General features: G+C 61.1%; 44 protein-coding genes and 2 rRNA genes (2 of these 46 running past the window's edge). 23 read left to right on the top strand and 23 right to left on the bottom strand.

The features are described from left to right. Positions 1–171, top strand: the final stretch of a protein-coding gene (locus I6L32_RS11125; RefSeq protein WP_216943894.1) for an FMN-dependent NADH-azoreductase. 429 nt of this gene lie to the left of the window's left edge; only the last 171 of its 600 coding nucleotides appear in the window; the start codon falls outside the window, past its left edge; its stop codon occupies positions 169–171. A 110-nt stretch (positions 172–281) separates the two neighbouring features. On the opposite strand, the gene I6L32_RS11120 is transcribed toward I6L32_RS11125, so the two are convergent. Further along, positions 282–503, bottom strand: coding sequence for a hypothetical protein (locus I6L32_RS11120; RefSeq protein WP_039040192.1), 222 nt, complete (start codon positions 501–503; stop codon positions 282–284). A gap of 180 nt (positions 504–683) precedes the next feature. Here I6L32_RS11120 and I6L32_RS11115 point away from each other — a divergent pair, with 180 nt between their 5' ends. The 9 genes from I6L32_RS11115 to I6L32_RS11075 all read left to right on the top strand — a co-directional run bounded on the left by I6L32_RS11115 (position 684) and on the right by I6L32_RS11075 (position 7,145). Further along, positions 684–1,052: a DUF2061 domain-containing protein gene (locus I6L32_RS11115; protein WP_010675518.1), complete on the top strand. Its 369-nt coding sequence runs from the start codon at positions 684–686 to the stop codon at positions 1,050–1,052. A 110-nt stretch (positions 1,053–1,162) separates the two neighbouring features. Continuing rightward, positions 1,163–1,756: an MliC family protein gene (locus I6L32_RS11110; RefSeq protein WP_043156269.1), complete on the top strand. Its 594-nt coding sequence runs from the start codon at positions 1,163–1,165 to the stop codon at positions 1,754–1,756. A gap of 379 nt (positions 1,757–2,135) precedes the next feature. Then, on the top strand, positions 2,136–2,564 hold the full coding sequence (locus I6L32_RS11105) for a VOC family protein (protein WP_043156268.1): 429 nt from the start codon (positions 2,136–2,138) through the stop codon (positions 2,562–2,564). Between the two features lie 116 nt (positions 2,565–2,680). After that, positions 2,681–3,736, top strand: a complete 1,056-nt coding sequence (locus I6L32_RS11100; RefSeq protein WP_216943893.1) for a hypothetical protein — start codon at positions 2,681–2,683, stop codon at positions 3,734–3,736. 178 nt (positions 3,737–3,914) lie between these two features. Beyond that, positions 3,915–4,376 (top strand): hypothetical protein, encoded by a 462-nt coding sequence (locus I6L32_RS11095; RefSeq protein WP_216943892.1) that lies wholly within the window; start codon positions 3,915–3,917, stop codon positions 4,374–4,376. Positions 4,377–4,505: 129 nt separating this feature from the next. After that, positions 4,506–4,772 (top strand): hypothetical protein, encoded by a 267-nt coding sequence (locus tag I6L32_RS11090; protein WP_216943891.1) that lies wholly within the window; start codon positions 4,506–4,508, stop codon positions 4,770–4,772. 138 nt (positions 4,773–4,910) lie between these two features. After that, on the top strand, positions 4,911–5,369 hold the full coding sequence (locus I6L32_RS11085; RefSeq protein ID WP_216943890.1) for a hypothetical protein: 459 nt from the start codon (positions 4,911–4,913) through the stop codon (positions 5,367–5,369). Positions 5,370–6,107: 738 nt separating this feature from the next. Continuing rightward, positions 6,108–6,539 carry a MerR family transcriptional regulator gene (locus I6L32_RS11080; RefSeq protein ID WP_052815914.1) on the top strand — a complete coding sequence of 144 codons (432 nt, stop codon included), beginning with the start codon at positions 6,108–6,110 and terminating at the stop codon, positions 6,537–6,539. Positions 6,540–6,593: 54 nt separating this feature from the next. After that, a complete protein-coding gene (locus tag I6L32_RS11075; protein WP_052815900.1) occupies positions 6,594–7,145 on the top strand; it encodes an NAD(P)H-dependent oxidoreductase in 552 nt (183 codons plus the stop codon). A gap of 125 nt (positions 7,146–7,270) precedes the next feature. Here I6L32_RS11075 and putP read toward each other — a convergent pair whose 3' ends face one another. From putP to I6L32_RS11035, 8 genes are all read right to left on the bottom strand, one after another. Further along, the gene (gene putP / locus I6L32_RS11070) at positions 7,271–8,779 is read right to left on the bottom strand and encodes a sodium/proline symporter PutP (RefSeq protein WP_045525661.1); all 1,509 of its coding nucleotides are present in this window, start codon (positions 8,777–8,779) and stop codon (positions 7,271–7,273) included. Between the two features lie 274 nt (positions 8,780–9,053). Then, the gene (locus tag I6L32_RS11065; protein WP_052815902.1) at positions 9,054–9,980 is read right to left on the bottom strand and encodes a L,D-transpeptidase family protein; all 927 of its coding nucleotides are present in this window, start codon (positions 9,978–9,980) and stop codon (positions 9,054–9,056) included. A 185-nt stretch (positions 9,981–10,165) separates the two neighbouring features. After that, positions 10,166–11,407, bottom strand: a complete 1,242-nt coding sequence (locus I6L32_RS11060; protein ID WP_216943889.1) for a mechanosensitive ion channel family protein — start codon at positions 11,405–11,407, stop codon at positions 10,166–10,168. A 131-nt stretch (positions 11,408–11,538) separates the two neighbouring features. Further along, positions 11,539–12,738: an acetate kinase gene (locus I6L32_RS11055; RefSeq protein ID WP_041215759.1), complete on the bottom strand. Its 1,200-nt coding sequence runs from the start codon at positions 12,736–12,738 to the stop codon at positions 11,539–11,541. 218 nt (positions 12,739–12,956) lie between these two features. Further along, positions 12,957–13,427: a YhcH/YjgK/YiaL family protein gene (locus tag I6L32_RS11050; RefSeq protein WP_043156325.1), complete on the bottom strand. Its 471-nt coding sequence runs from the start codon at positions 13,425–13,427 to the stop codon at positions 12,957–12,959. 309 nt (positions 13,428–13,736) lie between these two features. Then, complete coding sequence (locus I6L32_RS11045) at positions 13,737–14,843, bottom strand: 1-acyl-sn-glycerol-3-phosphate acyltransferase (protein WP_010675527.1); 1,107 nt, start codon at positions 14,841–14,843, stop codon at positions 13,737–13,739. Positions 14,844–15,017: 174 nt separating this feature from the next. Beyond that, positions 15,018–15,572 carry a GNAT family N-acetyltransferase gene (locus I6L32_RS11040; RefSeq protein WP_201900627.1) on the bottom strand — a complete coding sequence of 185 codons (555 nt, stop codon included), beginning with the start codon at positions 15,570–15,572 and terminating at the stop codon, positions 15,018–15,020. A 37-nt stretch (positions 15,573–15,609) separates the two neighbouring features. Further along, on the bottom strand, positions 15,610–16,164 hold the full coding sequence (locus I6L32_RS11035) for a GNAT family N-acetyltransferase (RefSeq protein WP_042016040.1): 555 nt from the start codon (positions 16,162–16,164) through the stop codon (positions 15,610–15,612). A 351-nt stretch (positions 16,165–16,515) separates the two neighbouring features. On the opposite strand from I6L32_RS11035, the gene I6L32_RS11030 reads away from it, so the two are divergent. Beyond that, positions 16,516–18,288 carry a M4 family metallopeptidase gene (locus I6L32_RS11030; RefSeq protein WP_216943888.1) on the top strand — a complete coding sequence of 591 codons (1,773 nt, stop codon included), beginning with the start codon at positions 16,516–16,518 and terminating at the stop codon, positions 18,286–18,288. A gap of 57 nt (positions 18,289–18,345) precedes the next feature. Here I6L32_RS11030 and I6L32_RS11025 read toward each other — a convergent pair whose 3' ends face one another. Continuing rightward, complete coding sequence (locus I6L32_RS11025; RefSeq protein ID WP_029314793.1) at positions 18,346–19,245, bottom strand: LysR family transcriptional regulator; 900 nt, start codon at positions 19,243–19,245, stop codon at positions 18,346–18,348. A 201-nt stretch (positions 19,246–19,446) separates the two neighbouring features. On the opposite strand from I6L32_RS11025, the gene mdtH reads away from it, so the two are divergent. After that, positions 19,447–20,640 (top strand): multidrug efflux MFS transporter MdtH, encoded by a 1,194-nt coding sequence (gene mdtH, locus I6L32_RS11020; protein WP_029314794.1) that lies wholly within the window; start codon positions 19,447–19,449, stop codon positions 20,638–20,640. Positions 20,641–20,704: 64 nt separating this feature from the next. Here the strand turns inward: mdtH and I6L32_RS11015 are convergent, their stop codons facing one another. From I6L32_RS11015 to I6L32_RS11000, 4 genes are all read right to left on the bottom strand, one after another. Then, on the bottom strand, positions 20,705–21,907 hold the full coding sequence (locus tag I6L32_RS11015; RefSeq protein ID WP_084865641.1) for an ISL3-like element ISAeme19 family transposase: 1,203 nt from the start codon (positions 21,905–21,907) through the stop codon (positions 20,705–20,707). A gap of 213 nt (positions 21,908–22,120) precedes the next feature. Next, on the bottom strand, positions 22,121–36,148 hold the full coding sequence (locus I6L32_RS11010) for an Ig-like domain-containing protein (RefSeq protein WP_216945089.1): 14,028 nt from the start codon (positions 36,146–36,148) through the stop codon (positions 22,121–22,123). Between the two features lie 222 nt (positions 36,149–36,370). Further along, a complete protein-coding gene (locus I6L32_RS11005) occupies positions 36,371–38,032 on the bottom strand; it encodes a putative transporter (RefSeq protein WP_010675535.1) in 1,662 nt (553 codons plus the stop codon). A gap of 121 nt (positions 38,033–38,153) precedes the next feature. After that, complete coding sequence (locus tag I6L32_RS11000) at positions 38,154–38,786, bottom strand: hemolysin III family protein (protein ID WP_216945086.1); 633 nt, start codon at positions 38,784–38,786, stop codon at positions 38,154–38,156. A 191-nt stretch (positions 38,787–38,977) separates the two neighbouring features. Here I6L32_RS11000 and I6L32_RS10995 point away from each other — a divergent pair, with 191 nt between their 5' ends. The 3 genes from I6L32_RS10995 to I6L32_RS10985 all read left to right on the top strand — a co-directional run bounded on the left by I6L32_RS10995 (position 38,978) and on the right by I6L32_RS10985 (position 41,461). Further along, entirely contained in the window at positions 38,978–40,483 is a 1,506-nt protein-coding gene (locus tag I6L32_RS10995) for an aminotransferase class V-fold PLP-dependent enzyme (protein WP_216945084.1), read from the top strand. Between the two features lie 105 nt (positions 40,484–40,588). Next, positions 40,589–41,140 (top strand): septation protein A, encoded by a 552-nt coding sequence (locus I6L32_RS10990; protein WP_102949208.1) that lies wholly within the window; start codon positions 40,589–40,591, stop codon positions 41,138–41,140. A 24-nt stretch (positions 41,141–41,164) separates the two neighbouring features. Then, the gene (locus tag I6L32_RS10985) at positions 41,165–41,461 is read left to right on the top strand and encodes a YciI family protein (protein WP_010675539.1); all 297 of its coding nucleotides are present in this window, start codon (positions 41,165–41,167) and stop codon (positions 41,459–41,461) included. A 63-nt stretch (positions 41,462–41,524) separates the two neighbouring features. On the opposite strand, the gene cysQ is transcribed toward I6L32_RS10985, so the two are convergent. Next, entirely contained in the window at positions 41,525–42,295 is a 771-nt protein-coding gene (cysQ, locus tag I6L32_RS10980) for a 3'(2'),5'-bisphosphate nucleotidase CysQ (RefSeq protein WP_039041322.1), read from the bottom strand. A gap of 164 nt (positions 42,296–42,459) precedes the next feature. Here cysQ and I6L32_RS10975 point away from each other — a divergent pair, with 164 nt between their 5' ends. From I6L32_RS10975 to I6L32_RS10965, 3 genes are all read left to right on the top strand, one after another. After that, on the top strand, positions 42,460–42,777 hold the full coding sequence (locus I6L32_RS10975; RefSeq protein WP_043156043.1) for a ComEA family DNA-binding protein: 318 nt from the start codon (positions 42,460–42,462) through the stop codon (positions 42,775–42,777). Between the two features lie 94 nt (positions 42,778–42,871). Further along, on the top strand, positions 42,872–43,783 hold the full coding sequence (galU, locus tag I6L32_RS10970) for a UTP--glucose-1-phosphate uridylyltransferase GalU (RefSeq protein WP_010675542.1): 912 nt from the start codon (positions 42,872–42,874) through the stop codon (positions 43,781–43,783). Between the two features lie 213 nt (positions 43,784–43,996). Continuing rightward, positions 43,997–45,394, top strand: a complete 1,398-nt coding sequence (locus I6L32_RS10965) for a peptide MFS transporter (protein WP_041212400.1) — start codon at positions 43,997–43,999, stop codon at positions 45,392–45,394. A 70-nt stretch (positions 45,395–45,464) separates the two neighbouring features. Here I6L32_RS10965 and I6L32_RS10960 read toward each other — a convergent pair whose 3' ends face one another. Then, positions 45,465–46,436: a response regulator gene (locus tag I6L32_RS10960; RefSeq protein ID WP_029314797.1), complete on the bottom strand. Its 972-nt coding sequence runs from the start codon at positions 46,434–46,436 to the stop codon at positions 45,465–45,467. Positions 46,437–46,711: 275 nt separating this feature from the next. On the opposite strand from I6L32_RS10960, the gene I6L32_RS10955 reads away from it, so the two are divergent. From I6L32_RS10955 to I6L32_RS10945, 3 genes are all read left to right on the top strand, one after another. Then, the gene (locus tag I6L32_RS10955; protein ID WP_039041329.1) at positions 46,712–47,386 is read left to right on the top strand and encodes a DnaT-like ssDNA-binding domain-containing protein; all 675 of its coding nucleotides are present in this window, start codon (positions 46,712–46,714) and stop codon (positions 47,384–47,386) included. Positions 47,387–47,458: 72 nt separating this feature from the next. After that, entirely contained in the window at positions 47,459–48,313 is an 855-nt protein-coding gene (locus I6L32_RS10950) for a DnaA/Hda family protein (protein ID WP_216945082.1), read from the top strand. 127 nt (positions 48,314–48,440) lie between these two features. Next, entirely contained in the window at positions 48,441–49,076 is a 636-nt protein-coding gene (locus I6L32_RS10945; RefSeq protein WP_216945080.1) for an SDR family oxidoreductase, read from the top strand. A gap of 57 nt (positions 49,077–49,133) precedes the next feature. Here I6L32_RS10945 and I6L32_RS10940 read toward each other — a convergent pair whose 3' ends face one another. From I6L32_RS10940 to I6L32_RS10925, 4 genes are all read right to left on the bottom strand, one after another. Beyond that, on the bottom strand, positions 49,134–50,327 hold the full coding sequence (locus I6L32_RS10940; protein WP_216945078.1) for an ABC transporter permease: 1,194 nt from the start codon (positions 50,325–50,327) through the stop codon (positions 49,134–49,136). Next, complete coding sequence (locus I6L32_RS10935) at positions 50,324–51,460, bottom strand: ABC transporter permease (protein ID WP_216945076.1); 1,137 nt, start codon at positions 51,458–51,460, stop codon at positions 50,324–50,326. The genes I6L32_RS10940 and I6L32_RS10935 overlap by 4 nt, the downstream gene beginning before the upstream one ends. After that, the gene (locus tag I6L32_RS10930) at positions 51,460–52,464 is read right to left on the bottom strand and encodes an HlyD family secretion protein (RefSeq protein WP_080767988.1); all 1,005 of its coding nucleotides are present in this window, start codon (positions 52,462–52,464) and stop codon (positions 51,460–51,462) included. Before I6L32_RS10930 ends, I6L32_RS10935 begins: the two co-directional genes overlap by 1 nt. A gap of 73 nt (positions 52,465–52,537) precedes the next feature. Continuing rightward, the gene (locus I6L32_RS10925; RefSeq protein ID WP_161957753.1) at positions 52,538–53,944 is read right to left on the bottom strand and encodes a TolC family protein; all 1,407 of its coding nucleotides are present in this window, start codon (positions 53,942–53,944) and stop codon (positions 52,538–52,540) included. Between the two features lie 290 nt (positions 53,945–54,234). Here I6L32_RS10925 and dusB point away from each other — a divergent pair, with 290 nt between their 5' ends. Continuing rightward, on the top strand, positions 54,235–55,200 hold the full coding sequence (gene dusB, locus I6L32_RS10920; RefSeq protein WP_010675552.1) for a tRNA dihydrouridine synthase DusB: 966 nt from the start codon (positions 54,235–54,237) through the stop codon (positions 55,198–55,200). Between the two features lie 25 nt (positions 55,201–55,225). Next, positions 55,226–55,522, top strand: coding sequence for a DNA-binding transcriptional regulator Fis (gene fis / locus I6L32_RS10915; protein ID WP_005309538.1), 297 nt, complete (start codon positions 55,226–55,228; stop codon positions 55,520–55,522). Between the two features lie 82 nt (positions 55,523–55,604). Here fis and I6L32_RS10910 read toward each other — a convergent pair whose 3' ends face one another. From I6L32_RS10910 to I6L32_RS10900, 3 genes are all read right to left on the bottom strand, one after another. Then, complete coding sequence (locus I6L32_RS10910) at positions 55,605–56,237, bottom strand: LysE family translocator (RefSeq protein WP_043156049.1); 633 nt, start codon at positions 56,235–56,237, stop codon at positions 55,605–55,607. A 296-nt stretch (positions 56,238–56,533) separates the two neighbouring features. After that, positions 56,534–56,648, bottom strand: a 5S ribosomal RNA gene (rrf, locus tag I6L32_RS10905). A gap of 79 nt (positions 56,649–56,727) precedes the next feature. Continuing rightward, a 23S ribosomal RNA gene (locus I6L32_RS10900) occupies positions 56,728–57,671 on the bottom strand (it continues 1,945 nt past the right edge of the window).

Below are 57,671 nucleotides of genomic sequence, written 5' to 3'. Positions count from 1 at the left end.
CATCAGGGACAGGCGACGGATGCGGTCACCCCCTACCTCCAATCCGTGCTCGGCCTGATGGGCATCGCGGAGGTGGAATTCGTCTACGCAGAGGGGATGGATCTGCGCCCCCACGGGGCGGAGCAGGGAATGCGCGAGGCCCATGCTCGGATCGCTGGCCTCGGCAGGTAGGGCCATCACCCGATCTTGCCCCTTCCAACCGGCCACCTGCTGCGCGGGACATTCCAAGTAAAAAAGCCCCGCAAGGGGCTTTTCTATGACTGCGGCAGTAGCGGAAGAAACTAGGCTTGCCTGGCATCGGCGCCTGCGGGCATGTCCCGCCAGAGCGCCAGAATGAGCAGCGCCAGCAGGGCAAAGGGCGGCACCAGGCAGAGCAGCACGCACAGGAAGGTGACAAGCCCCGGGTGGCGGCTCTTGCGCCGGGCCAGTCGCCAGGCCACCACGCCGACGACGATCATCAGCAGCAGCATGAAGAGAACAAACAGGTTGGAGTTGATGGTCATGAAAGCTCCTTTTTCATGGCAAAAGGCACACTCTAGCGCCGCTGCGGTCCCGGGCAACTCCCAATCTGGTGGTGCCTCCCCCGGTCGATAGGCATTTTCTATTTCGCCGATAGATGAGAATGGTTTTCATTTGATGTAATTCTGGGTGATACTGCCTTCATCGCCAGAGGAGACACCACCATGAAAAAGACCATCAGCTTCGCCATCCTGCACTTTTGTGTCGCCTTCACCGTGGCTTACCTGCTGACCGGCGAACTGCTCACCGCCAGCCTGATCGCCCTCATCGAGCCCGCCGTGAACACGGTCGCCTTCTATTTCCACGACCTTGGCTGGCACAAGCTCAAGCCTGAACACAGCCTGCAGGCCAAGACCAGCAGCTTCGCCCTGGTCCACTTCTCGGTGGCCTTCGGTGTCGCCTACCTGCTGAGTGGCGAGCTGCTCACCGGCGGCGTGATGGCACTGATCGAACCTGCCATCAACACCGTCGTCTTCTTCTTCCACGAGCGGCTGTGGCGCAGCCGCCAGACCTTGGCGCTGGCCGGCGTCTGATTGCCATGCAGGGCCGCCCGACACCCAAAAACACGGGGTGCTCCTGCCTACTTCGGGTGTAAAGTGTGCTCTGATCACGGGGCATCATGCCCCCTGTTGGAGCCCTGTCGATGAACAAGATCTTGCTTGGAACCCTGCTGTTTTCCCCTCTGCTGGCCGCGGCGGCCACCCCGTCCTTCGAATGCGCCAAGGCGAAAGGCGCCGCCGAAACCCTCATTTGCAAGGATGCCGGACTGGCTGCGCTGGATAACGAGCTGTCAGCCCTCTATCCCAAGGCGATTGCCGGGTTCTCCCCCGAGCAGCAGAAGAGCGAGCGCGCCATCCAGCGCGGCTGGATCAAGGGGCGCAACGACTGCTGGAAGGCGGGCGACTTGCGCCAGTGCGTGGAAGAGAGCTACCAGTTGCGGATCACCGAGTTGCAGATAAAAGGCGGCCAACTGAAGGTGCCGACACCGGTCGATTACCAGTGCGGCAAGAGCGTCACCCTCTCCACCTACTTCTACAACGAGGCCAAGCGGCCCGCCGCCATGATCAACCTGAGCGAGGGTAACAACCAGCAACAGGTGCTCGCCTATGAGACCCCCAGCGCCAGCGGCGCCCGGTACGAGGGGCAAAACCTCACCTTCTGGACCAAGGGGAGCGACGCCATGCTGGAGCGCTACGGTCAGCCCACCCTTAACTGCAGCGAGATCCCGGGCAACTGATCCCCCGGCCGGCCAGAGGCCGGGCAACCACTCCCGTACAGGCAGCAAGAGGCTCACCAGTTGGTGGCCACTCACCCCCTTTTACCTATCCTCTCCCCCTCTCGCCAATCCAGCCCGGACGCCAGGCTTTCGGGCTGGCCTCCATTTGTTGATCTTGCCCGGCAATTCGCCATTTCCTCCTTTCCCTTCGCTCGCGGGCCGTTAATATAGCCAATTGGCAACACACGCCTCGTCGGAGTCTCCCATGAGCCATGCCAACCACGCCCAATTGGTCAATCGCAGCAAGCTGGAAGCTGACATTCAGGGCGGTAGCGTCGCCAAAGGGCACAACCGGCAAGAGGTAAATGACTGATTCAACCATGTCGAGTGGAGTGAATGTATGGAAACGCACACACTGCATCGGGGTCGGCTGATCGACCATCTCCAACTGGTGGTGAAAGACCTGACCGCCAGCGAGCGCTTTTACAGGGCCATACTGGCCACCCTCGATGTGCCAATCGGCGGCGCGGGTGAGGGTTACTTCTGGGCTGACGAGCTGTTTGTCACATCCATCGACAGCCCGGCAGCGCTCGGCGCACTGACCGGTCGCCATCACCTCGCCTTCCAGGCGCAGGACCGCGCCACAGTCGATCGCTTCTATCAGGCAGCGCTGGCCCATGGCGGCCAGGATAACGGCGCCCCCGGCGAGCGAGCCTATCACCCCGGCTATTACGCCGCCTTTGTCCTCGATCCGGACGGCAATAATATCGAAGCGGTTTATCACGGCGAGGCAAAGCGCAGCGCGGGGTCGGTGGTGATCACTTTCTAGCTACACTATTCCATACCTTCAGCAATTTAGATCCCCATCTTGGAGCATCTTCGCAACTATGAAGGAATAAAAGTGGTAAGTATAAAAAAATCTATCTATAGGAAAAATAATTTAAAATGGCACTCGTAGTTTATCAACTCCCATTTTATGCGGGGAACATAATCGACAAGATGATTGAGAATGATTGGTTCGTTCATTCATTTACACTAGGAAATGTGAGAGATATATATAATCCATCAGCATACCTATATAACTTAGAATTTAATAATGTAGAATATACAATCCATCTAGACCTTAACATATATCAGTATGTGCTAAATGCTGTAAAAAAAGATAAAAAACAACCATTGCACAGAAATGCTATAGCTTTGATGGTTTTTGCTAAATTCACGAATATAATTCTTGACCCAACAATTGCAATATATGAAAAATTGAACTATAGAAATCAGTGCCCTGATGAGTTAATTGATGACTTGATACTGTTTCGTCAAATTGACAATGCAGATATGGACGTTTTAGCCCAATTTGCACTTGGTAATACTGATACCATCGAACTACCTGAGCCAAGATCTTTAGAACGTTCTCATTTAAAATATCGACTTGTAGAGTATCAAAGACTTAAGAAGTGGGACACAATATATTTACTAGTCCTTAAAGTAACTGAATTGTTTTATTATAGGAAAGATACTACAGGTGAAGAAAAACTAAAATACTTCTGGCAATGGTGTCATCATGGTTTTTTGTTTTCACTCGTTGTCACTTGTTTTGCTATAAAACTATTTGGTAAAAAACCGATACCTAAGTTAATGAAATATACCCCAGAGCAATCAGCTAAGATAAATAAGCAAGGTTTAATAAACATGACTTGGGATTTGTTTCTGTTAGACAAGTTCTTTGAACACTGGCAAAAAAAACCAAGCAATAAAGAATTTCTGTATGCTAGTAATGACAAACCCCTACAGGAAGTACTTAAAATTGCCATTGAAATTCAAAAAAAAGGCCACAACATATACCTGCGCGACTTATCCTCAGAGCTAAATAGTTATTTCACCAGCACATTCAAAAAAATTATGACACAAGAAGGTCGTCGCATTACATCTGTGACTGATTTTAAATCTTTTCGTGATGATATGATTTCTAACTATGAGACAATTCTTCTAATCAATGAATAAGAGCATAATATCCAGTAGGTTAGAATAACGAAGCAAAATCTAAAAATCGCGAATAGACATATCATACTGATAGCCTGATAATAAATCGTCTGCCCTCGCGGTCATTACTCCGTTTTAGGATACTGGACGCAGTAAAGCCTCGATAGCTATGAACACATTACACATTTAGGAGAGATCGGTGGCTAAAAGAGCATCTATTCCCAAAAAGGTCAAAGAGATATTGAGAGAAGAGGTCGGCTTTGGTTGCCCAGTTAAAGATTGCGGTAACCCATACTTGGAATACCATCATTTTGATCCTCCGATTCATATCAAACCACACAATGATCCTAAAGGCATGATTGCGCTATGTGCTCAACACCATAAAAAAGCAGATGGAAATGCATATACAGTCGAACAACTTCATGATTTTAAAATGAACCGCGTTCACTCTAAACAAGTAAGAGGCAACCTAGATTGGCTGCGCAGAGACCTACTATCGATCGTTGGTGGTAACCTTTACTATGAGACACCAATACCTGTCCAAATTGATGGGCATAATTTGGTATCATTTTCACGAGATGCTAGTGGTTTTCAAAGACTGAGCATTAGTATGCTTAGTTTAAGGGCTGAAGAGCGACTAATAATAGATGAAAACTCTTAGGAAAATATTGGCAATCCAGTTGATCTTCGATCTCCTCCTCAAGGGAAGGAGTTAGAAATACACTATAGTAATGGAGACCATTTATATTTACGATTCTCTGAAGTTGAAGACAAAGAGCAACTTCAATCTATGTTTGGTATTTCATACAACTCTGATTTTAATTTCCCAATAACGGCCGTTGAAATTAACTTTGCTATTGGTGAGACCAACATTGATTTTTCCGCCTCTGGCACAACGGTTATGGGCTCTAGGATCACAAATAGTGTAATAGCTTATTGTGGTGTAGTTTTTTGTATAGAGACTGGTATTAAATGGCAGCAAAACCCTAAATGGAAACTTGAACAAAAGTATGAAGTATGCCAAGGAAATATCATTAAAGTGGCCTTTGGGAAATGAATGTATAAATAGAAAATTTCAACACGTGATGTCACCAACTCTAATAAACCGTGGTAATGACTGTTGTATATGTATTGGTGATAGCACCTTGTCAGCTTGGTATCTGGACAGTATGCCTCAATCTAGCAGGAAGAAATCATGAAGTATTCTTTGAATTGGCAACGCCCATTGCTCCTCATGAGCAAGCGGTTCTTTATATTTATCACATTGATTTTTGTAGGATTCGTTGCGCTCAGTGCATTCAAAACTCAACTCAACATGGAACTGGGTATCTGGCTCTTTTACCAATATCTGAAAATACTGCTAGCAGCCTTTATCGTATTGTTCATGATGGCTCAAGCTTCCAGATTGTTTTCTGTCGAATTGAGAAGTGAAGATGTGGTCGGTAGAAACCGATTTTTCCGAAAAGTATCCATACCATATACCGAGATGGTGGGGGTCAGCATGGGAAAAATGCTTATCATCGATTGCATGGTCATTCGAACCAACAGCCTCAAGCGTATTTACGCCCCTTTTGATCTGGACGGTTTCCAAGATCTTTCGGATAAAATCGACGCCAGATTAAAGCATCGCAAAGCATCAAGGGGTGATTCGTAACCTCTGGAATTTTGCTCGGTACCGATGTTGGTGTTCAGTTCACAGGTGCGAATAGCTCAGCGTATTCAAACTATCGTCTATAACCCAGCCACGACATAAACAAGGGTCGGGAAATCCCCTTGGGGAGCCCATTTCGGCCACCAGGTGGTCCTGTCTGGCTCGCCAGAGTCACTATAAATGGAATTTATGGGTTCTCCGTGGATGATCACATTTTCTCTTATAGTGGCGCTCACCAATCCACCAGTGCCTGTTGCGGCCCCATCACGGGTCAGCTCGGCCATATCCCGCCCCTACGACACACCTCACTGTACCGCAGACAGGCAGGGTATTGTTTCCCCCTGAAAGCCGCCGAGCCGAGTTCAACGGGTCAGGAGCGCCGTCATGGACGACGGCGCAGCCGCAGGCGGCGCAGGGATGTGCCGTGTGCGGCGATCCGTCCGACCCGATGAAGGAGGAGAGGGAATCCGCGAAACGGACGGCTTGCCGGGGGAGAAGACCTTTGGTGGCTTTGGGTCTTTCCAATGTCACTCTCCCCGGCCCGAAGAGCGGGCGAAACCCCGTCGAGGGCAAAGCCATATCCCGCCCCTGCGCCGTGTCAGGGATGCGGCGATGCCGTCACAGCTCCACATCGTTATCCTCCCCACACTGCACCGATGGCGCCCTCCCCCTCGGGTATTCAATCCCCCCTGCCACTGACCTATAGTGGGCTCCTTTCACACCACCTTTGCGAGCAGCAGTATGTATATCGGTGAATTTGCCCGGCTGGCGGGCACCACCCCAAAGGCGGTCCGTCTCTACGAGCAGCTCGGGCTGCTGCCCGAGCCCAGGCGGCGCGGCAAGTATCGCGTCTACCGGGCCGAGGATCTGGAGTGGGTCGGCTTTATCCGCGAGGCCCAGCGGCTTGGCTGCAAGCTCGGGGAGCTGGTTCCCCTGCTCGCGGGCGTCACCAGCCTCGACCACTTCCCCTGGCAGAAGGTGGAGCAGCTTATCGCGGACAAGCTGGCGCAGATCGCGGCGGAGGTCGCCCGGCTGCAACGCCAGCATCAGGGCTTGAGCCAGTGCGCCACGCTGCTGGCGCAGCACCCCTGCCGCTATGGCGCCCCGGCGCGGCAATCCCCCGACGGGCGGGATCATCCCGCCGCCGCGGCTCGGGGTCAAAAGGTGGCTTGACTCTGTCCCATGGGACAAGGGGTGTAATGGGGGCTCACTTCAAGGAGCCATACCATGACCCCCAACCTGCTTGTTCTCAACGGCAACCCCAAACCCGACAGCCTCTGCCACGCCCTCGCCCGAGAGTATGCCCGCAGTGCCGAGCAAGGGGGCGCGCGCGTCACCCTGCATCACGTGGGGGAGCTCGCCTTCGCGCCGGATCTTCACCATGGCTATGACGAGGTGCAGCCCCTCGAGCCCGATCTGCAGTCGGTGCAGCAGAGCCTGACGCAGGCCCACCATCTGGTGATCGTCGCCCCCGTCTGGTGGGGCCACCTGCCAGCCCGGCTCAAGGGGCTGCTGGATCGCACCCTGCTGCCGGGTTTCGCCTTTCGCTACCAGCCGGGGAAGGCGTACCCGGAGCAGTTGCTCGCCGGCAAGACGGCACGCCTGCTGCTCACCATGGACAGCCCCCCCTGGTATTACCGCTGGTGGCAGGGAGCCCCCCTGGATCGCACCCTGGACAAGCCGGTGCTGGGGCTGTGCGGTATCCGGCTGACCCACCGCCAGCATCTGGGGCCCGTCCACACCTCGGATGAGGGGGCCCGCCAGCGCTGGCTCAGCTAGGCCGGGGCCGCCGCCCGCCAGGATGTGCAGCGGCTGGGCAGGCGCCCCGCCTAATCCCTGCCATGGGCATGTTTTGCCCATTAAAAAGCCCCGCAGTTGCGGGGCTTTTGTCGTCGAGGCGGGGGTTATTTTGCCGCGATGGCGTCTGCCATGGGGCTCTGGAACTCCTGCTCGGCTTCTGCGAAGCGATCCTGCATGGCCTTGGAGGGGGCCTTGTCCAACAGGCTGAACAGCACGATGGCCAGGGTGGCAAACAGGAAGCCCGGGATGATTTCGTACAGACCCAGCCAGCCGAACTGCTTCCAGATGATGACGGTCAGGGCACCGACCAGCATGCCCGCCAGGGCGCCGTTGCGGGTCATGCGGGACCAGAGCACGGAGAGCAGCACCACGGGGCCGAAGGCGGCACCGAAACCGGCCCAGGCGTAGCTCACCAGCCCCAGCACCCGGTTTTCCGGGTTGGTGGCGACGGCGATGGCCACCAGGGCGATCAGCAGCACCATGGCGCGGCCGACCCACACCAGCTCTTTCTGGGAGGCGTTCTTGCGCAGGAAGGGCTTGTAGAGATCCTCGGTGATGGCGCTGGAGCAGACCAGCAGCTGGCAACTGAGGGTACTCATGACCGCCGCCAGGATGGCGGAGAGCAGCACGCCGGCAATCCAGGGGTTGAACAGGATCTTGGAGAGCTCGATGAAGACGCGCTCCGGGTTGGCGGTCACGCCACCCGCCTGCTCGGTGAAGGTGGAGAAGTAGGCCAGGCCGAAGAAACCGATGGCCACGGCGCCACCCAGGCACAGCACCATCCAGGTCATGCTGATGCGACGGGCGCTGGCCATGGAGTGGTGGGAGTCCGCCGCCATGAAGCGCGCCAGGATGTGGGGCTGGCCGAAGTAGCCCAGGCCCCAGGCCATCAGAGAGATGATGGCGATGAAGTCCAGGTTCTTGAACATGTCGAGATTGCTGGCGTTCTGCGCCGCCACCTGCACCATGGCGGTGTCGATGCCGCCCACGGCGATGATGACGAACACAGGAGTCAGGATGAGGGCGAAGATCATCAGGGTCGCCTGCACGGTGTCGGTCCAGCTTACCGCGAGGAAGCCGCCGAAGAAGGTGTAGGTGATGGTGGCCGCGGCACCGATCCAGAGGGCGGTGTCATAGCTCATGCCGAAGGTGCTCTCGAACAGGCGGGCACCGGCCACCACGCCGGAGGCGCAGTAGATGGTGAAGAACAGCAGGATCACCAGGGCGGAGAGGATGCGCAGCACCCGGCTCTTGTCTTCGAAGCGGTAGGTGAAGTAGTCCGGCAGGGTCAGGGCGTTGCGGTTCTTCTCGGTGTGAACCCGCAGCCGACCGGCCACCCAGCGCCAGTTGAAGTAGGCGCCGATGATGAGGCCGATGGCGATCCAGCTCTCGGAGATGCCGCCGATGAAGACGGCGCCAGGCAGGCCCATCAGGAGCCAGCCACTCATGTCGGAGGCACCGGCGGAGAGGGCGGTCACCCAGCTCCCCATGCGGCGGCCGCCGAGAATGTAGTCGTCAAAGTTACGGGTGGCGCGATAGGCGATAAAGCCGATCAACACCATCCCGAGGATGTACACCAGAAAGGTGATGAGCATGGGGGTGCTAGCTGTCATTCAAAACTCCGTTATGTGACGTCTGTGCCCGTTCTTGCGACGGACTCTTCCTTAAAAAAACCGGCCTAGAGTAATCAGCAGATCGCCGGACCACAACCACTTTTAACAAATAAAAAACACATGGAAAACGTTTAACACCTAACCAAGCAACCACTCAATTGCAATAAGGCCGGATTTTATCCCGACCTGCCAAGGGTTTACCCTGATGATTCCCTCCCCCGCGCCATAAAAAAGCCCCGACAGTGGCCGGGGCTCGGAATACCGACGGGCGGGATCAGCGGTTGATGGCGATAGGCATGCCGCTGCGCTGCTCCAGGGCCTGCTTGACCAGCTGGGAGTCGCTGTCCGCGTGGGCGATGAAGCGGGTCACGGCGGTGGACATGGGCAGCGGGGCCGGCAGGCTGGAGTTGAACTCCTCCTGGTTGCGCGAGAGGGGCTGGTGCACTTCCAGGTAGCGGCGGCCATCCGGCTCGACAGAGGCCTTGATGGGCTGGTTCACGAACTGGACGCGGGTACCGACCGGGACCTGCTTGAACAGGTACTCGATGTCGTCGTTGCGCAGACGCACGCAGCCGTGGCTCACCCGCAGGCCGATGCCGAACTGGGCGTTGGTACCGTGGATGGCGTACATCTTGCCGATGTAGAGCGCGAACAGCCCCATGGGGTTGTCCGGACCGGCCGGCCAGACAGCAGGCAGGGTCTCGCCACGGGCGGCGTACTCGGCGTGCATCTTCGCGGTCGGGGTCCAGGTCGGGCCCGCCTTCTTGCGCTGCACGCTGGTCACCCAGTCTTCCGGGGTGTCGGTGCCGAGCTGGCCGATGCCAATCGGCAGCACTTCCACCACCTTCTTGCCTCTGGGGTAGTAGTAGAGGCGCATCTCGGCGACGTTCAGCACGATGCCTTCACGGGGGGCATCCGGCAGGATCAGCTGATGCGGCACGACCAGCTTCTCGCCCGCCTGCAGCAGCAGGGGGTCCGCCTTGGGGTTGGCTTCCAGCATGTTGGTCAAGCCGAGCTGGAATCTGGCCGCTGCCGCTTCCAGGGGTTGGCCCGCCTCTTCCGGGGACACCACGTAGTCCAGGTTCTCCCCCACCAGGCGGCTGTTGGCTGCGGGCAGGGCATATTCGATGGCGAGGGCGGGCATGGCGGCCAGGATCAGGGAGCAGCACAGTGCGGCCGCCGTGTTGTGGAGGAGCTTCATAACTTTCCTGTGATAAAGGGGGTGGTTCAGCACTCTGGCCAGCGCGGAGGCGACGGGCGCGCCCGGGGCGAAGAGAAGGCCGCCATTTTTCTCCTCTGCCATGCAAATTTCAACCGCCACGTGCTGACGGGTCGGTGATTAAATACGGTGCCGCGCCGCGCCGCGGCACCTTGTCATAAGCGGGATCAGCCGTTTTTCCAACTGTGCATGTCATAACCGGTTGGCGACTGATGCAAACGTAGATGGAATTGCTCAATTATCGCAAATATGTGGTCGAAAATATCAGCCTGTATCCCTTCATACTCGGCCCAGGCGGTGGTCGCCGTGAAGCAGTAGATCTCCAGCGGCAGGCCGTCCGTGGTCGGTGCCAACTGGCGCACCATCAGGGTCATGTCCTTGCGAATACCCGAATGAGCCCGCAGGTAGGCATCCAGATAGGCGCGCAGGGTGCCGAGGTTGGTGAGGTGGCGACCATTGATGGGGCAGCTGATGGCATCGCTGAGCTGCTGGTTGTAGCTGCTGAGCTCCTGCTCCTTGCGGCTGAGGTAGGGCGCCAGCAACCTGGCCTGCTTGAGCTGCAACTGCTCCTGCGAGGTGAGGAAGCGCACGCTGGTCATGTCGATGTTGACGCTGCGCTTGATGCGGCGCCCGCCGGATTCGGTCATCCCCTGCCAGTTCTTGAAGGAGTCGGAGATGAGGGCATAGGTAGGGATGGTAGTGATGGTCTTGTCCCAGTTCGACACCTTGACCGTGGTGAGGCCGATGTCGGTCACCTCGCCGTCCGCGCCGTACTTGTCCATCTGCAGCCAGTCACCGACGCTCAGCATGCGGTTGGCGGAGAGCTGGATACCCGCCACCAGGCCGAGGATGGGGTCCTTGAACACCAGCATCAGGACCGCGGTCATGGCCCCCAGGCCGCTGAACAGGAAGAGCGGCGACTTGCCGAGCAGCAGGGCGATCATCAGGATGCCCACCAGGATGCTGGCCACCAGTTTCACCCCCTGGAAGATGCCGCGCAGGGGCAGATCCCGCCCAAGCCGGGTATGGCGGCTCAGGGAGAGCAGGCAGTCGAGCAGGGCGAACAGGGCCAGCAGCAGGAACAGCAGGATCCAGAGCTGGGCCAGCAACTCGATAAGCGCCAGGCTCTCGGACGCTTTGGGCAGCCAGATCTCCGCCTGACCGAGCAGCACGGCGCCCTGGAACACGAAGGCGAGCCGGTAGAAGAGGCGTTGCTGCAACTGGGGCGGCAGCCACATCTGCTTGGTCTTGCCGAGCAGCCCCACCAGGCGCACCAGCAGGATGCGGTGCAGCACCAGGTGCAGCACCATGGCGGTCAGCACGATGAACCCCAGGGCGATCACCAGGGCCATCATGGGGGTCACATCGACCCCCAAGCCTGACAACCAGTTGAAAAACATCTCTTTCATCGTTACCTCCGCAATATCACACAACGGTCAGGGTACGCATCTGGTCCCCCATGTCAAATGACAGGCCGATCACTATTGCCGAAACGACAACGCCCGGCAGGGGCCGGGCGTTGTCATCACCAGAGGGTGCCTTAGCCGACCAGGCTCAGGGCATCACGGGCGATCACCAGCTCTTCGTTGGTGGGCATCACCAGGGCCAGACGGCTGCCTTCGACGGTGATGGGGCCTTCACCGCCCAGCACGGCGGCGTTGTTCGCCTCCTTGTCGATCTTGAAGCCGAGCAGGGCCAGTCGGGCCAGCACCATCTCGCGCACCATGGCGGCGTTCTCGCCGATGCCGCCGGTGAACACCAGGGCGTCCAGGCGACCATCCATGGCGGCAGCATAGGCACCGACGTACTTGGCAACGCGATAGGTGAAGACATCCAGTGCACGCTTGGCACCGGCGTCGGTGGCGTAGTTGCCGGTGACGTAGCGGCAGTCGCTGCTCTCCTCGGTCATGCCCAGCAGGCCGGATTCGCGGGTCAGCACCTGGTTGATCTTGTCCACGCTGTAACCCAGGTTGTCGTGCATGAAGAAGACGATGGCAGGGTCGATATCACCGGAGCGGGTGCCCATCGCCAGCCCTTCCAGCGGGGTCAGCCCCATGGAGGTGTCGACGGACTCGCCGTTCTTGATGGCGCAGACGGAGGCACCGTTGCCCAGGTGGCAGTTGATGATGTTGAGCTCATGGAGCGGTTTGCCCAGCGCCTTGGCGGTCTCTTCGGCGATGAAGCGGTGGGAGGTGCCGTGGGCGCCGTAACGACGGATGCCGTTCTCGCGATAGAGCTTGTAGGGCAGCGCGTAGAGGTAGGCTTCCTCAGGCAGGGTCTGGTGGAAGGCGGTGTCGAACACGGCCACGTTCTTGTCGGCCAGGGCCGGGAACACCTTGAGGGCGGCACGGATGCCGATGAGGTGCGCCGGGTTGTGCAGGGGGGCAAACGGAATGGCGGCCTCGATGCCGGCAATCACGCCCTCATCGATGCGAACGGAACGGGAGAACTGCTCGCCGCCGTGCACGATGCGATGGCCGATGGCGACCAGCTGATCGGCCAGGGCGGGATCCTGGGGCAGGATGTGACCCACGATGTGGTCGAGGGCTTCCTGGTGCGCGGCACCGGCGCCCAGCATGGCGTCGCCCTTGACCCCGTGGAGTTTCCATTTGATACGTGCGTCATCCAGATTGAAGCATTCGGCCAGGCCGGACAGCATGTCCTCGCCCGTTTCAGCGTCCATTACGGCAAATTTCAGGGAAGAGCTACCGCAGTTAAGGATCAATACCAACTTGCTCATGTTCTACATCTTCCTGTGCTTCGGCTTTACGCCGACAGTGTCGTGTCATCCAGCGATGGATGGGATTCCCCTGCCGGGGGCTTATGGTCGCAGGAGGGTGCGTCCAATTTTTCAAATCGTTGGGCGCAGACCGTTCGTCTGGCGCGCGCGTCGAATCAGCGATTCGCAACGGGCCTCTGTTGGCCCAATCACTCGGGACTCCAGGCCCCGGTTGCCACTCAGGCGCCGGTCAGGAGCGACTGGTGAACCTTGACGACCAGCTTCTTGACCGGACCTGGGGTCGTCAGGGTACAGAGGGGGCGATGCAGTTCTCCCGGCCAGAAGATGGCGAAGTCGCCGGGCTGCAACGCCAGATAACTGGTCTGCTCGTCATCGACGAACCAGAGATCGGGGTGAGGATGATCGGCACCGTCCCGGCTGTAGGCGTGAGGGCCCACGCCGATCCACTCCTCGCCGCGCAGCAGCAGCTGGATGTCCAGATACTGCTCATGAAACTCGCCCCGGCGATCCGCCACCGGCTCTGTCAGATCCTCGCTCACCAGGCAGAACAGCATGAGGCCGTCGACCTCCTGCTTGCCGAGGGGGGCGTGCAGCCAGCGTTCAACGCTTTGCACCACCTCGGCCACGATACGGTTCAGGGGGGCGGGCAAGGGGGTGCGTTGCAAGGTATCCAGACTGCCGGTGATCATGAGGTTCGCATCCTTAGATATATCTGTGGTCTATCTTTGTGCACCAATGAAAAAGGACCATTGAAGGTCCTTTTATCGTCTCGTCTGCCATCCGTGCAGACGGGGGCGCTGTCGCTTCCTAGCCGATGGCGCCGAGTCACTGTTGCATACTCGTCCGCCCCTGCCAAGAGATACTCGCCCATTCACCCGATGATCGTACCAGTTGAAACAATATTATTCACTACCCAATCTCCCCCGACTTTGACCAGACGCAAAAACGGGAGCATCTGCTCCCGTTTTTTTTCCATCACCCGCTCAAAGCGGTGCCATTCAAACCTTGCCGGCGTTTTCCACCGGCTTGGCGTACATGGCGCGCCAGATGGCCTTGTGCTCTTGTGGCACCTCGGACTGGCGAGTCAGGAAGGCACTCTGCTCTATGGTGCTGGCCTTGCCGGGCACATCCGCCGCGAGGTAGTTGCCCGGGAAGAGGCGATAGCTGCTCCAGATCGCCTTGTCAATGAGCGCCGCCAGCTCGTCCGGATCGCTGAAGCCCTCGGTGATGGGAGCACCGAAGGAGACATGTACCCGCCCCTTCTGGCCGACGATGCCCGCGACGATACTCTCGATGTCCTCGAACTCGCCCTTCTCGTAGCTGCCGTTGACCGACTTCTCGTAGAGCTCGCGCGCCTTGGCCTTGTCGGTGGGATCCAGCTCGTAGCTGATGCTCACCGGCACGATGTTGAGGCTGCGCATGTAGTCGACGAACTCGATCTTCTGCTTCTTGCCGTCCACGTAGAACATCTTGAGGATGGCCGGATCCGTCTTGTCATCCCCGTCCTTGGCGCGCCCCTCCTTCTGGGCGATCCAGATGGAGTGCCCCTCGTGCACCGACTGGCCGATGTAGGCCGACAGCTCCCCGAGGGCCTTCATCATCTCCCGCGGTCCCTTGGCGGAGCGCTTGACGATGAAGCTCTTGTTGAGCTTCATCAGCTCGGTGGCGCAGGGCTTGCGCAGCAGGTTGTCGCCGATGGCGATGCGCACGGTATCGAACCCGTGGGTGTGCAGCCCCCAGTTGACGAACGCCGGATCCATGGCGATGTCCCTGTGGTTGGAGACGAACAGGTAGCCCTGCTCCTTCTTGAGGTGTTCGAGCCCGGAGAAGCTCACTCCCTGGGTGGAGGTGGCGATCATCCTGGTCATGTAGCGGGTCACCCCCATCTGTACCTGATGGATGGTGCTGACCTTGGCCCACTTGTGGCGCAGGAACTGGCGGATCAGCGGGCGAATGGCCCAACCCAGCCAGCTCATCAGGGAACCGAAGCGGTATTTGGCGATGGCGCCGATAAACTCGTCATCCTGGATCAGCCGCTCGATGGCAGCCGGTACTTCTTCATCGCGATAGGGGCGAATGTCCGCGAATCTATCTACTTCTGTCACAATGTCTGCCTTGCATGTATGGAGTCGCGGCCTGCGTCTGCCGGCCGGGAAAATTCAGGGCGCAATTTTACACGCTTTTATCCCCAGGGGTATGAGAGGCGTACAGATAGTGCGATCTTGCAGTGAAAAAGCGATGGCGGTCACCCGCCAGCCTCCCTTTCGACAACGGCTCTGCTAGCCAGCGGGGTTGATGAGCGCGGTGAGGACGTGGTCCTCCCAGCGGCCGTTGATCATCAGATAGTCCCGAGCGTACCCCTCCTGCTCGAACCCCAGCCGTTCGAGGAGCGCGCCGCTTCGCAGGTTCGCGGGCATGTAGCTGGCCATGATGCGATGCAGGCCCCGCTCCCGGAACAGGTGATCGATGCCGGCGGCCACCACCTCCTGCATCAGTCCCTGTCCCTCGTGCTCCTTGTCGATGGCATAGCCCAGGTGGCACGCCTTGAACATGCCCATCACAATGTTCGTGAAATTGCAGGTGGCGAGCACCCGCTCCCCCCTGGGATCGAGCGCCACCAGTTGCACGGCACTGCCCTCGAAATAGTGGCCGTAACCGTCGCGCAAGCGGGTCTGCCAGTGGGCGAGGGTGTAGAAACTCTCCTCCCGCCTGGGCTCCCAGGGGGCCAGGTGGGCGCGATTGCGCAGATAGAAATCCACCATCAGGCAGGCCCGCTCCGGGGTCAGCACGGTCAGCCGGGTGCGGGGGGTGACAATGTGGGGCAGCGTCGTCATCTCGCCCTCAGGAGGTTGGAAGCGGACAGGAAGGTCATCAGAGATCCCTCAGCCTCAGCCACTCGTCCCGCAGCAGGCCGTAGTGCACGTGATCCACCACCCTGTCCGCCAGCCGCTCCGCCCGCCGGGTCATCCCCTCCTGGGTCATTCCCAGCCGCTCGCACACGGCTCGGCTCGCCTCGTTCTCGAGGGCGGCGCTGATCTCCACCTTCTCCATTCCCATCTCCTCGAAGGCGTGATGGATCAGGGCCTGGCAGGCCCGGGTGATGATGCCGTGCCCCTGCCAGCGCTCCGCCAGCCAGTAGCCGATGGTCACCTTGCCGAGATCCTGATCGATCTGGTTGTAACCGATGACGCCGACCACCTCCCCCTGATACTCGATGGCCGTGGTCAGCCCCTCCCCCCGGGCAAACTTCTCGATGGCGTGGCGAATGAAGGTGGCGCTGTCGGCGGGCTGCTGGATGTGGGGCACCCAGGGCAGCCACTGGGAGAGGTAGTCGCGGTTGCGCTGGCAGAGGCGAAACAGCTCGCTGGCCATGTCGGGTTGCAGGAACAGGAGCGCCAGCTCGTCATCCAGTTGCCATGAAAACATCGCCACTCCTCCCCGGTTCCGCTTCGGCCATCTGCCGGCATGGGAGCCAATGTAGTCAATCAATCCCTTGTTTGCCAAGGACTTTTCAACCGACTTCCCCGCTGGCAACCCCCATATGGCGATCCCCATGCGGGCACCTTGCCCCCCAGGTCATCAATCACCCCTCACAGCGGTTCAACATGCTGCCATTACCAGCATTTATGGATGATTGGCGCTGTAAAAGTGAATCGTGCTACCTGTTTTCGCTGCCCTGTGACAAATGACAGGCCGTTATTTTCCCCCTTCCCACTAGTGTAAGAGCGCCGGGCAACGGACCCGGCGTGTAATCTTCATCGACTAAGGAAAGACGAGATGAACAAAGTCTATTTGGCCGTCATGCTGGCCTGCTGGGGAAGCGCCGCCATGGCGGCAGAACAGGTGGAAGTGAACCAGGTCTCCGACCTGGCCGGTGCGGTGAGTGGCGCCGCCAAGATTGGCGCCCTTGGCGCCGGGGATGGCGAGTTTCGCAAGGTGCGGGCGGTGACGCTGCCCAATGGCCAGCAGCGGATACGCTATGAGCAGACCTGGCAGGGGATTCCGGTGTGGGGCCAGGTCCTGGTGGCCGATCAGGCGCTGGGGGGCCAGGTCAATCAGGTGTCCGGCACCATGCTGCGCAAGATCGATGCCGACCTGACGGGCCCGGCCGTTGCCCTCTCCGCCAGCGACGCCGCACGCCAGGCTCGCAGCGGTGCCAAGGGGAGCAACGAACAGGTCAAGCTGTTCGTGATGCAGGATGAGACCGGCCAGGCCAGACTGGTCTATCTGGTCTCCTGGCTCGCCGCCAGCAAGGAACCGAGCCGCCCCTTCGTGATGATCGACGCCCAGACCGGCAGCGAGCTCAAACGCTGGGAGGGGATCAACCACAAGGACGCCACCGGCCCGGGGGGCAACGTCAAGACCGGCAAGTATTTCTACGGCGCCGACTTTGGCCCCCTCCAGGTGGATGACAACTGCCGCATGACGGGGACCAACGTGGACACCCTCAACATGAATCACGGCACCACGGGGGGCGCCATCCACCAGTTCACCTGCCCGGAGAACACGGTCAAGGAGATCAACGGTGCCTACTCCCCTCTCAACGATGCCCACTACTTCGGCAACGTGGTGTTCGACATGTACCGCAACTGGTACAACACGGCGCCGCTGAGCTTCAAGCTCAAGATGCGGGTGCACTACAGCCGCAACTACGAGAACGCCTTCTGGGACGGCAGCCAGATGACCTTCGGCGACGGGGCCACCACCTTCTATCCACTGGTGAGCCTGGATGTGGCAGCCCACGAGGTGAGCCATGGCTTCACCGAGCAGAACTCAGGACTGGTCTACTCCGGTCAGTCTGGCGGCATCAACGAGGCCTTCTCCGACATGGCGGGGGAAGCGGCCGAATACTACATGAAGGGCAGCAACGACTGGCTGGTGGGGGCCCAGATCTTCAAGGGCAACGGCTCCTTGCGCTACTTCGAGGACCCGGCCCGGGACGGCAAGTCCATCAGCCACGCCAGCGATTACTATGACGGCATCGACGTGCACCACAGTTCCGGGGTCTACAACCGCGCCTTCTACCTGCTGGCCAACACCAGCGGCTGGCAAACCCGCAAGGCGTTCGAGGTGTTCGTGCTGGCCAACCGCCTCTACTGGGGCCCCAACACCACCTTCGATCAGGGGGCGTGCGGGGTGACCAGGGCCGCCACGGATCTCGGCTACAGCGTGAGCGACGTGGCAGCCGCCTTCACCGCCGTCGGGGTCAATGCCACCTGCGGCGGCACCACGCCCCAACCGGGCAGCGTGCTGCAAAACGGGGTACCGGTGAGCAATCTCACCGCCGCCAAGGGGGGCAAGCTGAACTTCACCGTCGAGGTGCCCGCCGGCAGAAGCCAGCTGGTGGTGACCAGCAGCGGCGGCAGCGGGGATGCGGATCTCTACGTGAAGTTCGGCAGCGCGCCGACCGCCAGCAGCTATGACTGCCGCCCCTACAAGAGCGGCAATGCCGAAACCTGTACCCTGAACGCCCCCAAGGCGGGGACCTGGCACGTGCAGCTGAGCGGGTTCAGCGCCTTCTCCGGCGTCACCCTCAAGGCCAGCTACTGAGTCTGAGCGGGCATCAAGGGGAATAAGCGAAGAGCGCCGGCCTGGTCCGGCGCTTTTTTATGTCCGCTTGCCCGACCAGCGCCGGGCAAGGGTACGGGCCGCCTCCAGCACCCGCTCCTTGGCGGGATTGGGGCGCTTGCCGCTGCGCCAGGCCATCATCACGTCCCAGTGATCCGGTGGCAGATCCACCACGTCCAGCTTCACCAGGCGACCGAACTCCAGATCCCGGGTGATGGCGAGCGCCGGCATCAGGGTGATGAAGCCGTGCTCCAGCGCCAGCTCCCGTGCCGCACTCGCTGGCTGGATGGCGTGCAGCGGGCTCGCCACCTGGCGCAGCAGACGCAGCTGCAGGATCAGCTCGTCGCAGCCCGTCCCCCACTGCTGGGGCGCCAGCCGCTCGTTGGCAATGTCCTGCAGGGTCAGCCCCTGCCGCCCGGCCAGCGGGTGGGTGGCGCAGGCCACGGCGATGATCGGGGAACGGTAAAGCAGTTCGAGCTGGATGCCCGCGATGGCAGGGCACTTGAGAATGAAGCCCACGTCGGTCTCGCCGGTCAGCAACTCCTGCATGATGATGCCAGAGTGATCCGTGTTGCAGCGGATCTCGAAGGTCTCGTCCACCAGGGCCAGCAGCAGGGGGCCGAACACCGCCGTGGTCAGAGAGGGGAGGCAGGAAAGCCGGATCCGCGGCAATGCAGGCGCCCCCTGCATCGCCAGCCGCCCCCCTTCCAGTGCGCTCAGAGCCGCGGTCGCGGCAGGCAGAAACTGCTCGCAGGCCGGGGTCGGGGTGGCCCCCCGACGATGGCGACGGAACAGGGACTGACCCAGCTCCTGCTCCAGCACGGCAATGCGCTGGCTCACCATGGGTTGTGACCAGCCGCGAATGGCGGCCACCTTGCTGAAGCTGCCACGGTTGGCCACATCCAGCAGCAGTTGCAAATCGTCGAGGGTCATAGCCATAACCAAATCCAATATGAAATATAGCCAGTTGTCGGCTACCACTATATCTGGAGCCCCACCAGAATAGCAGCATCAATCGTCATGAACCGGCTGAACGCCACCGAGCCAGGGAGTTGTCATCCCCTTGGCTCTGTTTGGTGACGGCGCCGTTCGGGCAAGAAAGACAACAATATCAGCGAAGCAAACAGAGGTATCAGGGTCATGGTGGATCGGGCGAGGCGGTTGGGGCGGTGGTTCTTGGCATTGGATTCCCTGCTGGTGATCCTGGGCTTCTTCGTGGTGATGCCCATGATCAGCCTGCGCTTCGTCGACCAACTGGGCTGGGCCGCCGGTGTGGTCGGACTGGCACTGGGGCTGCGTCAGCTTACCCAGCAGGGGCTGGGGGTCTTTGGCGGCTCCCTCGCCGACAAGTTCGGGGCGCGCCCCCTCATCGTCTGCGGCATGCTGCTGCGGGCGCTGGGGTTTGCCAGCCTGGCCTATGCCCAGAGCGGATTGGAACTGATCCTCTCCTGCATCATCTCGGGGCTGGGTGGCTGCCTGTTCGATCCCCCCCGCGCCGCCCTGGTGATCAAGTTCACCCGGCCACGGGAGCGGGGTCGCTACATCTCCCTGCTGATGATGCTGGAGAGCGCCGGCGCCGTGGTGGGAGCCCTGCTCGGCAGCTGGCTGCTCAACTTCGATTTTGAATATGTCTGCCTGCTGGGTGCCGGTCTCTTCGTCTGCGCCGCCCTGTGCAACCTGCTGATCCTGCCCCCCTACAAGCTTTCGGTGCGCCCGACGCCGATCCGGGACGGCCTCGGCCAGGTGCTGGCGGACAAGGCCTTCTGCCGACTGGTGCTAATCTTGAGCGGCTACTACGCGCTCTGGGTGCAGGTCATGCTGATCTTCCCCATCCTGGTCAAACAGATGGCAGGCAGCACCACGGCGGTGGGCTGGATGTACACCCTGGAGACGGCCATCTCCCTGGCCCTGCTCTACCCCCTTGCCCGGTTCGGCGAGCGCCACTTCAAGCTGGAGAACCGCCTGATGGCGGGGGTGCTGCTGATGACCACGGGGATCGGGCTGGTGGCCTTTGCCACCACCTTGCCCGCCGTCTTCCTGCTGCTCGCCTGCTTCTATCTCGGCATCGTCATCGCCGAGCCGGCCCGGGAAACCCTGATGACCAAGCTGGCACAACCGGGGGCGCGGGGCAGCTACATGGGCTTCAGCCGACTGGGACTGGCGCTCGGGGGCATGACGGGTTACGTGGGGGGCGGCGCACTGCACGACTACGCCATGGCCCAGGGGCAACCCTGGTTGCCCTGGCTGGTGCTCGGCACCGTCGGTGTCACCACCTTGCTGCTGCTGGCCAACTGCTTCCAGCGCGGCTCCCGCCTGGCAGGGGTCAACGCCTGATCCTCTGGCAATCATCCCGTCTACCCCGGGCGCCCTTCTCTTGAAGGGCGCCCTTTTTTTAGGTTCATCGCGGCTTTCCGGGGAAGGCCGCCTTGATTTTCAGAAAAAAGTATTCTGAGTCCCTAAATCCATATGCCATACGCTTTATCACTTTGATCTTGTTGTTCACCCCTTCCAGCACACTCGTGTGCATCGGGTAGTTTGCACTCGCCAGGATCCCCCGCATATATTTCGATAAATTTCGACCAAATCGTTGCAGCGGCGCTAGCCCGCTTTCCTTCACCTGCCGCATCCAGCTCCGCCATCGTCGCCATCCTTCCCACACGCTCGGCGCATACCAGATGCCCTTCAACGCCTCTTTCAGCACGTACACCATCGCCAGCGGTTGATTCGCCGCCAACAGCTCCTGCAACTTCACATCCTGTTTTTCACTCAGCTTCGCCCGATTACGTAGCAGCAACCAACGCGCACTTTTGACCACTTTTCGCGCCGGTTTATCGCTTTTCAGTGCATTCGCCTGCTCCACTCGCACCCGGTCCACCACCTCTCGGCCATAGCGAGCCACCACGTGGAACAGGTCGTAGACCACCTCCGCCTGCGGGCAGTGTTGCTTCACCTCCAGGTCGAACGCCGTGTTCATGTCCATCGCCACCGCCTCAATCTGCTGGCATCGCTCGCCGAGCTGCTCGAAGAAGGGACGGATAGCGGCCCGGCTGTTGCCGTGCCCCACCCACAGGACGCGGGTTCGCTCGGCATCCATGATCACGGTGGCATAGCGGTGTCCCTTGTGCAGGGCAAACTCATCCATCACCAGCCGCCGCACCTCCCCAAGTTCGATGGTGCCCACACTGGTCTGCAAACGGCGCTTGTCGATCTCCTTGATGGTGTGCCAACCGACCCCGGTGAGCTGGCTGACATGGCGGATGGGGAGGTACTGAACGAGCGCTTCAATCCAGCACTGCATGCGCCGGGTGAGGCGGGAGCCAGAGGGGAGCCAGTCGATATGTTCACTGACGCGACCACAGCGCAGACAGTCGACGCGGCGAACAGGCAGTTGTAACCAGACTTGTCGGTCAAATAGGTCTCGCTCACGCACCCGGCGGATACGTTGGTCGTGGATCAATGGCGTGGGTTGCAGGCATCGGCGACAACGGGGCAACAGGTCGGCGCGAGGCTCAAGGGTAAACAGGGTGTGATGGTTGGCAGAAAGCGCTTGGGCGATGACGGTATAACCTGGCCAGAAGGAGGCAATATCAATATGATGCACGGCGACAGCAGGGTGATGGTGGTGGTGTGTTTGGAGACAGCCAGTTTACCAGCACCCTGTCTGTCAACTTCCACTTCCCCAAGATCCCGCGAAGAACCTTTTTTTACCTTCTCCTTGCATTGCCCTCCCCCTCGTCTGCGCCCATCCACCCGAAAATCCCCCATAAAAAAAGCGGCAGATTGCTCTGCCGCTTTTGCCCAGCCCGCTTGGCTGTTACTTGTTGATATCCAACATGTTGTTTTGCAACATGAAATCGATCACCTGGTTGGCAGTCGTCCCTGAACCGCCCGTCAGGGAGTCGAAGGTGTGGTTCATCAGCACTATCTCCTGGGTCACCGGCGCCGCACTGCTCTCCTTGACCTGCAGGTGCACCCCTTCGCTGTCCTGGAACACCGAGAGCAGGCTCTTCAGGGAGCTCTCGCTCTTGCTGCCATCGCTGTCGAGCAAGTCGCTCAGATCCAGTTTGTCCCCTTCCGACTTGCTGAAATCGACGATGTAGTCCTTGGCCACCTTGCCAGCCTCGGTATCCCCTTTCAGCCAGGTGAAGGTATCGGCACCTGCATCCCCCATGAGGATGTCGTTGCCGGCCCCCCCGATCAGGATGTCGTTGCCCAGCCCGCCGCTCAAGATGTCGTTGCCGGTACCGCCATAGAGGGTGTCGTTGCCACTGCCACCATAGAGGCGATCGTTGCCGCTCTCCCCATAGAGGGTGTCGTTGCCGCTACCACCGAACAGGGTGTCGTTGCCGGCACCGCCGTACAGGAAGTCATCACCCCCCTGACCGAACAGGATGTCATTGCCATCACCGCCGAGGAGGGTGTCACCCTTGTCATTGGCCGACGACAGATCGAACTCGCTGGCGTGATCCGTGATGTAGGCGTGCACCTGGGCATCGGTCACCGACCCAGCCCCCAGCTTGCCGCTCACATACTGCTTGATGGCCGCATACCCTTCCCCGCTGATGCCGGTGAAGCGTACCGCGTCGCCAAACAGGATGTCGTCGCCCGCACCGCCATCCAGCCTGTCAACGCCGGGCAGGTTGCTGACCGGCGTCCCCAGGATGGCATTGGCGAGATCGGAGGCATTGACCCCTGTCTTGATAACACCATCAGAGTCGTAGGACTTGAGATCGTTATAGGAGATATTCGCTCCCAGTCCGATCGCCTCGACGGTCACTCCCATGCCGGTCAGCAGCCCGAAGCCGGCTACCGAGTTGGTGATGGTTGTGTCAGAGGAGTCCTGCCCATTGCCGCCAAGAGACCAGTATACGTAACCGCCTTTACCATCTGGTCGCATGGCTCCGATGGTGCTCTGGGTACCCCGCCAGTCGTAGGAGTAGACCCTGCCCTGAGCATCAATGATGGTCTTCCCATCATTGTTATAGATTTTGCCCGCCACATAGCTGCCCTTAAGCACCGTGTTAAGACGAACATCATCATCCCAGAACTTATCATTGACGATCGGATTGCCTCCCTCACTGTCCAGATAGAAGGTCGGCTTGCCATCGGTAATGAAATAGGTCAGGTTCTTGGCATTCGTATTACCTTGTGCGGTCGAACTGTTGAACCAGTTGGCCGTGGTCTGGAACACATCTTCATAGTTGGTCCCGCCGCCACTGTCTTTGCTGCCATCCATGCTGTCGAGGATCGCCTGCAACTTGGTCAACGCATCCGAATCCTTGAGGTTCACGCTCACCGATTTGTTGGCCAACGTATCAAAGTCCACCAGGAAGATATTGACCTTGCCCGCACCGGCTGCCCCCGCAGAGTTCTTGAGGCTGGTAAACACTTGGGACAGCTGGGTTCTGATGGTCGCCATGGCGTCACTGCCGATACTGCCGGAGCTGTCGACCATAAAGGCGAGGTTGTAGTTCTGGCCCGGCAGCATCACGCTGCCATCCAGATCCCCCACCACGATATTGTGCTCGCTGCCATAGGTCCGGTTCTGGTCCCCCGGCTCCCCTTCGGTGGCGTTGAAGTAGCTCAGGCGGATGCTGTCGTCATCGGTCGCGGTACTGGTCAGATCGGTCCCGACCTCCTTGGCGATGACATCGACCTTGAGATTGACCAGGCCCGCCTTGTCACCCGGTACCCGCAGAGTCAGGCCGCTCAAGTTCAGATCCAGTGCATTGCTGCTCCACAGCTTGTCCGACGCGGTGAAGGTCAGCTTGCCATCGTCCCCGACGGTACCCAGCAACTGGCTGCCCTTGTAGAGTTCGGACCCTTTGGGCATGCCGCTCAGCACCAGGCTGTCAAACACCTCGCTGCCATCCCTGTCGGTGAGGGAGGCCGTCAGCTCGACCGGGTAATCCACCTTGGTCGGCGGAACCAGGGTCAGCTCACCCGTGGTCTGGTTGATCTGGTAGATGCCGTCTGCGAACTGGACATATTCCATGTCGTGCAGGGCCTTGGTCACCCCGACGCCTCGCTCGGACACGACGAAGTCGAACCACTTGTCGTTGTTCGAATAACCCTCCCCCTTCTTGATGGAGTAGTCGGCACGATTGCCGGGCAGCACGGCGATATCCGTGCCAGTCCCGCCATAGAGGCCATCGTTGCCAAGACCGGAGACCAGGATGTCGCTGCCTTCACCACCATAGAGGGAATCACCCTGGATGGCATCGCTGCCCACCAGAATGTCATTCCCCTGGTTGCCGACCAGGCTGTCGCCGCCTCCCTTCTGGCTCACGATGTAGTCGTTGCCGCTGGTGCCATTGACCAGATCCTGACCAGAAGAGCTATCGGTCAGGGTCTTGGTGATCCCGAGAGCCCCCTTGTCGAAGCTGCCGGACTGGAACTGGCCCGTGGTGATCCCCGCGCTCGGGAAGCTCAGGTTGTAAAGGGGAATACCGTTGCCCACCAGACTCAGGTTGACGGTCGGCTTGTCGGCCACCGCCGCCACGTCGATCACCAGCTTGCTGCCGTTGCTGAGGTTGGCACCGTCGCTTATCTGATAGCCGATGCTGGCATAGTCGCCCTTCATGTTGCCGACCACGGCGCCGTTGCCGTTGGCGGCATGGGTGCTCGATTCGTTCAGACCGGGCACGAAGCGCAGATGGCCTGCGTTCACCTCGGCATAGGAGATGAGGGATCCGGTTTGCACCGCAACCCACTGCCCAGCCGCATTGAGGTATTCGAGGGTACCGTTCAGCGGCAGGGTGTTGATCTGCACCCCGAGATCGGTCGCGTCCTGATCGTCGCTGGCACCGAACTGGGCCCAGGTCAGGACCTGGGGCTGATCTTCGGCACCGGCACTGTGGCCGCCAGCCGCCGTCGGCGCCCGATCATTGTCCACTATGGTACCGGTCCCGCTTTGACCACCGATGGTCACCGAGAGGGTCTCGTTCGTCTCGACAAGGCGATCGTTCACCGTCGGGATGGTCACCGTGAAGTCTGTCACGCCCGCCGGTACCGTGATCTTGCCGGTGGTGCTGTTGTAGGTCACGCCGTTGCTGAACTGGGCATTGCCCCAGTCCTGGTTGGAGGCGGGGTTGTTGCCCGATCCGCGAATGGCGAAATCGTATTCGGTCGCTTCCTGGGTCGCATCGGACAAGGTGACCTTGTGCAACAGGTTGCCCCCTTCAGTCACGCTCTCGCTGGAGACACCCTGAACCAGCGGCGTGAAGAGAGGCTTGGTGGCGAAGGAGCCAATGCTGGCGTCACCGTCACCATCCACCACCCGGATCTGGAAGTCGATGTCACCATCACCCAGGGGTTTGGACATGCGCTGGTACTGGAAGAACTCCCACTTGCCGGTGGCTGGCGTGAACTCCAGCTTGAAGACGAGGTTGCCGCCCGCATCCTTCCCGAGCAGGGTATTGGCCCCGCTGGCGGTGATGGCGATGGCTGAGCCGGAAGCCGTCCGCAGACCATTCTCGAAGGTCGCCGGGTCCAGCACCAGTCCGATGGAGCCCTTGCCGTCCGCCCCCCACTGCGGGGTCACGGTGCCGGAACCATAGGCGATGGCCTGCGCCGTGTTGGCACCGAGGAACTCGATGCTCTGTACGGTGAAGTCGCTGTTGTCGGAGGTATTGGTGTTGCCGTTGTTGGTCGCCTTGATCACCATGGTATCGAAGCCACCCTGCTGCACCTGGAAGTTCTGGTTGAACTCCCCACCCGATGCGTTGGAGTTGAATACCAGAGTGCTGATCAGCACACCACCGCGATAGAACTCCACGACCCCGCTCTCCAGCTCGCCGCCAAACATCTTGCTGAACTTGATGTTGGCGCCGTAGGCAACCTTGCCCGCATCCAGCCTGACGATCAGCTGCTCGGAGGCGGACGATCCGTCAGCAAAGTGACGGAAGTCAATCTCGTTGGCGAGGTTGTGGTAAGGCGCAGCACCGCTGGCCACCCCCAGCCCCGAGCTGGAGCCGTTGACATCCGCCGTTACCAGTGAGGAATCGGTTGCCGACTTGAAGCCCAGGGCGCTGATGGTAAAGCCCGCCATGTTCAGGGTGCTCTGGTTGCCACTGTACTTGGTCAGGTCGAAGAGCCCGGTCAGCACATTCGGAATATCGGTCTTCACCACGGAAACGGCATCGCTGTTGCCAGCAATGGGGGAGTCGTCCTCGACGCTGACATCCAGCTTGCCCTTGGTGACGCCGCTGCCATCGGAGACCTCCACGTCCAGCTGGAACGACAACTTGTCTTCCGAGGTCGTATCCCCGTGGTCGAGGGGGCCCTTGAGGGTCACGTCATAGGTCCACTCTCCCTTGCCGCTGGCATTGGGTGCCGTCAGCTTGACTTCGACCACCGCCTTGTAATCGGCGCCGCCAATCGCCCCCGTGTAGCCGACCAGCGTCTTGCTGCCCGCATCCCAGCTCCATTGGACCTTGGCCCCACCGGACGTCAGCCCGGCCGGTCCGTTCAGGGAGATGCTGAGCGTGCTGCTGTCGATGTCGCCCACCGAGAGGGTACCGGACGCCTTGATGGCGTTGGTGGTATCCGGGTTGCCGACCGTGTCGGCAATACCGTTTGCCAGCCCCTCTTCGGAGACGACAGCCCCATTGGAGATGGTCAGCGTCGGCAGATCGTTGACCGCATCCACCTTGATGGTCACGGTTGCGGGACTCGCATCCACGGCGCCGTCGTTGTCTACCGCCGCATAGTTGAAGGTGGTGTTGCCGTTCCAGTTCGCATTCGGAGTGAAGGTGAGCTTGCCGGCGTCCGCCACCGCAATGCTCTGATCCACCGTCACAGCCACCCCGTTCAGATAGAGGATGCCGTTGGCAGGCAGGCTCTTGATGGTGAAACTCACCACGTTGCCATCGATGTCGCTGCCACTGAGGGTCGGAATGGCGATGCTGGCGGCATCTTCCTGACCGTTTGCCTGCTTGTTTGCCGTCTCCGGCGCTTCATTCAGGATCTGCGCGTTGTCGCTGCCCGGCAGCGAGACGTTGCCCGCCTTGTCGGTCTGGGTCGCCGTCACCGTCAACGACTTGCCGTTGGCCGGGGTCGTTTCCGTCCAGCTGATGGTGCCATTCTGATAGCCGTAGCTCTTGCCATTGCTTGCCAGCAGGGTGCCATCGGCCTTGAGCGTCAACTGGACAGTGCTGTTCACCCCGCCATTGTTGATGGTCAGCGTCACCTTGCCGCCCGCAACCAGGTCTGCGTGATTGATTCCGGCGCGAACCTGGATCTGATCATTGCCAATCTCGGCCTTGGTCAGCATCTGGTCGTTGTTGGCATCATCCACGATAACCACGGTCGGTGCCGCAGTGGCGGTGGTGTCGCCCATGGTGGCGCTGTCGCTGCCCGGCAGCGAGACGTTGCCCGCCGCGTCCACGATGGTGGCGGTCACGGTCAGCGTCACGCCGTCCGCCGGACGGTCAAACTCGTAACCCACCTTGCCCGCCGTGATGTCGGCATCGGTCAACAGGCGGTCGGCCTGGCCGCTCACCTTGAGGGTGTCCCCGGCCTTGGCATCGCCCGGCAGGCTCACTTCCACGTCCACCTTGCCGCTGATCTCGGTGTTGCTGATGGTGCCGTCGTTGTTCACGTCTTCGGTGATGACCACGGTCGGCGCGCCGGTCGCGGTGGTGTCGCCCATGGTGGCGCTGTCGCTGCCCGGCAGCGAAACGTTGCCCGCCGCGTCCACGATGGTGGCGGTCACGGTCAGCGTCACGCCGTCCGCCGGACGGTCAAACTCGTAACCCACCTTGCCCGCCGTGATGTCGGCATCGGTCAACAGGCGGTCGGCCTGGCCGCTCACCTTGAGGGTGTCCCCGGCCTTGGCATCGCCCGGCAGGCTCACTTCCACGTCCACCTTGCCGCTGATCTCGGTGTTGCTGATGGTGCCGTCGTTGTTCACGTCTTCGGTGATGACCACGGTCGGCGCGCCGGTCGCGGTGGTGTCGCCCATGGTGGCGCTGTCGCTGCCCGGCAGCGAAACGTTGCCCGCCGCGTCCACGATGGTGGCGGTCACGGTCAGCGTCACGCCGTCCGCCGGACGGTCAAACTCGTAACCCACCTTGCCCGCCGTGATGTCGGCATCGGTCAACAGGCGGTCGGCCTGGCCGCTCACCTTGAGGGTGTCCCCGGCCTTGGCATCGCCCGGCAGGCTCACTTCCACGTCCACCTTGCCGCTGATCTCGGTGTTGCTGATGGTGCCGTCGTTGTTCACGTCTTCGGTGATGACCACGGTCGGCGCGCCGGTCGCGGTGGTGTCGCCCATGGTGGCGCTGTCGCTGCCCGGCAGCGAAACGTTGCCCGCCGCGTCCACGATGGTGGCGGTCACGGTCAGCGTCACGCCGTCCGCCGGACGGTCAAACTCGTAACCCACCTTGCCCGCCGTGATGTCGGCATCGGTCAACAGGCGGTCGGCCTGGCCGCTCACCTTGAGGGTGTCCCCGGCCTTGGCATCGCCCGGCAGGCTCACTTCCACGTCCACCTTGCCGCTGATCTCGGTGTTGCTGATGGTGCCGTCGTTGTTCACGTCTTCGGTGATGACCACGGTCGGCGCGCCGGTCGCGGTGGTGTCGCCCATGGTGGCGCTGTCGCTGCCCGGCAGCGAAACGTTGCCCGCCGCGTCCACGATGGTGGCGGTCACGGTCAGCGTCACGCCGTCCGCCGGACGGTCAAACTCGTAACCCACCTTGCCCGCCGTGATGTCGGCATCGGTCAACAGGCGGTCGGCCTGGCCGCTCACCTTGAGGGTGTCCCCGGCCTTGGCATCGCCCGGCAGGCTCACTGCCACGTCCACCTTGCCGCTGATCTCGGTGTTGCTGATGGTGCCGTCGTTGTTCACGTCTTCGGTGATGACCACGGTCGGCGCGCCGGTCGCGGTGGTGTCGCCCATGGTGGCGCTGTCGCTGCCCGGCAGCGAAACGTTGCCCGCCGCGTCCACGATGGTGGCGGTCACGGTCAGCGTCACGCCGTCCGCCGGACGGTCAAACTCGTAACCCACCTTGCCCGCCGTGATGTCGGCATCGGTCAACAGGCGGTCGGCCTGGCCGCTCACCTTGAGGGTGTCCCCGGCCTTGGCATCGCCCGGCAGGCTCACTGCCACGTCCACCTTGCCGCTGATCTCGGTGTTGCTGATGGTGCCGTCGTTGTTCACGTCTTCGGTGATGACCACGGTCGGCGCGCCGGTCGCGGTGGTGTCGCCCATGGTGGCGCTGTCGCTGCCCGGCAGCGAAACGTTGCCCGCCGCGTCCACGATGGTGGCGGTCACGGTCAGCGTCACGCCGTCCGCCGGACGGTCAAACTCGTAACCCACCTTGCCCGCCGTGATGTCGGCATCGGTCAACAGGCGGTCGGCCTGGCCGCTCACCTTGAGGGTGTCCCCGGCCTTGGCATCGCCCGGCAGGCTCACTTCCACGTCCACCTTGCCGCTGATCTCGGTGTTGCTGATGGTGCCGTCGTTGTTCACGTCTTCGGTGATGACCACGGTCGGCGCGCCGGTCGCGGTGGTGTCGCCCATGGTGGCGCTGTCGCTGCCCGGCAGCGAAACGTTGCCCGCCGCGTCCACGATGGTGGCGGTCACGGTCAGCGTCACGCCGTCCGCCGGACGGTCAAACTCGTAACCCACCTTGCCCGCCGTGATGTCGGCATCGGTCAACAGGCGGTCGGCCTGGCCGCTCACCTTGAGGGTGTCCCCGGCCTTGGCATCGCCCGGCAGGCTCACTTCCACGTCCACCTTGCCGCTGATCTCGGTGTTGCTGATGGTGCCGTCGTTGTTCACGTCTTCGGTGATGACCACGGTCGGCGCGCCGGTCGCGGTGGTGTCGCCCATGGTGGCGCTGTCGCTGCCCGGCAGCGAAACGTTGCCCGCCGCGTCCACGATGGTGGCGGTCACGGTCAGCGTCACGCCGTCCGCCGGACGGTCAAACTCGTAACCCACCTTGCCCGCCGTGATGTCGGCATCGGTCAACAGGCGGTCGGCCTGGCCGCTCACCTTGAGGGTGTCCCCGGCCTTGGCATCGCCCGGCAGACTCACTTCCACGTCCACCTTGCCGCTGATCTCGGTGTTGCTGATGGTGCCGTCGTTGTTCACGTCTTCGGTGATGACCACGGTCGGCGCGCCGGTCGCGGTGGTGTCGCCCATGGTGGCGCTGTCGCTGCCCGGCAGCGAAACGTTGCCCGCCGCGTCCACGATGGTGGCGGTCACGGTCAGCGTCACGCCGTCCGCCGGACGGTCAAACTCGTAACCCACCTTGCCCGCCGTGATGTCGGCATCGGTCAACAGGCGGTCGGCCTGGCCGCTCACCTTGAGGGTGTCCCCGGCCTTGGCATCGCCCGGCAGGCTCACTGCCACGTCCACCTTGCCGCTGATCTCGGTGTTGCTGATGGTGCCGTCGTTGTTCACGTCTTCGGTGATGACCACGGTCGGCGCACCGGTCGCGGTGGTGTCGCCCATGGTGGCGCTGTCGCTGCCCGGCAGCGAAACGTTGCCCGCCGCGTCCACGATGGTGGCGGTCACGGTCAGCGTCACGCCGTCCGCCGGACGGTCAAACTCGTAACCCACCTTGCCCGCCGTGATGTCGGCATCGGTCAACAGGCGGTCGGCCTGGCCGCTCACCTTGAGGGTGTCCCCGGCCTTGGCATCGCCCGGCAGACTCACTTCCACGTCCACCTTGCCGCTGATCTCGGTGTTGCTGATGGTGCCGTCGTTGTTCACGTCTTCGGTGATGACCACGGTCGGGGCGCCGGTCGCGGTGGTGTCGCCCATGGTGGCGCTGTCGCTGCCCGGCAGCGAAACGTTGCCCGCCGCGTCCACGATGGTGGCGGTCACGGTCAGCGTCACGCCGTCCGCCGGACGGTCAAACTCGTAACCCACCTTGCCCGCCGTGATGTCGGCATCGGTCAACAGGCGGTCGGCCTGGCCGCTCACCTTGAGGGTGTCCCCGGCCTTGGCATCGCCCGGCAGGCTCACTGCCACGTCCACCTTGCCGCTGATCTCGGTGTTGCTGATGGTGCCGTCGTTGTTCACGTCTTCGGTGATGACCACGGTCGGCGCGCCGGTCGCGGTGGTGTCGCCCATGGTGGCGCTGTCGCTGCCCGGCAGCGAAACGTTGCCCGCCGCGTCCACGATGGTGGCGGTCACGGTCAGCGTCACGCCGTCCGCCGGACGGTCAAACTCGTAACCCACCTTGCCCGCCGTGATGTCGGCATCGGTCAACAGGCGGTCGGCCTGGCCGCTCACCTTGAGGGTGTCCCCGGCCTTGGCATCGCCCGGCAGGCTCACTTCCACGTCCACCTTGCCGCTGATCTCGGTGTTGCTGATGGTGCCGTCGTTGTTCACGTCTTCGGTGATGACCACGGTCGGCGCGCCGGTCGCGGTGGTGTCGCCCATGGTGGCGCTGTCGCTGCCCGGCAGCGAGACGTTGCCCGCCGCGTCCACGATGGTGGCGGTCACGGTCAGCGTCACGCCGTCCGCCGGACGGTCAAACTCGTAACCCACCTTGCCCGCCGTGATGTCGGCATCGGTCAACAGGCGGTCGGCCTGGCCGCTCACCTTGAGGGTGTCCCCGGCCTTGGCATCGCCCGGCAGGCTCACTTCCACGTCCACCTTGCCGCTGATCTCGGTGTTGCTGATGGTGCCGTCGTTGTTCACGTCTTCGGTGATGACCACGGTCGGCGCGCCGGTCGCGGTGGTGTCGCCCATGGTGGCGCTGTCGCTGCCCGGCAGCGAAACGTTGCCCGCCGCGTCCACGATGGTGGCGGTCACGGTCAGCGTCACGCCGTCCGCCGGACGGTCAAACTCGTAACCCACCTTGCCCGCCGTGATGTCGGCATCGGTCAACAGGCGGTCGGCCTGGCCGCTCACCTTGAGGGTGTCCCCGGCCTTGGCATCGCCCGGCAGGCTCACTTCCACGTCCACCTTGCCGCTGATCTCGGTGTTGCTGATGGTGCCGTCGTTGTTCACGTCTTCGGTGATGACCACGGTCGGCGCGCCGGTCGCGGTGGTGTCGCCCATGGTGGCGCTGTCGCTGCCCGGCAGCGAAACGTTGCCCGCCGCGTCCACGATGGTGGCGGTCACGGTCAGCGTCACGCCGTCCGCCGGACGGTCAAACTCGTAACCCACCTTGCCCGCCGTGATGTCGGCATCGGTCAACAGGCGGTCGGCCTGGCCGCTCACCTTGAGGGTGTCCCCGGCCTTGGCATCGCCCGGCAGGCTCACTTCCACGTCCACCTTGCCGCTGATCTCGGTGTTGCTGATGGTGCCGTCGTTGTTCACGTCTTCGGTGATGACCACGGTCGGCGCGCCGGTCGCGGTGGTGTCGCCCATGGTGGCGCTGTCGCTGCCCGGCAGCGAAACGTTGCCCGCCGCGTCCACGATGGTGGCGGTCACGGTCAGCGTCACGCCGTCCGCCGGACGGTCAAACTCGTAACCCACCTTGCCCGCCGTGATGTCGGCATCGGTCAACAGGCGGTCGGCCTGGCCGCTCACCTTGAGGGTGTCCCCGGCCTTGGCATCGCCCGGCAGGCTCACTTCCACGTCCACCTTGCCGCTGATCTCGGTGTTGCTGATGGTGCCGTCGTTGTTCACGTCTTCGGTGATGACCACGGTCGGCGCGCCGGTCGCGGTGGTGTCGCCCATGGTGGCGCTGTCGCTGCCCGGCAGCGAAACGTTGCCCGCCGCGTCCACGATGGTGGCGGTCACGGTCAGCGTCACGCCGTCCGCCGGACGGTCAAACTCGTAACCCACCTTGCCCGCCGTGATGTCGGCATCGGTCAACAGGCGGTCGGCCTGGCCGCTCACCTTGAGGGTGTCCCCGGCCTTGGCATCGCCCGGCAGGCTCACTTCCACGTCCACCTTGCCGCTGATCTCGGTGTTGCTGATGGTGCCGTCGTTGTTCACGTCTTCGGTGATGACCACGGTCGGCGCGCCGGTCGCGGTGGTGTCGCCCATGGTGGCGCTGTCGCTGCCCGGCAGCGAAACGTTGCCCGCCGCGTCCACGATGGTGGCGGTCACGGTCAGCGTCACGCCGTCCGCCGGACGGTCAAACTCGTAACCCACCTTGCCCGCCGTGATGTCGGCATCGGTCAACAGGCGGTCGGCCTGGCCGCTCACCTTGAGGGTGTCCCCGGCCTTGGCATCGCCCGGCAGGCTCACTTCCACGTCCACCTTGCCGCTGATCTCGGTGTTGCTGATGGTGCCGTCGTTGTTCACGTCTTCGGTGATGACCACGGTCGGCGCGCCGGTCGCGGTGGTGTCGCCCATGGTGGCGCTGTCGCTGCCCGGCAGCGAAACGTTGCCCGCCGCGTCCACGATGGTGGCGGTCACGGTCAGCGTCACGCCGTCCGCCGGACGGTCAAACTCGTAACCCACCTTGCCCGCCGTGATGTCGGCATCGGTCAACAGGCGGTCGGCCTGGCCGCTCACCTTGAGGGTGTCCCCGGCCTTGGCATCGCCCGGCAGGCTCACTTCCACGTCCACCTTGCCGCTGATCTCGGTGTTGCTGATGGTGCCGTCGTTGTTCACGTCTTCGGTGATGACCACGGTCGGCGCACCGGTCGCGGTGGTGTCGCCCATGGTGGCGCTGTCGCTGCCCGGCAGCGAGACGTTGCCCGCCGCGTCCACGATGGTGGCGGTCACGGTCAGCGTCACGCCGTCCGCCGGACGGTCGAACTCGTAACCCACCTTGCCCGCCGTGATGTCGGCATCGGTCAACAGGCGGTCGGCCTGGCCGCTCACCTTGAGGGTGTCCCCGGCCTTGGCATCGCCCGGCAGGCTCACTGCCACGTCCACCTTGCCGCTGATCTCGGTGTTGCTGATGGTGCCGTCGTTGTTCACGTCTTCGGTGATGACCACGGTCGGCGCACCGGTCGCCTCGGTGTCGATGGCCGCACTGTCGCTGCCGCCGGTCCCCTTGTTGCCCGCCAGATCGGTGTAGCTGTTCTCCTTCACGGTCACGCTGGCGGTGCCCGTGAAGTGCGCATCCGGAGTGAAGGTCGCGGTCCAGGTCTTGCCGCCATCGGAGGTGGTCAGCCCGGTCACTGTGCCGCCCACCACGGTCAGGTCGCCCAGCTCGAACCCGGTCACCTTCTCGCTGAAGGTGAAGGTGACGTCGCTGGTTTCACCCACGGTCAGCTGGTCGTCAACGATGTGGACCACCACGCTCGGGGCCAGGGTGTCGACGCTGTAACCCTCGGTATCGGTCACGGTGGTGCTGTTGCCCGCCGCGTCGGTGGTGGTGACCTTGGCGTCGATCACCTTGTCCCCATCGGCCACCAGCTCGCTACCCGGCACATTGATGCTGAAAGTCTTGTCGGCCAAGACCAGACCGGTGAAGGCCTTGCCATTGACTGTCAGGGTGACGGTGTCGCCCTCTTTCACGTCGCCACCCACACGACCGGTCACGGCGATGTCCTGCTTGGACTCGGCCGCGTTGATCACGTCGTCAGGGGTGATGTTGCCATCCAGGGTGATGCTGGCATCCGGTGGCGTGGTATCGAGCAAGGTAGTGTCGTCGGTGGCGCTGGCCGGGTTGCCCGCCGCGTCGGTAACGCTGGCCACCACGGTCAGGTTGCCATCAGCCAGCCCGCTCAGATCGGCGCGGGTCTGGTAGTTGCCATCGGCATCGGTGACGGCAGTGACTGTCACGCTCTTACCGGTGGCATCGCTGATCACCAGGGTCACGGTACGACCCGGGCCAACATCGGAGGTGCCGCTGATGGGCGTGTTGGCCACATTGGCCGCGTTCACGTCATCCAGGCTCACCGTGATGTTCGCCGTGGTGTCCACGCTACCATCGTCGCTCGACGTGCCTCTGTTGCCAGCAGGATCAGTCACGCTGGCCGTCACGTCATAGCCTCCATCCGGCAACGGTGTCACGACATCCGCGCTGTAACTGCCATCCGGTTGTACCGTGGCGGTCAGGGTCTGCTGATTGCCGTTGGCATCGGTCACCGTCAGGGTCACCGTGCTGCCGGGGGCGGCGTCCGTGGTACCCGTGATGGTCGGGGTGTTGTCATTGGTATTGTCCGGTGCATTCACCGTCACGATCGGGGCCGTAGTGTCCACGCTGCCATCATCGGTCGCGGTGCCGGTGTTGCCGGCCGGATCGGTCACGGAGGCCGTCACCTGATAGCCCCCTTCGGCCAGCGGTGAGGTGACATCCACGCTGAAGCTGCCATCCGGTTGTACCGTAGCGGTCAGGGTCTGTTGATTGCCGTTGGCATCGGTCACCACCAGGGTCACCGTGCTGCCAGCGGGAGCATCCGTGGTGCCGGTCAGGGTCGGCGTCCGATCGTTGGTGTTGTCGGGGGCAGAGACGGTGATGACGGGAGCGGTGAGGTCGACCAGCTCATCCTCACTGCTTTGCGCATCCACCAGCGGCGCCGCGTCAGCCGGGTTCGCACTGTCAAAGCCTGCGCTGGAGATGGTTGCATCACCGGTACGATCGATAGTGACGAAACCGCCGTTGCCGCTGGCACCAGCCACGCCCCCCGCATTGCCTGCGGCCGGGGCTCCGCCCGCCGCCGACGCTTCGAATGCCTTGGTGGGGTCGGTCCCGTCCAGAATCGCTTGCTGCAAGGCGGCGATGTCATCGGGCGTACCCGCGTTCGCCAGCACGGCGTCACCCTGTTCGGGGCGCTCGCCGGAACCCAGGGTGAACGTGGTCTCCCCTCCCTGGAAGCTGGCCCCTTCGGGCGCAAGCAATACCGCATCCTTGGGCAGTACATCGCCTTCTGCAACGAGTCTCTGGCTCCCGTCGGCGGCGACCAGATACATTTTGCCTTGCAAGTGGGTAACGACGACATCCTGATCCAATACGATGCGCTGATTGCTCATGGTTTCTCCTGAAATATCGAAGGGCATATTGCTCCAGCCTCCAATGTGCCCGTTTATCAGGCCATAAACCAGTGAGAAAAATCGAATGAACAGACCGAAATGAAGCCGGGTTTCGGGGCGAAAACGAAGGGACGCAGAAGATAAATAAAATTAATTAAATCAATAGCATCAATTGTGACAAAACGAAGACGGGAGCCTCATCGGCTCCCGTCTCGTGAGGTGTCAGACACCGGCCCAGAGCAGGATGGCCAGCAGCTGGGGCGAGATGATCCGCAGGAACATCACCAGGGGGTAGACGGTCGCGTAAGAGAGTGCGCTGGCACCACTGGTGGGGTGCATGCCGTTGGCAAATGCCAGAGCGGGAGGATCCGTCATCGAGCCGGCCAGCAGACCGCATAGCGTGAGGTAGTTGAGCTTGCCATAATGGCGTGCCAGCACACCCACCAGCAGCAGCGGGATGAGGGTGATTGCCACACCGTACATCATCCATGCGGGACCGTCGCCGTTGATCAGGGTGTCGATGAAGCCGGCCCCGGACTTGAACCCCACCACCGCCAGGAAGAGCACTATGCCTATTTCCCGCAGCGCCAGGTTGGCGCTCGGCGGCATGAACCAGTAGAGCTTGCCGATGCTGCCGATACGAGACAGGATGAGCGCCACCACCAGCGGTCCCCCTGCCAGCCCCAGCTTGAGCGCCGCCGGGAATCCCGGCAGGTAGAAGGGAATGGATCCGAGCAATACCCCCAACCCGATGCCGATGAAGACGGGCAGCATCTGCACCTGCTGCAGTTTCTGCTGCACGTTGCCCACCACGCTGGTGACCGCCTCGATGGCATCGAGCCGCCCCACCAGGTTCAGGATGTCACCGAACTGCAGACTGGTCTGACTGGTTGGCACCAGCTCGATGCCGGCCCGATTCAGGCGCGAGATGACCACATCGTATTTCTGCTTGATGTCGAGATCGCGGATCCGCTTGCCGAGCACCTGCTCATTGGTGACCACCACCCGCTCGACCCGCAGATCGGTCCCGCGGGTGGAGAGGGAGGTGTCTACCTCCTCTCCAAGCACCAGCAGCACCTTGTGCAGGGCATGGCGTTCCCCCACCAGGTGCAGCAGGTCGCCAAGTTCGATGCGCGAGTCGGGCTTTGGCACCATCAGCTCGTCGCCACGCTTGAGGCGGGAACAGATGACGTCCGCCTCGTCCAGACTCGGGATCTCGCGGAGCATCAGGCCATGCATATTGGGATTGCGCACGGCAATGTTGATGGTTTGCAGACTCTCCTTGGTCTTGCCGGCCTGCTGCTCGAAAGCGACCGCCTCCTCCTCGATCTTGATGTGGAAGAACATACGGATGAGCCACATGGTGAGCAGGATGCCGCAGATCCCGAACGGGTAGGCCACCGCATAGCCCATCCCCATCAGGCCGGTGGATCCAGGATCCGCCCCCAGCTCGGCCAGGATCTGCTGGCCAGCCCCCAGGGACGGGGTATTGGTCACTGCCCCGGAAAAGACTCCGAGGATCACCGGCAGCGGTACATCGAACAGCTGGTGCAACGCTGCCGCCACCAGGCAGCCGAGCAGAACCAGCAGGGCCGCGAAGCCATTGAGCTTGAGGCCCGAACTGCGCAAGGAGGAGAAAAAGCCGGGACCGACCTGGATGCCTATGGTGTAGACGAACAGGATCAGGCCGAATTCCTGAATAAAATGAAGTGTTTGCTCATCCAGCTTCAAGCCGGACAAGCCGGCGAAGTGGCCCACTATGATGCCGCCGAACAGCACCCCGCCAATACCCAAACCCACGCCATAGACTCGCCAGTTTCCCAGCCAGAGCCCCAGCACTGCCACCAGCGACAGCATGCTGATGGAAAGCGCGATCTCACTCATCGTTTGCATCCTTTCCAAACTGAACTGGCACTAGCTTGTCAGCAAACGAAGGGGGCAACTGTGGGGTGCCGCACGAATTCAGGCTTTCATGAGCACAAAAATACCAATTAAGGGTTAGTCATCAGATATGGCCATAAATGGCCATGAAGTGGCACAGACTGCCCCCCAGCACAAACAGGTGCCAGATGGCGTGGTTGTAGGGAATGCGCTTGGCCACATAGAAGATCACTCCCAGGCTGTAGATGAGACCACCCAGCCCCAGCAGCAGGAGCCCGGTACCATCCAGATGCAGATAGAGCTGGTAGATGACCACCAGCGACAGCCAGCCCAGCATCAGATAGGTAAATAGCGACACCTTCTTGAAACGATTGATGAAGATCAGCTTGAACACGACCCCCGCCAGGGCCAGCCCCCAGATCACCACCATCAGTCCTTGCGCCAGCGGCGTATCGAGCGCCACCAGCAGGAAGGGGGTATAAGTGCCGGCGATCAGCAGATAGATGGCGCAGTGATCGAACAGCTTGCTCCAGCGTCTGGCCGCCACCGAGCTCACGCTGTGATAGAGCGTCGAGGCGAGATAGAGCAATACCAGGCTGGCACCGTAGACGCCGTAGCTCAGTAGTACCCTGGGCCCCTGATCCCACCCCTTGTGCAGCAGCAAGACCAGTCCCAGTCCGCCCAGCAGCAGCCCCAGCCCATGGCTGAGGCGATTCGCCCACTCTTCCCGTGGGGAGTACCCCGTCACATCCATCATTACCTCCAACCCATTACCGGCCCACTCTAGCGGCCGACGTTTCAGGCTACAAGTGTTAGCTGAAAATAAAGGGGCGAGGAGAGGGAGGGCCAGAGATGGCTGTGCCCCCCGCCCCTTTGGTGTATGCTCTGCCGCCGACGCCGCCCATGCGGATTGCCGCGTCTGCCCGACAATCTGGTCTGGAGAACCCGATGAAGCTCACTGAACTGTTTACACAACCGGATCCTGATTTCGGCAAGGCCATGACGGCCCTGCTGGAGCATTTCCATCATTCCGACGACAGTCAGGCCCCCTATCAGCGGGGCAGCTTCACCCACCAGCTCGATCAGTCGTGCATGCCCGCCATCGGCATCTCTCCCCGGGACTATCTGGCACGGCTCGCCACCCTGGTACCCGGGGCATCGCACCTCACCTCTCCCCGCTACATGGGACACATGACGGCACCGCTGCCGGCCTTCACCGCCGAGCTCTCCCGGCTCTTGGTGATGCTCAACCAGAACCCGATGAAGATGGAGTCCTCCCGTTTGCTGAGCTTTCTGGAGCGGGAAGTGCTGGCCAAGCTGCACCGTCTGGTCTACCGCGAGGGCGACGCCTTCTATGCAGCCCAGATGCATGCCAAGGATGCAGCCCTCGGTGTCATGACCAGTGGCGGTACCATCGCCAACGTCACCGCACTCTGGCTGGCCCGCAACCGGGCCTGTGGCGACAACCTGTTCGCCCTCGCCGAGCAGGGCTATCGCGGCGCCGTCATTCTGGGATCGCGGCTGATGCACTACTCCTTCGACAAGGGGATGGATCTGCTGGGACTCGGGGGTCGCAGCGTCTGGCGTCTCGACACAGACGAGCACAACCGGCTCAGTCTGGCGGCGCTGGAACAGGCCCTTCAACAATGCAGGGAGCAGAAGCTCAAGGTGCTGGCGCTGGTCGGCGTGGCTGGCAGCACGGATTTTGGCTCCGTCGACCCGCTGCCGGAACTGGCCGCCATCGCCCGGCGCGAGCAAATCCACTTCCACGTGGACGCGGCCTGGGGTGGCCCGACCCTCTTCTCGCCCCGCTATCAGGGATTGCTTACGGGGATAGAGCACGCCGATACCGTTACCCTTGACGGTCACAAGCAGTTGCTGGTCCCGCTCGGTACCGGCATGCTGCTCTGCCGCCAACCGGACCTGATGATGACGGTGAAGCGCGAGGCTCCCTACGCCATCCGCGCCACCTCCTTCGATCAGGGGCGTTTCACTCTGGAGGGGACCCGTCCCGCCAACGCGCTCTATCTGGATGCCGCCTTCCAGATGCTGGGGCAGCAGGGTTATGCCCAACTCATCGACGCCAACTACGACAGGGCGCGGCGAATGGCCGCGCTCATCGACGCCAGCCCCGCCTTCGAGCTGATGTCGGCACCTGTCATGAACCTGCTCTCCTACCGATGCATTCCGCCCCACCTGCAAGGTCAGGTGCCCGATGTGGCGGCCAACGAACAGATCAATCTCTTCAACGTCGCCCTGCAAAAAGCCCAGCGCGCCGAAGGGCACAGCTTCGTCTCACGCACCCAGCGCGCAGTCTCCCGCTATGGCGAGCAACCGCTCACGCTGCTGCGCGCCGTCCTACTCAACCCTCTCATCGAGGAAGCGGACATACACGCATTGCTGGACGATCAGGTGCGCCTTGGCAACCAGATTGCCAGCCAGCTGTTCGAGTAACCCGCCGCCCCGGGAAGGAACTGCCTGCAGAATGGACGGTCTTATTCATTTGCCGTTGTCTGACGGGCAGGTACACTGAGTGAAATTTTGAGGTTAGAGCCCAGCATGAAGCAGTTTATCGAGTTCATCCCCCTGATCGTCTTCTTCGCGGTCTACAAGTTTTACGACATCTACACCGCCACTGGCGCCCTGGTGGTCGTCACCGGCCTGCAACTCCTGTACAGCTGGCTTCGCTATCGCCGGGTCGAGAAGATGCAGTTGTTCACCTTCGTGCTGGTCGGTTTCTTCGGCGGCCTCACCGTCTTCTTCCACAACGATGCCTTTATCAAGTGGAAGGTGACCGTCATCAATGTGCTCTTTGCCCTCGCCCTGCTCATCGGCCGCTATGGCTTTGGCAAGAACCTCATCAAGCAGATGCTGGGCAAGGAGCTCCAAGCCCCCGACCGGGTCTGGGACAACGTCAATCTCGGCTGGGTCGGCTTCTTCACCCTGTGCGGTCTGCTCAACCTCTACGTGGCCTTCAACCTCTCCCAGGAGATGTGGGTCAACTTCAAGGTGTTCGGCCTGCTGGGCATGACCCTGGTCTTCACCCTGCTCAGCGGCGTCTATCTCTATCGCCACATGCCGGCCGAGCAGAACGCAGAACAGAAAAAATAACCGCAACCAGAAAGGGATTGTTCCATGTGGTATCTGATCTACTCCGAAGATGTCGCGGGCAGCCTGCCCCAGCGCAAGCTGGCACGCCCTGCCCACCTGGCCCGCCTGCAAGCCTTGCAGGATGAGGGCCGCCTGCTGACGGCCGGCCCCAACCCGGCCATCGATGCCGAGGATCCGGCCGATGCGGGCTTCACCGGCAGCACCGTCATCGCCGACTTTGCCAGTCAGGCCGACGCCCAGGCCTGGGCCGATGCGGACCCCTATGTTGCGGCAGGGGTCTACGCCAGAGTGACCATCAAACCGTTCAAGAAAGTCTTCTGAGCCCATCGAGGCTGACAAGAAAAAGGCCGGACACTGTCCGGCCTTTTCGTATCCGATGGTGACTCATGCCCTGGCCACAAACCAGGGATTGAGGATATCGGGCTTGTTGTAGCAAAGCGGCGAACCATCGAGCTGGGTGACGCTGCCCCCCGCCCCTTCCAGTACCGCCTGAGCAGCCCCCGTATCCCACTCGCAGGTCGGCGCGAGCCGCGGGTAAAGCTCGGCCTCCCCCTCGGCAATGATGCAAAACTTGAGAGAGCTGCCCATGGAAACCAGCTCGATCTCGCCCCGCTCCAGTTCGCCAAAACGGGCCAGATACTCGAGGGTTTCCTGCGACAGGTGATTGCGACTGCCCACCACGCGCCACACTTGCCCTGCGTCATGAGGACGGGTCTGGATGGTCTCGTGCCTGCCATCGGCCACACGCCAGGCGCCAATCCCCTTGCCCCCATACCAGAGCTTGTCCAGTACCGGGGCATAGACCAGCCCCCAGCGCGGGGTCCCCTGTTCAATCAGGGCGATATTCACCGTGAACTCGCCGTTGCGGGAGACAAACTCCTTGGTGCCATCCAAAGGATCCACCAGCCAGTAGCGGGACCAGCCGAGTCGCGCAGCCATCACCTCGGGGGAGGACTCTTCCGACAACACCGGGATATCGGGAGTGAGACGCGCCAGCGCCTGAACGATCACCTCGTGGGCCCCCTTGTCCGCAGCCGTCAGCGGGCTCTCGTCCTGCTTGTACTCCACCGCAAAGGGCTGGCTGTAGATGGACATGATGGCCTCACCGGCGGCGCGGGCGATGGGCTCCAGTTCGGAAATGGCGGGTAGATACATGGAAGAGAGTTCTCGCTCAAAGGGTTGGTCAGTGTAACCGAGTGAGTATCTTCGGCTTATAGCCGTTTGCACTGACTTATACAGTGTCAAAACTGACAGACAAAAAGTGGCGCAACACAGCTAATGATAAATGTGGCACTAACGCCACATAAGGACATGACGATATGAACAAGAAGACCCTGATCGCCGCACTGCTGCTGGGCTGCCTCCCCCTGTTGAGCCAACCTCTGCTGGCCGCCGACAAGGCGGCGACCAAGCCTGTGGCCACCACCCAAGTCAAGGAAAGCGGCAAGATCAATCTCAATACCGCCAGTGCCAGCGAGCTCACCGCCCTGAAAGGCATTGGCGAGAAGAAGGCACAGGCCATCATCGACCACAGGGAGAAGCAGGGCAAGTTCACCTCCGTCGATCAACTGGCGGACGTCAGTGGCATCGGACCTGCCACGCTGGAAGCAAACCGGGACATGATTATCGTCAAGTAACCGGTTTGAATCCCTATCATCCCGAGGGCAGCCTGTGGCTGCCCTATTTTTCTTCGGGTATCATGAGCCCACTTTGTATCTTCGGACTCACTCCATGAAAAAGACACCGCTCGTTGTTCGCAAGGCCGTTCTCCCCGTTGCCGGTCTGGGTACCCGCATGCTGCCCGCCACCAAGGCCATCCCCAAGGAGATGCTGCCCGTGGTCGACAAGCCGCTGATCCAGTATGTGGTGCGCGAAGCCATCGCCGCCGGCATCAAGGAGATCATCCTGGTGACCCATTCAAGCAAGAACTCCATCGAGAACCACTTCGACAAAAGCTTCGAGCTGGAGGCGACCCTGGAGAAGCGGGTCAAGCGCCAACTGCTGGAAGAGGTTCAGCACATCTGTCCCAAAGACGTCACCATCATGCACGTGCGTCAAGGGGAAGCAAAAGGCCTGGGCCATGCAGTACTGTGTGCCCGCCCCCTCATCGGGGATCAACCCTTCGCCGTTCTGCTGCCGGATGTGCTCATCGACGAGGTGGCCAGCGATCTGAAGCAGGACAACCTGGCGGAGATGGTGCATCTGTTCGAAGAGGAGCAGATCAGCCAGATCATGGTGGAAGCCGTCCCCGAGAGCGAAGTGGACAAATACGGCATCGCCGACATCAAGGGGGAAGCCCTGAGCGAAGGCATGTCCCTGCCGATGCAGGCCATCGTCGAGAAGCCGCCCCGGGATGAAGCCCCGTCCAACCTGGCCGTGGTCGGTCGCTATGTGCTCTCGGCCAATATCTGGCCCTTGCTGGAAAAAACCCCGGCCGGCGCCGGCGACGAGATCCAGCTGACCGATGCCATCGCCATGCTGATGGAAAAGGAGCAGGTCAATGCCTACTTCATGAAGGGACGCAGCCACGATTGCGGCAGCAAGCTCGGTTATATGAAGGCCAATGTGGAATACGCCGTGCGCCATCGGGAACTCAGCAAAGAATTCACCAGCTGGCTGAAGCAGTTTGCCAAAGAGCTGTAATCTCTGAATATTTACAAGATAAGCAGAATAAAAAACTGGGCATCATTCGATGCCCTTTTTCATTTTATAAACAAATATTCAACCATTGATAGATAAAATATCGCTAAATCATAATATTGTAATTTAAAGTCGCTTGTTCTATAAGGATTAAGGCTTGTTCCTAGCCCTTGCATAAAATTTCTAAAAAAATATAAGACACAGGTGGAAGTTCCAATGAATAACCCGTCCAAAGGGACCTTTTTAGGTCACCCTAAAGGGCTTTTTTTGCTCTTTAGTACCGAACTGTGGGAGAGATTCTCCTATTACGGCATGCGTGCCGTGCTCGTCCTCTATCTGACCGACCTGACCGCCAACGGTGGCATGGGCTGGACCCAGGCCGACGCCCTCAAGCTGTACGGCATCTATACCGGTCTGGTCTACATCACTCCCATCATCGGCGGCTGGCTCGCAGATACCTTCCTGGGCCAGCGCCGTGCCATCCTGTTCGGTGCCGTGCTGATGGCCGCCGGCCAGTTTACCCTGGCACTGCCTCACGCCATGTTCCCTGACATGGTCAACACCGTCTTCTATGCCGGCCTTGGCTTGCTGATCGTGGGCAACGGCCTGTTCAAACCGAACATCTCCACCATGGTGGGCGACCTGTATAAAGAAGGGGATCACCGTCGTGACGGCGCCTTCACCATCTTCTACATGGGCATCAACCTGGGCTCCCTGCTGGCCGGCGTGATCTGCGGCGCCGCCGCCACCGCCTATGGCTGGCAAGCCGCCTTCGTCAGCGCCGGTATCGGCATGTTGCTCTCCCTGGTCGTGCAGGCCACCATGGCCCAGCGTTTCCTTGGCGACATCGGCCGTGTCCCCGCCGCCCAGCGTGCCGCCCTGCAGCGCTCCAAGGAGCAAAAAGCGCCCCTGACCAAACAGGAAGTGGATCGCATCAAGGTGATCCTAGTGCTGGGCCTGTTCACCATCATCTTCTGGGCCGGCTTCGAGCAGGCCGGTGGTCTGATGAACCTGTATGCCCAGGAGTATACCGACCGCATGATCGGCAGCTTCGAAGTGCCGACCGCCTGGTTCCAGTCCCTGAACCCCTTCTTCATCATCACCCTGGCCCCTGTCGTGGCCGCCATCTGGATCAAGCTCGGCAAGAAAGAGCCGAACTCCCCGGTGAAATTCGCCATGGGCCTGCTGTTCCTGGCCGTCGGCTTCCTGTTCATGATCGGTGCCGTGCTGGAGCAAGGTGGTGATCAGGCTGTCAAGACCTCCATGTTCTGGCTGGTCGGTGCCTACCTGTTCCATACCCTGGGCGAGCTCTGCCTCTCTCCCATCGGTCTCTCCATGGTGACCAAGCTGGCTCCGCTGCGCCTGGCCTCCCTGATGATGGGTGCCTGGTTCGGTTTCGTGGCCCTGGCCAACTATGCCGCCGGCTTCATCGGCTCCTTCGTCGGCGAATCCGGCGCCATGGCCATCTTCGGTGGCATCGCACTGGCCGCCGTGATCAGCGCCCTCATCCTGCTGACCATGGCCAACCGCCTGGTCTACTGGATGCACGGTGCCGAAGGCCCGGCCAAAGAGCCCGAAGAACAAGAGCAGAAACTGCAGTCTGCGACCGTTTGACCGGTCAGGACAGCAGAGACCAAACAGGGCGCCCATGGGCGCCCTGTTTGCATGTGTTCACTTCACGGCGTCAGTGGTGACGAACCTGCATCGTCAGGGCGCTGCCGCTGTCACTGCGAAACTGCAGATCAAAGGGCTCGTGCCAGCTTCGCCTGTGCAACGTGTAGCGACTGCTGCGCATCAAGCCGAGCGGCAACCCCCCTGCACGCATCAACCAGTGAGGTGAGGTGAGCCCGGCATTTGCAAAAAGCAGCCCATCCTCCTGATCGAACAGCAGGGCCGCCATGGCAAAGGAGTGACGCAGGCCCGACTCCAGCAGTTGCAGATTGAGGTAATCCAGCAATCGGTGTGGCTGGGTCAACAGCAGGCTCTCTTGTTGCTGGTATTGGCGATAGGGGCCGTTCATCAGGGATCGCACCAAGGCACCACAGAAGGCCGCATCCACACCGAGGATGGGCAATTCCATCACCAGTACCAGCAGCTTGTCGTCCAGTTTGAAGGTATCCGGGATGAAGAGATTGCCCATGCCGGCAAAGGTGACCTGCCAGGGCCCCCACTCCTGCATGCCAGGGGGGGCCAGCCAGGCGAGCAGCCGGCTGCTCGCCAGATCGTGGCCACGGAAAAAGTCGATGTGCTCCATCAGCTCCAGTTGCTGGCTCTGATGCCCGAGGTTTGTCAGGCATTGCTCGATGCTGCGGCGGATCTGCTCATAGTCATTCACCGGTTTGATGAAGAAGTCCCTGGCCCCCGCCCGCAGCGCACGCTCGATCGCAGCCATCTGATCCTGACCGGAGATGACGATGACGGGCACCTGTGGATAGCGGGCGGTGAGGCAGGCAATCACCTCATGGCCATCCATGTTCGGCATGTTCAGATCACACAACACCACATCGGGGTGATAGAGCGCTGCGGCAGAGAGCCCCTCAATCCCGTCTTCTGCCTGAAAGACGCAGGCCCCGTCGTGCTCGAGATAAGATACCAGTGAGTGGCGAAAAACCGCTTCGTCTTCTACCACCAAGATCCGTAGTCCGGCTTTTGACATCTTGACAAAGCTCTTATTAGTCAAATGGTTATTTGAGCATTAAGACTAGATCATGGGCGCTGGATACCGCCACACAATATTGTCGAGCAGCGAGCCGAGCTGGCCTTGGTATCTGCCAAGCGTTTGAAATGGTCCGACTATTTTGATCGCCCCCTTGCGCAGAGATGGTCGGCAACCGTCGCCCGGCAGCCGTTCTCTCGCAGGTCGGCACCATGAATTGTATGAGGCACCGCCATGAGGGATAATGCCCTCCACTCCAGATCGTGAAGCAGACCATGACGCCAGCCGAATACAGCGCCCTCGCCCATCCCAGACTCTCCCATCCGGCCCGCAGCCTCTATACCCTGCAACTGCGCCGCTTGGTGCTGGAAAATCGGCTGGCCCGACTCAACTATCCCGAGCTTGGCCGGGCACTGGCTGTCGTCGATCCGGGCAATCCCGGTGGTTTCAGCTATCAGGTCAACGCTCGCCAGCTGACCGAGCTGCTCGACGAGCTGATGGAGGCCGAACTGCTTCAGGTCGAGGCCCAGGCTGACAGTGAGCACTACCACCAGTGCCCTTTCCAGTTGCCGTTGCTGAGCCAGCGGGTGCGCAGCCCTCTGCCGGCACGCCCGTTCCAGATGCACCTGCAGTGGCGTCCGGACGAAGAACTGCCTGCTCTCGCACGCCTGTGCGGGGTGATCGATGCCAGCTACAGCGAAGAGGATCTCGGGGAGTTCATCGCCTACTGGCTCGGCCGCCCCGAGGTGTTCGACTCCCAGCACCAGTGGATGTTGAAATTTATTCGGGCCCTCAAGAGTCGGCGCTACGCCCGCCGCCCGGCGACCGTGGTCACCGGGTACCAGCAGGTCGCGCCAGCCCCGGTAGAGGCTGGCCCGAGCCGCCGGGCGCAAGAGATGATCGATGAGGCCAAACGGCTGGCACAAGCTCAGGAGCCGGAGAATGATTGATACCAGGCGGCCACGAAGTGCACTATTGACCCCCTGCCCATCCAGCCACAGCCCTAGCAGAAGGAGAATTCCATGACAGATCCGCACGACCCGATGCGCCAGGCACTGGAAGAGATCGAGGCCAAACGCCAGAAAATCGCCAAGGCCAGACAGGAGCAACGGGCTCATGATCCCGAGCTCAAGCGTCACGTCAGCAACCTGCAGCAACGTATTCTCCGACTGCGGGCCGCAACCGGCGGCAGCCAGTACGACTACGAGACCCTGCGCAAGGAGTACGACGCCAAGGCCAATGCCGAAGTGCGCGAGTTGCAGAAAGCCGCCCGCCAGGAGCGGATCCAGAAGCTGATCGCCCAGGCCGACCTCAATCCGGACTGGATCTTCGACAAGATGGATTCCGGTGACCCGGCCCTGCAATACCCCATCGAGACAGCCCGCTACTTCATCAGCGGTTTCGAGCACTGGGAGAAGAGCGGCGGGGGCTGCATGCTGATCTACGGCGATTACGGCACCGGCAAATCCACCCTGGCGGGCGCCGTGGCCCACGAGTTGATCGCGCGCCACCAGAAGTCGGTGATCTTCCAGCAGTGGGCCTCCATCGTGGACAGGCTCTTCTTCAACGTCATCCAGGATCAGGAGGAGCGCAACCAGTACCGCCGCGCCCTGGAAGAGGTGGACCTGCTGATCATCGACGAGGTGGCGGCCAACCGCGCCAAGATGGCCGAGAGTCAGTCCAGCTTCCTCGGCCACCTGCTGCGCCGTCGTCGCAACCTGTCCAAAAGCGTCATCATCATCACCAACCACAGCCCCCAGAGCCTGCATCAGGCCATCGGTGATTTCAGCTATGAGGCGATCAAGGCGTTCAATCCGGTGGACATCCACCTGAGCGGACCCAGCCGCCGTCCCAGCATCGGCCATTACAACGGTTGATCCCGTCGGGCCGGCGTCCCTGATGTCCGGCCCTTCATATCCCCTGCACCTCACAAATAAAAACCACTCTCATTTACAGAGATCCATCCAGGCTCTAGGCTTGCTCTTTTGTTCGAGAGGGCCTGTCATGCCAACCACACTCATCTTCGGTGCCAGTCGCGGACTGGGCCGCGCTTTCACCGACCACGCACTGCAACTGGGCCACAGGGTCGTTGCCCTGGTGCGCCATGCCGACATGGCCAGCGAGCTGCATACCCTGGGAGTCGAGGTCGTCATCGGGGATGCCCTGGACCCCCTGGCCGTGGCCCTGGCTTGCCGCTTGGCGGGCAGGGATGCCCGGGTAGTCTCCACCCTCGGCAGCTTTCGCCAGAGTGCACCGGTGGATTATCAGGGCAACCGCCATGTGATCGACGAGATGGAGCACGCCGGGCTCAGCCGCCTGCTGCTGGTTACCTCCCTCGGTTGTGGCGACAGCTGGCAATACCTGCCCGAGCGGGCTCGCGCCGCCTTCGGACACGAGGTACGCCTCAAGAGCCTGGCGGAAAGCTGGCTGCAGACAAGCCCCCTTGAGTGGACCATTTTACGCCCCGCAGGGTTGCAGGATGGGGAGCCCACGGGTCAGGCCATCCTGAGCCAGGGGCAAGAGAGGCATGGCCTGGTCAGGCGCCAGGATGTGGCGATACGGGGTTTGCAACTGCTCACCGACCAGGAGGCGCACGGCCAGATCTATGCCATCGGCGATCCGGGTCTGAGTCAGCCATGACCCCTGTGAATGGCAACACGGTCAGCCCGAGGGCTGACCGTGTTGTTGCAAGGGGGCCTAGTCGGTGGAAGACGCAGTCGCCCCATCATCCGGCCCCGTTGCAGGGCACGGTTGACGCCAGCGGAGCAACCAGCACGCCAGAGCGCCATACAACAGTGCAAGCCCCCACAACTGCCACCAGTAGCGGGAGACCTGGGCAAAGTCGGCCCCCATCTGATTGAGGCGCAGGAATCCCTCGATGGCCGGCGTGCTCGGGGCCCACTGGGCCAGCCAGTTGAGGGGGGCCGGGATGAGCTCAAGGGGCCAGATAAAGCCGGCCAGGAAGACCAGCGGCAAAGAGGAGACAAGCACTATCTGGGTCGGCAGATCACGGCGGGTGAACAGGGCGCCGAGCACGATCCCGAGCCAGGTGGTGGCCAGCAGGAACGGCAGAGTAAAGAGCCAGAGTTCGCCGGGTACAGCGGTGCGGGCAATGCCGTAGTGATCGAAGCAGAAGCCGAAGAAGTAGGTCACCGGAAGGACGAAAAGAGCCCCCACCACCAGGGTGCGGGCCAGCAACAAGGCCGGCACGGGGGCATGTTGCCAGTAGCCTGACTCGCCACGGCGGCTGCGCTGGTTCTGGGTCGCCCCCAGGATGCCGGTCCCCATCAGCAACACCTGATGCAGGATCAGCACGAATACCGCAGGCACCACGTAGTTCACATAGCCCATGGTGGGGTTGAATACCGGTAGCACATTGAGGGCCACCGCGTTCCAGCCCATGGCGGCCTGGGGCAGCGCCTCACCCTGGCTCAACAGCCTGGCCACCTTCACCTGGGCGGCAAGCGTGCCCCCCGCCTGGGCCAGCCCTTCGGCAATGGTGCCATAGACCAGGAAGTAGGAGGCATCCCCGGCATAACCCAGGGTCACGCTCCTGCCCAGCATCAGATCCCGATAGAAGTGGCGGGGAATGTGCAAGATGCCGCTCGCCTTGCCGGTCAGCATCATCTGGCGGGCCTCGTCGAGCGAACCGGCACGGGCCACCAGTTTCACCTGCGCCGTGGCATCGGCCATGAACTCCAGCTGGCGGGAGAGCTGGCTGCCATCCTCGTTGACCACCACCACGGGCTCTTCCCTGGGCAATTGGTGCAGGTAGGGCTGGGGGTAGAGGAAGGAGTAGAAGAAGACGCCGCCAAACAGGGTCAGCATGATGGCGCGATCCGCCAAGAGGGTGCGCAGCTCAAGGCGCATCAGATCCCAGAATCCCATCATGGTCTGGACTCCTCATGGGGCAGGGCCGCGCCCGACGGCGTCCGGTAACGGTGTACCACCAGCAACAGGGGCAGCAGAAACAGCAGCAGAGCCCCGAGCTGGGGCAGGGCCGCCGTCAACGGTTGACCGTAGTTGGTTTGCCCGATCTGCAGCTCCACATAGTGGGAGATGGGCAGCAGGCTGCGCCAGAACTGGGCCACATCACCCATGGCGGTGACCGGAAAGGTGACCCCCATGAAGGCAAATCCCGGCGCCGTGTAGGCGCCGGCCAGAGAGAGCGCCCGCGCCGGATCCCGGATGATGGCGTAGAAGAAGGCCCCCATGGTGACGCAAGCGGCTGACGCCAGTCCCAGCCCCGCCGTCAGCACCAGCCAACTGCCTTGCATGGGGTACCCAAGCCCCTTGAACAGCAGCAGACTCCACGCCAGACCCCACCCCCAGCCGATGAGCACATGGGGCAGCAGGGTACGCCAGAGGCCGAACCAGACCCCTCTGGTGGTCCAGTCCAACCCGAGGCGATCGGTGCGGGCCAGGGCGTTCAGGCCATAGAGCACCACCAGGATCTGCCACACCGCAGGCAGCAGGGCGCTCAGCAGAAACTGGGCGTAGCTGGAATTGATGTTGTAGAGCGCGGTAACCTGGCTCGCAATGGGTACGGATTGTCCCAGGGCACCGGGCAGCGTCTTGCCGTCGGCCATGGCCTCCAACCCCCCTACCTGACCATTGAGAGTTCCCACCACCTGGGCCAGTGCGGAGTTGACCAGCTTGGCAATCAGGATGAACTGGCCATTGTTGAACACGGTGACCTGCGGCTGAGTGCCTTGCCGGGCATCCCGCTCCAGGTGATGGGGGATCACCACCAGGGCATAGATGTCTCCCCCTCGCAGTGCCCTGGCCCCCTCGTCGATGGCGTCAAACTGCTGCGCTATCTTGAGCCCGGCGGAGCCATCGAGAGAGAACGCCAGTTGTCGGGAGAGGGGGCTGCGATCCAGATCCACCAGACCGACCTTGAGATCCCGCGCCAGGCCGGCTGAAAAGATCCAGCACAGGATCCCTATCAGCAGCAAGGGGACCCAGCTCGCCAGCGCCCGGCCGAACGGGTCCTGCCAGAGCAACCGCCATTCGCGCCCCATCAGAGCTCGACCAGCACGCTCATGCCGACCCGCAGCCCATCAACCGGCTGCAAGGGGCGCGCTTCCACCTGGAAGCTTTTCATGTCGAACCCCTGGCGGGTGTCGGTGGCACGCCAGGTGGCGAAATCCCCCATCACGGCCACATGGGTCACCTTGAAGCGCACCAGCTGATCCCCCAGGCCGGGAATACGGGCATCAAACTCGGTACCGACCGGGAACCTTGGCAAGAGGTCCTCACGGACATGGAACTGGGCCCAGGCATCCTTCATGTCGAGCAAGGTCACCACGGGGAAGCCCTGGGGAGCCAGCTCGCCGCTACGCAACAGCACCTGGGCAACTTCCCCCTCGTGTGGGCTGGCGATGCGGGTATCGGCCAGATAGGCTTCCACTTCCGCCACGCCGCCAGCCGCCATCTTGGCCTGCTCGCGGGCCGCTATCTTGGTCTCTTCCCGCGCCCCTTCCAGTGCCATCTGGTATTGCTGCCAGGCCATGCCCTCGCTGTACTTCGCCGCCTGCCAGGCCGTCCAGGCCTCGTCACGCTTTTGCAGCGACATCACGCCATCCCGATGCAGGCTGGCAATGCGCTCGTAGGTTTTGCCATGAAGCAGGGCAGCCGCCTTGGCCTGTTGCCACTGATCCTTGGCGGCCGCGATCTGCTGCACTCGCGCCCCCTTCTCGGCCTCTTCGGCCATTGCACCCGCCGCGGCCTGCCCGGCCTTGGCCTGACTCAGCTTGGCCTCGATCTCCGGGCTCGCCAGAGTGAACGCCAGTTGGCCCCTGGCCAGTTGATCCCCCTTCTTCACCAGCACCTCGTCGATGCGACCCGCCACCTTGGAAGAGACCGAATACTGCTGCGCCTCTATCTGCCCCTGCAGACGCACCGGCTCCGGCTGATAGGCCAGCCAGAAGCGCCATCCAAGCCAGAGCACAAGCAATACCAGCGCCAGTGGCAGCAGCCAGGGCTTGCCCTGGCTCATCTTCTTCTTGATGGGGGGATGACTCATGAATTCACCTCGGCAAACGGGCGACCCTTGGCGGTCGAAACGGACATGAATAACGGAATGGAAGAGAGCGCGATCATGAGTTCACCTCGATCGCCTGACCATGCTGATACTGGTTGAAACTGTTCATCTGACCGGAGAGTGCCAACAGGCGGGCCAGGGAGATCACGTATTGATAGGCGGCGGCGGCGCGCTGGGTCTTGACCCCGGCAAGCTGGGTCTGGGCATCGACCACATCAAGGGAAGTGGAGAGCCCCTGACCGAATGCCTTGTCACGCAACCGCACGTTCTCCTCGGCCAGCGCCTGGGTTGAGGAGAGAGAGTGATACTCCTCCAGTCCCTGGGCAGCCTCGCGCCAGGTCTTCTCGACCAGCAGCTCCAGATCCTGGCGGGTCTTGGCTTGCAGCAGGTTGACCTGGAGTTCGGCGCTCTTGGCTGCCTGGACCGTCTCGGAGCGGCCATCACGACTCACCAACGGCATGCTGACCCCGACACCAACCAGCCAGTCCGGTGTGGTCTTGGAGACGATGGAATCATCTTCATAGAGGTTGTAGTTGCCGAACAGGAAGAGCTCGGGGGCGTATTTGCCCTTCTCCAGCTTGATCATCCCCTGGGCCTGCTCCTTCTTGGCCGTCAACAGCTTGAGACCGGGATGCACCGACAGGGTCTCCTCCACGAAGGGAGACAAGGCTGGCATCCCTTCGTTGATGAAGAGGGCGGTATTGGGCTCAGCCTGCTTGAGCTTGAGCATGTGGCCGAGCGCCAGCTGGGCGATCTCCAGGCTGCGCCTGGCCTTCTGGGTATCGATACGTGCCCTGTCATAGGCAGACTGGGCCGAAAGGCGCTCCACCTTGGCGATCTGCCCCTGGGCTTCGAGCTTCTTGGCATGATCCAGATGGTGTGCCAGTCCCTGCTCGATCTCCTGCTTGGTCTGCACCACCTGCGCCGCCAGCACCACCCCGAAGTAGGTCTGGGAGAGGCTCTCGAAGGTGGACTGCTGTTTAAGCACCAGCAACTGCTCAGCCTCGCTCACCTGGGCCTGACGAATATCCTGGGCCGCATCGATGCGCCCGCCGGTAAAGAGCGGCCATAGCATCTTGACCGAACTGGTCACCACGTTCTGCTTGGTGAGGGGGGTGACAAAATCGCTCGGGCTGAGGTTGAGTGCCTGCATCACGGGCCCCAGGACCTTGCCGAATTCCGGATGATTGGCGATGGGGTTGAGATCCAGCATGTCCAGCTCCATCGGCTGATCGAGATGGGTATAGCTTGCCCCCACATCCACCTTGGGCAGGTACATGGCCTTGGCCGCCTCCCGCAGTTGCTGGGCCCGCTCCACCCCGGCCTGCTCTGCCGCCAAGCCGTCATCCTGCTGGATGACCCGGCTCCAGGCCTCGGTGAAGCTGACCGTCTGCGCCTGAGCCGACCCCAGCACGATACCCAGCAGGCATGGGCAGAGCGATTTGATGAACTTTGCCGTCATACATCCCCGATCCGTTTGTAATGAAATTGTGTAGAGTCTTTGCTCAATTCAGGCCCGCTATCATAGCCTAAACCGGCTTGAGAGGGAGACTCACAAATCACCATCTCCCTCACTCGTGCCCTCCTGACCATGGTCACAGACAATATGTCCGATTTTCAAGCACTCCTGAATTTGCAAGCCTTGGCGCGACGTTTTTTTCAGAAAAAAATGGCTGACGCTCAAATACTAACCTTTTCTCCTGACTAAAAAATGCGTAATATACGCCGCCCTAAGCCGATGGTAACCGTGGAATGCAGATAGGTCCCCACACGCTTGAAACTCCCCTGATCGTGGCCCCCATGGCCGGTGTAACAGACCGACCATTTCGTGAACTTTGTTTACGTTTGGGAGCCGGTATGGCCGTTTCCGAGATGCTGCTGGCCAACCCGGATGTCTGGGATACCCAGAAAACCCGGATGAGAATGGATCACTCTGCTGAAGGCGGCTTGCGATCGGTCCAGATTGCCGGTGCCGACCCCGAGATGATGGCGTTTGCTGCCCGCTACAACGTGGAGCAGGGCGCTCAGATCGTCGACATCAACATGGGATGTCCGGCAAAAAAAGTGAATAAGAAGCTGGCAGGTTCCGCCCTGCTGCGTCAGCCAGACCTGGTCAGATCCATCTGCCGGGCCGTGGTGGATGCGGTGGAAGTACCTGTCACCTTGAAGATCCGCACAGGATGGGATCCGGATAACCGCAATGGCGAGGAGATCGCCCGAATCGCCGAAGATTGCGGTATCGCGGCCCTTGCCGTGCATGGTCGTACCCGTGCCTGCCTCTACAAGGGCGAAGCGGAGTACGACACTATCAGGGCGATTAAGCAGGCCGTATCGATTCCTGTTGTCGCCAATGGCGACATCGATAGCCCGGAGAAAGCCCGGTATGTCCTCGACTATACCGGTGTCGACGCCGTGATGATCGGCCGTGCTGCGCAAGGACGACCCTGGATTTTCCGGGAAATCCGCCATTTTCTTGAAACGGGCACCAAGCTGCCGCCTCCCGACAGGGAAGAGGTTCGCACCCTGATGAACGAGCATGTCACCAATCTGCACCAGTTTTACGGTGCCTATCTGGGAGCGCGCATTGCCCGTAAACACGTGGGCTGGTATCTGGATGAAGAAGAGGCGGGCCGAGAATTCCGTAAGCACTTCAATGCCCTGGATTGTGCAGACGCACAACTCGAGGCACTCGAAGCGTATTTCGATGGATTAGGTTAACGCATAACTAAAGAGCCGACCGAATATGTTCGAACAAACCCTGACTTCTGATGCATTGGTAACAACTACTCACAATCACGCTGCCGAGCCGACCCAACGCCCCCTGCGTGACTCTGTGCAACAGGCCCTGCGTAACTACCTGGCCCAGTTGAACGGTCAGGAAGTGATTGATCTGTACGATATGGTTCTCTCCGAAGTCGAAGCTCCCATGCTGGACGTGATCATGCAGTACACCCGTGGCAACCAGACTCGCGCCGCCGTAATGATGGGCATCAACCGCGGCACCCTGCGCAAGAAACTCAAGCGTTACGGCATGAACTGATCCCGGTCATTCTGCTGCAGTGCAGACGAAGGCGTATCCCAGCGATGGGATACGCCTTTTTCTATGCCCGGTTTTTACCTGCTCACTCCACCGCCAGCTTGATACCGAGCCCCACGAACAGCCCCCCCATCACGCGATTCAGCCAGGTGGCCACCCGGGCGGGCAGTCGCACCTTGCGGCTTGCAAACGCGGTGGAAAACGCCAGCAGATGGCACCAGATCATGCCGTTGAGATTGAAGATGCAGCCCAGCACGATGAATGCCATCGCCTTTTGCGGTGAAGCGGGATCGATGAACTGGGGCACAAAAGCGAGAAAGAAGAGCGCCACCTTGGGATTGAGGACATTGGTGAGCAACCCCTGCCGAAAGATGCGCCCATAAGAGAGCGCAGGCAGCGCCACAGCCCCATCCACAGACGTTGAAGTGCCACTCCTCTGCCAGAGCATGGACACGCCGAGATAGACCAGATAGAGCGCCCCCATCAGCTTGATGACGGCAAACAGCTCGGCGGAGGCACTCAACAGGGCAGACAGTCCCAGCGCCGCAGCCAACACATGTACCATGGTACCTGTCCCGATACCCAATGCCGCCATGGACCCTGCACGCCATCCCTGGGAGCCGCTGCGCAGCATGATGAGCAGGGAGTCAGGCCCAGGCATCATGTTCAGCAGCAGGCCAGAAACGACAAACAACGCCAAATCGTGGATCCCCAACATAGACAGCTCCTTGTACATGAAAGAAACAGTCTATGGATCCTGAGGTACTTGTCACTCCCGTTTCCAGCGATAGTGATTATCAAGGAAGGGAATAGCGCTTGAGCCGGAGATACTTGACGCTCAACCTGGTGAGAAAGAGAGATTGAGCCGTTTGAAAGACAGTGATACTGGCTGAATAACAATGTTTATCGATACAATAGACTGTGTTTTGCGCATTAACCAGGCTTATTATCTAAAAAATAAATTTCAGGCAATAAAAAACCCCGCTCAGATGAGCGGGGTTTCTTGTATTGGGTGCCTGGCAGTGTCCTACTCTCGCATGGCGAATGCCACACTACCATCGGCGCTACAGCGTTTCACTTCTGAGTTCGGCATGGGGTCAGGTGGTTCCACTGCGCTATTGCCGCCAGGCAAAATCTTCAATCTGAGAAAGCTGATGTAAGTAATTCGTTCATTCGCTACAAGGCCAGAAACACTTCTTGGGTGTTGTATGGTTAAGCCTCACGGGTAATTAGTATGGGTTAGCTCAACGTATCGCTACGCTTACACACCCCACCTATCAACGTTGTGGTCTCCAACGGCCCTTTAGGACCCTCAAGGGGTCAGGGATGACTCATCTCAGGGCTCGCTTCCCGCTTAGATGCTTTCAGCGGTTATCGATTCCGAACTTAGCTACCGGGCAGTGCCACTGGCGTGACAACCCGAACACCAGAGGTTCGTTCACTCCGGTCCTCTCGTACTAGGAGCAACTCCCTTCAATCATCCAACGCCCACGGCAGATAGGGACCGAACTGTCTCACGACGTTCTGAACCCAGCTCGCGTACCACTTTAAATGGCGAACAGCCATACCCTTGGGACCGACTTCAGCCCCAGGATGTGATGAGCCGACATCGAGGTGCCAAACACCGCCGTCGATATGAACTCTTGGGCGGTATCAGCCTGTTATCCCCGGAGTACCTTTTATCCGTTGAGCGATGGCCCTTCCATTCAGAACCACCGGATCACTATGACCTACTTTCGTACCTGCTCGACCTGTCCGTCTCGCAGTTAAGCTGGCTTATGCCATTGCACTAACCTCCTGATGTCCGACCAGGATTAGCCAACCTTCGTGCTCCTCCGTTACTCTTTGGGAGGAGACCGCCCCAGTCAAACTACCCACCAGGCACTGTCCGCGAGCCCGATTCAGGGCCCTGCGTTAGAACATCAAACATACAAGGGTGGTATTTCAAGGACGGCTCCAGCGCAACTGGCGTCACGCCTTCAAAGCCTCCCACCTATCCTACACATGTAGGTTCAATGTTCAGTGCCAAGCTGTAGTAAAGGTTCACGGGGTCTTTCCGTCTAGCCGCGGGTACACCGCATCTTCACGGCGAATTCGATTTCACTGAGTCTCGGGTGGAGACAGCATGGCCATGGTTACACCATTCGTGCAG

Source organism: Aeromonas sp. FDAARGOS 1402, from assembly GCF_019046925.1.
Lineage (GTDB): Bacteria > Pseudomonadota > Gammaproteobacteria > Enterobacterales > Aeromonadaceae > Aeromonas > Aeromonas caviae.
Note: the sequence above shows the minus strand (reverse complement) of the source record. Positions and strands in the feature narration are given on the sequence as shown.

What these genes read in the sequence shown, in the direction of transcription:
- I6L32_RS11080 (WP_052815914.1), top strand. Translation starts at nt 6,108, where the DNA reads ATGTATATCGGTGAATTTGCCCGGCTGGCGGGCACCACCCCAAAGGCG.
- I6L32_RS10940 (WP_216945078.1), bottom strand. Translation starts at nt 50,327, where the DNA reads ATGATGGGATTCTGGGATCTGATGCGCCTTGAGCTGCGCACCCTCTTG.
- fis (WP_005309538.1), top strand. Translation starts at nt 55,226, where the DNA reads ATGTTCGAACAAACCCTGACTTCTGATGCATTGGTAACAACTACTCAC.
- I6L32_RS11010 (WP_216945089.1), bottom strand. Translation starts at nt 36,148, where the DNA reads ATGAGCAATCAGCGCATCGTATTGGATCAGGATGTCGTCGTTACCCAC.
- mdtH (WP_029314794.1), top strand. Translation starts at nt 19,447, where the DNA reads ATGGTGGATCGGGCGAGGCGGTTGGGGCGGTGGTTCTTGGCATTGGAT.
- cysQ (WP_039041322.1), bottom strand. Translation starts at nt 42,295, where the DNA reads ATGTATCTACCCGCCATTTCCGAACTGGAGCCCATCGCCCGCGCCGCC.
- I6L32_RS11110 (WP_043156269.1), top strand. Translation starts at nt 1,163, where the DNA reads ATGAACAAGATCTTGCTTGGAACCCTGCTGTTTTCCCCTCTGCTGGCC.
- I6L32_RS11030 (WP_216943888.1), top strand. Translation starts at nt 16,516, where the DNA reads ATGAACAAAGTCTATTTGGCCGTCATGCTGGCCTGCTGGGGAAGCGCC.
- I6L32_RS10965 (WP_041212400.1), top strand. Translation starts at nt 43,997, where the DNA reads ATGAATAACCCGTCCAAAGGGACCTTTTTAGGTCACCCTAAAGGGCTT.
- I6L32_RS10975 (WP_043156043.1), top strand. Translation starts at nt 42,460, where the DNA reads ATGAACAAGAAGACCCTGATCGCCGCACTGCTGCTGGGCTGCCTCCCC.
- I6L32_RS10960 (WP_029314797.1), bottom strand. Translation starts at nt 46,436, where the DNA reads ATGTCAAAAGCCGGACTACGGATCTTGGTGGTAGAAGACGAAGCGGTT.
- I6L32_RS10985 (WP_010675539.1), top strand. Translation starts at nt 41,165, where the DNA reads ATGTGGTATCTGATCTACTCCGAAGATGTCGCGGGCAGCCTGCCCCAG.
- I6L32_RS10990 (WP_102949208.1), top strand. Translation starts at nt 40,589, where the DNA reads ATGAAGCAGTTTATCGAGTTCATCCCCCTGATCGTCTTCTTCGCGGTC.
- dusB (WP_010675552.1), top strand. Translation starts at nt 54,235, where the DNA reads ATGCAGATAGGTCCCCACACGCTTGAAACTCCCCTGATCGTGGCCCCC.
- I6L32_RS10930 (WP_080767988.1), bottom strand. Translation starts at nt 52,464, where the DNA reads ATGAGTCATCCCCCCATCAAGAAGAAGATGAGCCAGGGCAAGCCCTGG.
- I6L32_RS11065 (WP_052815902.1), bottom strand. Translation starts at nt 9,980, where the DNA reads ATGAAGCTCCTCCACAACACGGCGGCCGCACTGTGCTGCTCCCTGATC.
- I6L32_RS11025 (WP_029314793.1), bottom strand. Translation starts at nt 19,245, where the DNA reads ATGGCTATGACCCTCGACGATTTGCAACTGCTGCTGGATGTGGCCAAC.
- I6L32_RS11100 (WP_216943893.1), top strand. Translation starts at nt 2,681, where the DNA reads ATGGCACTCGTAGTTTATCAACTCCCATTTTATGCGGGGAACATAATC.
- I6L32_RS11005 (WP_010675535.1), bottom strand. Translation starts at nt 38,032, where the DNA reads ATGAGTGAGATCGCGCTTTCCATCAGCATGCTGTCGCTGGTGGCAGTG.
- I6L32_RS11055 (WP_041215759.1), bottom strand. Translation starts at nt 12,738, where the DNA reads ATGAGCAAGTTGGTATTGATCCTTAACTGCGGTAGCTCTTCCCTGAAA.
- I6L32_RS11060 (WP_216943889.1), bottom strand. Translation starts at nt 11,407, where the DNA reads ATGAAAGAGATGTTTTTCAACTGGTTGTCAGGCTTGGGGGTCGATGTG.
- I6L32_RS11090 (WP_216943891.1), top strand. Translation starts at nt 4,506, where the DNA reads ATGTTTGGTATTTCATACAACTCTGATTTTAATTTCCCAATAACGGCC.
- I6L32_RS10955 (WP_039041329.1), top strand. Translation starts at nt 46,712, where the DNA reads ATGACGCCAGCCGAATACAGCGCCCTCGCCCATCCCAGACTCTCCCAT.
- I6L32_RS11075 (WP_052815900.1), top strand. Translation starts at nt 6,594, where the DNA reads ATGACCCCCAACCTGCTTGTTCTCAACGGCAACCCCAAACCCGACAGC.
- I6L32_RS10945 (WP_216945080.1), top strand. Translation starts at nt 48,441, where the DNA reads ATGCCAACCACACTCATCTTCGGTGCCAGTCGCGGACTGGGCCGCGCT.
- I6L32_RS11105 (WP_043156268.1), top strand. Translation starts at nt 2,136, where the DNA reads ATGGAAACGCACACACTGCATCGGGGTCGGCTGATCGACCATCTCCAA.
- I6L32_RS11120 (WP_039040192.1), bottom strand. Translation starts at nt 503, where the DNA reads ATGACCATCAACTCCAACCTGTTTGTTCTCTTCATGCTGCTGCTGATG.
- putP (WP_045525661.1), bottom strand. Translation starts at nt 8,779, where the DNA reads ATGACAGCTAGCACCCCCATGCTCATCACCTTTCTGGTGTACATCCTC.
- I6L32_RS11040 (WP_201900627.1), bottom strand. Translation starts at nt 15,572, where the DNA reads ATGACGACGCTGCCCCACATTGTCACCCCCCGCACCCGGCTGACCGTG.
- I6L32_RS11035 (WP_042016040.1), bottom strand. Translation starts at nt 16,164, where the DNA reads ATGTTTTCATGGCAACTGGATGACGAGCTGGCGCTCCTGTTCCTGCAA.
- I6L32_RS11115 (WP_010675518.1), top strand. Translation starts at nt 684, where the DNA reads ATGAAAAAGACCATCAGCTTCGCCATCCTGCACTTTTGTGTCGCCTTC.
- I6L32_RS11050 (WP_043156325.1), bottom strand. Translation starts at nt 13,427, where the DNA reads ATGATCACCGGCAGTCTGGATACCTTGCAACGCACCCCCTTGCCCGCC.
- I6L32_RS10910 (WP_043156049.1), bottom strand. Translation starts at nt 56,237, where the DNA reads ATGTTGGGGATCCACGATTTGGCGTTGTTTGTCGTTTCTGGCCTGCTG.
- I6L32_RS10935 (WP_216945076.1), bottom strand. Translation starts at nt 51,460, where the DNA reads ATGGGGCGCGAATGGCGGTTGCTCTGGCAGGACCCGTTCGGCCGGGCG.
- I6L32_RS10950 (WP_216945082.1), top strand. Translation starts at nt 47,459, where the DNA reads ATGACAGATCCGCACGACCCGATGCGCCAGGCACTGGAAGAGATCGAG.
- I6L32_RS10995 (WP_216945084.1), top strand. Translation starts at nt 38,978, where the DNA reads ATGAAGCTCACTGAACTGTTTACACAACCGGATCCTGATTTCGGCAAG.
- I6L32_RS10925 (WP_161957753.1), bottom strand. Translation starts at nt 53,944, where the DNA reads ATGACGGCAAAGTTCATCAAATCGCTCTGCCCATGCCTGCTGGGTATC.
- I6L32_RS11000 (WP_216945086.1), bottom strand. Translation starts at nt 38,786, where the DNA reads ATGATGGATGTGACGGGGTACTCCCCACGGGAAGAGTGGGCGAATCGC.
- galU (WP_010675542.1), top strand. Translation starts at nt 42,872, where the DNA reads ATGAAAAAGACACCGCTCGTTGTTCGCAAGGCCGTTCTCCCCGTTGCC.
- I6L32_RS11085 (WP_216943890.1), top strand. Translation starts at nt 4,911, where the DNA reads ATGAAGTATTCTTTGAATTGGCAACGCCCATTGCTCCTCATGAGCAAG.